Here is a 57,481-nt window from a genome sequence, read left to right on the forward strand (position 1 = left end):
CACGTCGGCCGAACGGAAATCGGGTGCAGGGGTCGCAGCTAAACGGCTCATGGTTGTTCCTGGATCAAGGAATGGACTTCATCGACACTGGGCATCGCCGCAAACGCGCCTTTGCGCGTCACCGCCAGCGCACCGACTGCGGCAGCAAAACGGATCACCTCGCCGATCGCACCGGTATCGCCGCACAGCTGCTCCAGCGTGGTCGCACGCGCGGCCAGCTGAAACAGCAAGCCGCCGACGAATGCATCGCCGGCTGCGGTGCTATCGCGCACCTGCACGCGGAACGCCGGCAGCTGGCCGGAGTCGGTACGCGTCTGCCAATGCACCGGCCCGCCACCATCGGTGACCAGCAACCAGCTGGCCTTGCCCTGCCAAAGCTTTTGGGTGACCGCGCTAGCATCGCCATCGAGCGTGCCGGCCAGGTAATCGAGTTCTTCGCGCGAGAGCTTGACCACATCGGCCAACGCCAGCGCTTCCCACAGCAGCGGCGCAGGATCCACATCCTGCGGCCACAACATCGGGCGCAGGTTCAAATCCAGGCTGACGATCGCGCCATCGGCGCGCGCGCGGCGCATGCCGTCGAGCGTGCACTGCGCGATTGCGGGCTCGGTCATGCTGTTGGAGCACACATGCAGCACGGCGGCCTGTTTGAAGCCGTCAGCGGCGAAGTGCTCGGGACGGAACAACAGATCCGCTGCCGGCGGGCGGTAGAAACTGAAGCTGCGCTCGCCCGCCTCGTCCAAGGCAACGAAGGCCAGCGCGGTCTTGGCCTGATCGGTACGCACGATGCCATCGGTCACCACGCCCGCCTGTTGCAGACTCTGCAGCAGAAAGTCGCCAAACATGTCGCGCCCGAGCATACCGACAAAATGCGCTGCACCGCCCAGCTTTGCCACCGCCACGGCGACATTGGCCGGCGCGCCGCCGGCATATTGCGCAAAGGTGCGCGCCTCGTGCGGACCCTCCGCCGGCAACGCCAGCATGTCGATCAAGGCCTCGCCGAAGCACACCACCTGGTTTCTGACGGCACTCATGCGCGCACCTCCGCCTGGGCACCGCGCAGACGTGAGCCCCAGATGCCGTAGAACACGATATACAGGTAGCACAGCAGCGGCAGCACGAACGACTCATGCAGGCCGATGCTGTCGGCCAGCAGACCTTGCAGATACGGCACGATGGCGCCGCCGACAATGGCCATGATCAACAGGCTCGATGCGCGACCGGTCAGCGGACCAAGGCGTTCAATGCCCAAGGTAAAGATGGTCGGGAACATGATCGAGTTGAACAATCCGATCGCCACCAGCGCATACACCGCCACCATGCCGCCACTGAGCATGGTCGCCCCCAACAGCAGCACGTTGATCGCAGCGAAGACCGACAGCAACACGCGCGGCGACAGCTTGGCCAGCAAGGCCGAGCCGATGAAGCGGCCGATCATCGCCAGTGTCCAGTAAGCCGACACGTAGTTGGTCGCCTCACGCTCGCTGAAGCCACCGATCTGCGGCAGCGAGAAGTAATTGACCATCAGGCTGCCGATCGCCACTTCCGCGCCGACATAGAAGAAGATCGCCAGCACGCCAAAGCGCACATGTGGATGACGCAAGGCATCGAGCAAGGAATGCTTGCTTTCGTCCTTCTGCGCGCCTGCGTCGGTCAGCGCCGGCAGACGGAACAAAAACACGAAGATCGCCAGCAAGAACAGCACGATGCCCAGACCGATGTACGGCCCCTGCACTGCCTGGGCCTCCTGCACGCGATAGGCCAGTTGCTCGGCTTGCGGCAGCACCTTGAGTTGATCGCTACTCATCACGGTGTTGGACAGGATCAGCCAGCCACCGAACAGCGGCGCGATTGCGGTGCCCAACGAATTGAGCGCCTGCGCCAGGGTCAGACGGCTGGAGGCACTGCGCTCGGGACCGAGCAATGCCACGTACGGATTGGCCGCCACCTGCAAGATGGTGATGCCGGTGGCCAGCACGAACAACGCACCGAGGAACGCTCCGTAGACGCGCAGCTCCGCCGCCGGCCAGAAGCCCAGCGCGCCCACCGCGGCCACTGCCAGCCCGGCAACGATGCCCTGCTTGTAGCCCAGCCTCGCCACCAGCCAGCCGGCCGGCAACGACATCAAAAAGTACGCGCCGAAGAAGGTGAACTGCACCAGCATCGCCTGCGCGAAGTTGAGCTCGAACACCGCCTTCAGATGCGGAATCAGGATGTCGTTGAGGCAGGTGAGAAAGCCCCACATGAAGAAGATCGTGGTGGCGACCGACAACGCGACGCCGTTGTTGACGGGCGCCTTGTTGCCGCTTGGCACAGTGGATTGCGTGGAAAGGGAAACCATAGGAATTGCCTGGTCAGCGGCCTGAGGCCTTGGTGGGGGAATGCACGGGAGAATCGTTGGAAGACTGCAGCAAAGGTCCGCAGCCTGGCGCGAATGCGCTGCTGGCGCGGATCTTCAATTCGACCGCGGCGGTCAGCCGCTGCGATGCAAGCTCGGGGCTGCCGATCCGCTGCAACACCAACTGCGCGGCCTGCCGGCCACGCGCACGCGGATCTGCAGCCAAGGTGGTCAACGCCGGGGTATACAACACCGCTTCGGCGATATCGTCGAAGCCGGTCACCGCAAAGTCGCGGCCCGGCACGATGCCATGCATCGTCAAGGCGGCCATCAGGCCCAACGCGACGCTGTCGTTGTAGCAAACCGCCGCAGTGGCGCCGACGTGATCGGCGCTGCCGAGCATGCGTGCGGCGCACAGTGCTGCGTCCTGCCGATTGGGCGCAGATTCGACGTAGTGCACGGCCAGGCCGGCGTCGGTCATCGCGCGCGCGTAACCGGCACGGCGTTGGCGGCAGGAACTGGATTGGGCATGTCCGCCGAAAAACACGATGCGCCGGTGCCCTTGTGCAATCAGATGCGCGCAGGCCAGCAACGCGCCCTGCTCGTTGTCCAGGGCCAGCAGATCCCAATGCGCGCCCTCCACTTCACGGTTGAACAGCACCACGTTGTGTTGACGTCCCAGCACCTGCGTCAGTGCCTGCGCCTGGCTGCCTTCGGCCGGCGACAGGATGATGCCGGCGGGCGTGTGTTCCATCAGCGAGGTCAGCACCGCCTGCTGCCGCTGCGTCGATTCGCCGGTGCTGCCAAGCAGGGTCACGTAGCCGGCTGCCCCCAATGCCTCGTCGACGCCTGCCGCGAATTCGGCGAAGAACGGATTGGACAGATCGTTGATGACCAACGCGATGCTGGACGAGGTGCGGCGGCGCAGATTGGCGGCGGCGCGGTTGTAGACGTAATTCTGGCGATCCAGCTCGGCCTGCACGCGCGCGCGCGTGGTCGCATGCACCAGCGGGCTGCCGCGCAGCACCAACGACACCGTCGCGCGGGAAACGCCAATGGCTAGCGCGATATCACGCAAGGTCACCGCACCACGACGGACGCGGCGCGCATCGTCGTCATGCCCAACCGAAGCCGTCGGCTTTGCAGGCGTCACGTTGCGGGCCTTGCGGTAAGAAAAGGGCGCATGCATCTAACGTTGATTGGATCGATCCAATTAGGCCTTTTCCCCGCAATCAATGCATGCGGCAGTGCAACATGACAGCCTTCGCAGATCGCTGGCATTCATCTAAAGGCTGGCAGTCAACTCTGCAGGCCTGCTCGCACAGCACGTAAAGATGTCACGCCGACATGTGCTCCAAAGCAACCGCGCCTTGGGTCGGAAAAAGACACCGCGTTTCAGGACACCGATCGCGTCAAAGACCCACCAGGCAGATACCGATTTCCCGGCGATCGAACGTCGCCGCAAGCGCAGCACCCACGCCGGAGACGATGCAATGCAATCACGTCTGCAGCAGTGCGACAGGCGCGGCGTGCCGCTTCGCTCATTGAAACGCAATCGACAACCCGATCCCGCCCTGCCAATCCGGACTTTCCGAGGTCAGTCCGCGCAGCAGCGAAACGTCCAGTTGCATTGCGTGCGGCAGCTGCCAGGCACCGCCTGCACCGGCCACGCGCGAATGCTCGCTGCCGGTGTCCACGCCTGCTTCCACATAGCTACTGAAATGTTCGCCAGAAAAGAAGGTGTAGTTGGGTGAGAACGTCCAGGTGTGTCCGGTGTCGTCGCGTGCGTAGTTGACGTACACCGCCAGTGCGCGCGCTTGCGCCAGATCCCAGGACGCGGTCACGCCCACCTCGCGTGCATAGCCATCGCTGAACGCGCGGCTGCCGGTCGGGAGGCTGTAGGTGCCCAGTGCGGCCCAGTGAAAGCGGTCCGAGCGCGACGGCAATGCCACCTTCACTCCGACCTGGCTATCGCCGCCGCCATGCACACGCCTGCCGCCACCATGTTGCCAGTTGTAGCTGTCGCTCCCCACCTGCAGTTCCACGTTCCGGGACACGCCAAGACGCAGCACCGTATCGGCGCTGTACTGGGTGATCCGCTGACCGTTGCTGCGGTCGGTACTCGCATCCGGCAGGCCCTGCTCCCAGGCAAACACGCCGGGCTGCAGCGTTTCGGCAGCGAACGGAATGCCAGGGCGATCGAACGCCGGTGCATCCTCGCTCTGCGCTGCCGCCGGCCGGCTGGCCACGCACAGCGCGAACGCCAATCCGGCCGATGCCAGACGCCCCGGATGCAGGCGTGAAGCACGACGCACCGTCAGAAGCGCGACTGCACCGGCACGGGACTGCAGGGAATTGGAGGACATGGACATAGACGGCACCATCGGCAAAAAGTGAGCAGCGACGCAGCCGGCAATACGCGCCCCTACGTCAACCAATAACGGCGTGCATGGTGGCGCGCGTGCCGTGACCGGCCCGTGCATCTCCCACCACGCGCATGGATCATGGAGCAGGCGATGCAGGCGCGGGCAAATTGCGCAGATGCACGGTAAAACCCGGCAGCAGCACACGGTTGCCATAACCGCTCAAGTGATCGGCATCGAAGAACAGCGGCCGACCCTGCTGCGTCGGCGCGCACAGCTGCGCATCGCACAACAGCGGCAGCGGATCCCAGATGCTGGCGCCTTGCAGTCCAGCCGCAATACGCTGCAGCCCGTCGAGGGCCGGCGCGCGATAGTCCTCCATCGTCTTGCGCTCGATCTGCATGCCGTTGGCGCAGATCGCGTTGCCGCGATTGAACCAGTCCGAGCAGCGATACGGCGGCGCCATAAGGACCGGTTTGGGCGCCTCCAGCACGATCAGCACGCCACGCGCCTGCACGGGCGTCAACAACGCGATCGTCCCGGCCACCATCGCATCGCGTTCGTGCTGTGCCTGTTCGCTCTGCAATATGGCGATATTGCGGTGCAGATCGAACACCACATCCTGCTCGGCCAGGCGCGGCACGCGCAGGCCAGGCAGAAACAGTACATCGCCCGGCCGCGCTCTGGCAGCCACATCCTCCAGCGCCGGACGCACAAACGCATCGCAACCTGCCGACAGCCCCCCCCGGCTGCATCGATGCGACCGAACACCCGGCCACCCCGTACACGCGCACGCTGCCGCCTTCCATCACCGCAAAGCGACGCAACAGCTCGTTGTAAGCAAGCGCATGCGAGTCGCCCATCACGAACACCTGCCGCTGACTGGCGGCAGGCCGCGCGCACTGTCCGCGCGCGAAGATCCGCACCGGCTGCCCGGCCACAGACGCATTGCTCGCAACCAGACGACAGTCCGGCAGCTCCTTGCGCAAGCCGCGCGCGTACGCATACCAGTCCAGCGGATGACGACTGACCGTACTCAACGACGTATAGGGCGCCAACTTGATCACTGCCGACTGCACGCCAGCGGCCAGCACCAAGGCGCCGATGCCGACCATCACCACGCGCATGTTCGACCAGCCGCCCAGGCGCCGCGTGCGCCACGGCAGTTCCACCCAGCGATACGACGCCGCTGCGCACGCAAACGTCAGCACCAGTGCCAGCAGCTTGGCGCCCGACGTCTCCAGCCCGATGGTCCAGCGCAGCACCACCAGCACCGGCCAATGCCACAGGTACAACGAGTACGAAATGCGCCCGATCGCGACCACCGGCGTGGCGGAGAATACGCGCCCCACCCAGCCGTCGGCATGGCGATGCAACAACGCCAACAACGCCACCGTGCCCAGTACCGGCCACAGACCGTCGCTCCACGGCGAGTGGCCGGGACGTGCGTTCCACAAGCCGTTGCCGATGCTTGCCAGGGCCAACAGCAACAGCACCGCGCGTAGCGGCGCAGGCACCCCGATGCCTGCGGCAAACAGATTGCGCCCATCGCGACCGCGCAGCAACGTCATCAGCTGATACAACAACACCCCTGCACCCAACTGCCAGAAGCGCGCGGTGGTCAGATAGAACGACGTGACCTCATGTCCGGGCACATGCGTGCGTTGCCACGCATACCCCAACGACGCTGCGCTGGCGAGCACGAACACACCCAGCGACCAGGCGCGCCCGGCACCACCACGCATCCAGGCCAGAAACATCCACGGAAACAGCAGATAGAACTGCTCTTCCACGCCCAGCGACCAGGTCTGGGTGTATGGATTGAATTCGGCACGCGGCGAGAAATAATCCTGCCCGACACTGGCCAGCACCCAGTTGCTCAACCCGAACACCGCCATGCGGCCGGTTTTCGTGCTGGCTTCGCTCAGCCACGACTCGGGAATGAACAACGTCGAAAACAGCGCGGTAGTCACCAGGCAGGCCAGCAACGCCGGTGCGATCCGCCGCAGGCGGCGCGCGTAGAACCGCGTCAGCTCGGCAGCGAACGAGATGCGCGGCAGCCGATCCACCGACGCACTGACCACAAACCCGGAGATGACGAAGAACACGTCCACGCCAGTGAAGCCACCGGGCAACCAGCTCGCATCCAGGTGATAGGCGATGACCGATAGTACGGCCAGCGCGCGCAAGCCATCGATATGGGCAAAGTAACCAGTCCCTGAAACCGAGCGCGTCATCCTGATCCTCGAAAAATCGGTGCTTTGAATCTGCGTGAGCGGCGATACGCCGCCGGCAGGCCGCAGCTGGCATGGAACACGGCCGGCCCCGCGATGCAGCGAGAACGTATCGCTGCGGATCTAGCGCATCCCGCTGGCGGCCGCGCAGACGTTGTGTGGCCCTTTCAACAGATGGGCACCCATCGGGTGCCCAGGCGCCAACATGGTTGCGTCGTGCGGCGTTACCAGACCAGGTCGTCTGGCACCTGGTACTGGGGGTCGGCGTAAGGGTCCTCACCCGCTGGCGCGTTTGGATCCACCTTCAATGCCACCGAGGGTGCGAACACCGCTTCAGCCTCCGCCAGTACCTCGGCGGTGACCAACAGATAGCGACCATTGAGCTGCAACACACCGAGCTCACCGGCGTTGAGCGCCTTGAGCTGCTCGGCAGTCACGTAGATGCGCTTGATCTTGCCGCCATACGGAAAATGCCGGGCAATCTCCGCGTCGGCATGATTCAACCCCTTGTCCTTGAGCAGTTCTTCGAGCTTGGCCTTGGCTTCGCGACGCAGGCGTGCTTCTTCCTGCTTCAGCCGCTCGGCTTCGATGCGCTCGTCCTTCTCGCGTTGTGCGCGAATCGCATAGGCCTTGGCCAGATCGATATCTTCGCGCGTGCGTGCGGGCCTGGGGCCGCGTCGGTCGGCATTGGGATGCTGCGGACGTGGAGCAGCTGCAGGCTTGCCATCGTTGCGACGATCGGGCCTGCCATCGCTTTTGCGCTCGCCCTTGCCGTCGGTTGCCGCAGCGGCGTGCGGCCGCTGCGGCCCCCTGCCCTGGCCGCCCGGCTTGTTGCCGCCGGGCGCAGGCCTGCCACCGTTGCCATGGTGACGCGCGCCGGGCCGGGCGTCGGGTTTGCGTTCGGGCTTGGGGGCGGACTTGAAGCCCAACCCAAGCAGCTGGTCACGTAAGGTATCGCTCATGGCGGTGGCAATCTGCAATCAATAATGCGGAGGCGGCGGTTCATCCGCTGCATCGGCAAACAACGTGGAGCGCACCTTGCCCAGATCCTCGAGCAGGTGGCGGATCAGTTCGGCATTGCGGGCGCCCGTCAAACGGGCGTCCGCAAGTGCTTCACTCAGTTCATTGAGCGCCTGTTCCTGAAAGGACAGGCGCGTTTCCAGTTCCACCAACCGCGCGTCCAGTTCCTGGTCGCGCGGTGAGAGTTGCTCATGCATGCAACGAACGGCCTCGTCCGATGGCGTAGTAGGCCAGACCTGCGGCTTCGATCTCCTGCGGGTCGTAAAGGTTGCGGCCGTCGAACACGACGTCGTCCTTCAAGGCCTGCTTGATCTTGCCGAAATCCGGGCTACGGAACTGCTTCCACTCGGTGACCACGACCAGGGCGTCGGCACCTTCCAGCGCAGCGAATGCGTCGTCGCAGAAGGTCAGGTCGTCGCGCTCGCCGAAGATGCGCTTGGCTTCGTGGGTCGCTTCCGGGTCGTAGGCACGCACGGTGGCACCGGCCTCCCACAACTGCTCCATCAAACGGCGGCTGGAGGCGGCACGCATGTCGTCGGTATTGGGCTTGAACGCAAGGCCCCACACCGCGAAGGTCTTGCCGGCGATGCTGCCGGTTCCTTCGGTGCCGTAGTGGCGCTGCACCAGTTCGAACAAGTGACCCTTCTGCGCGTTGTTGACGCTCTCCACCGCGTTGAGCAGGGTTGGCTGCATGCCGTACTGCTCGGCGGTCTTGGCCAGCGCCTGCACGTCCTTGGGGAAGCACGAGCCGCCGTAACCGGCGCCTGGGTAGATGAAGTGCCAGCCGATGCGCGGGTCGGAGCCGATCCCGTTACGCACGTGCTCGACGTCCGCACCGACACGCTCGGCAATATTGGCGATCTCGTTCATGAAACTGATCTTGGTCGCCAGCATCGCGTTGGCCGCGTACTTGGTCAGCTCGGCCGAGCGCACGTCCATTTCCACGATGCGGTCGCGGTTGCGGTTGAACGGCGCATACAGACGGCGCATGCGCGCGATGGCCGCCGGCTTCTTGGCACCGATCACGATGCGATCCGGACGCATGCAGTCGGCCACGGCGTCGCCTTCCTTGAGGAACTCGGGGTTGGAGACGACGTCGAACTCGTGGTCCACGCCGCGTGCGTCCAGCTCTTCCTGGATCGCCACGCGCACCTTGTCGGCAGTGCCGACCGGCACGGTGGACTTGTTGACGACCACCGACGGGCCGTCGATATGACGACCGACAGTGCGTGCAACCGCCAGCACGTACTGCAGGTCGGCACTGCCATCCTCGTCCGGCGGCGTGCCCACGGCGATGAAGGTGATTTCGCCGTGCGCGATCGCCTCTGCAGCGTCGGTGGTGAAGCGCAACCGGCCAGAGGCGTGGTTGGCTTTCACCATCGGCTCCAGGCCGGGTTCATAGATGGGAATCACCCCACGATTGAGACCATCAACTTTCGCCTGGTCGATATCCACGCAGATAACGTGATGACCTACTTCCGCCAGACAGGTACCGGTGACAAGACCAACATAGCCGGTACCAAAGATCGCAACTCGCATGGGTGGGGGTACTCCTGTGGGGGATCAGGGAAGGATACCCATCAGTTCGACATCAAACGTCAACGTTGCGTCAGGTCCGATCGGCCCACCCTGTGTGCCGTTCGGGCCGTAGGCCAGGTTGGATGGGATCCAGAAACGATATTTCGAACCGACCGGCATCAATGCGACGCCCTCGGTCCAACCGGGAATGACTTGATCCAGGCCGAATTCGGCCGGCTGGCCGCGCTGGTAGGAACTATCGAACACCTGCCCGTCGAGCAGCTTGCCCTCGTAGTTCACGCGCACCTTGTTGGTCCGCATCGGGCGCTCGCCGCTGCCCTGGCGCAGCACCATGTACTGCAGGCCCGACGCGGTGGTGATCACGCCCTTCTCGGTCTTGTTCTTGGCCAGGAAGGCATTGCCTTGCTCGCGATTCTTGGCGCCCACCGCACCTTGCTTGGCAGAGGCGAACGCCTGCATGGTGGCGGCGGCTTCCTGCTGGGTCAGACGCGTGGTGCCCTTGGCGAACACGGTGCGCACGGCCTCCATCAGGATCGACAGATCGATCTCGTCCTTGATGCCGGCCAGCGACGGACCGACCGCGCGGTCGCCGAGCATCAGGCCAACGTTTTCCTTGGACGGCGCGGCCGGCGCGCTTCCCGGTGCCATGCCCGGAACCGGCTGGCCATTGCGGGCCGCCAGCGCCGTGCGCAAGGCGGTATCGGTCGCCTGGGTCTGTTCGTCGGACAGCAGCGGCTTGCCACCCTTGAATGCATTCTCGATGGCGCGCTGCATTGCGCTCAGGTCGATGTCCTGGGCAATCGGCTCGAACGAACGCGCCACGTCCATGCCGATGGCGTAGCTGACGTTCTCGCGCGTGCTCTTCTCAGACGATGCATTCAAAACTGGCTTCTCCTTGGTGGCCGCTGCGGCCGGTTGCTGCGACATCGCCGGCATCGATGCCGACAGTGCCACCATCAGTAGCGACGCCGCCGCGCCGCGCTTTCCCATCTTCATTCGATGCACTTCCCGAAAGTGAAAAGACACGCCACCGATGGCGCTGAACAGGCATTGTCGCATGCGCGCGCGGCGATGCGAGAGCCGTCCTCAGCGCGTCGGTGCCTTGAGCTCGCGTTCGATGGCCGCCAGCACGCTCGGATCGTCCGGCTTGATCTTGCTGGGGAACTGCGCCACCACGCGTCCATCGCGGCTGATCAGATACTTGTGGAAGTTCCAGCCAGGCGCCACGCCGGTAGCCTTGGTCAGGCGCTGATACAGCGGGGTTGCCTCAGCACCCAGCACATGCACCTTCTCGAACATCGGGAACTTGACGCCGTAGGTCAGCGTGCAGAATTCCTGGATCTGCTTTTCCGACCCGGGCTCCTGGCCCTGGAAGTCGTTGGACGGAAACCCCAGCACGGTGAAACCCCGGCTGCCGAAACGCTGGTTGAGCGCTTCCAGCCCTTCGTACTGCGGGGTGTAGCCGCATTTGCTGGCGGTATTGACCACCATCACCACCTTGCCTGCGTAGGCACGGTTCAGGTTGATTGGCGCCTTCCCGGCCAGCGGTCGATAGTCCAGATCCAGCACGGGGGTGCCCGCCGCCATGGTCGACATCGAAAAAACCCCAGCGAATACAACAACTAGCAAGCGATTGAGCAACATGCGCGATCCCCTTCGAAAGGTTCAGGGCCACCCGCCGCTGCGGGGTGCCATAAGTTGGGTAGGACAGGAGTTGACTACCTGCGTGTCGGTGTTATAGTTGAATACAACACCAGTCATCCAACGCAGAGGCAATCCATGAACAGCACACGCGTCAAGCGACCAGTTCCGCTGTTGCTGTTCGGCAGCACCCTGCTCGTCGTTGGTTGCCTGGGAGCCGCTTCCAGTCAGATGACGGAGTCCGGCGCCGATTATGGCGTGTCGGAGGCGGTTACGGAAAACGCGACAACTCCCCCCGAGGAGCGCACCCGGCCCAGCCGGCACCTGCGCGCTTCGCTGTCGATGCCCTTTTTCTCCTTCGCGCAGGTCCTGCGTCCACGGAGCTGATCATGACCGACATTCAATGGAGCGATGGCGCTCCGATCTACCGCCAACTCAAGGAACGGGTCATTGCCATGATGCTGGATGGAATCCTCAAGCCTGGCGACGCCCTGCCTTCGGTACGGCAAGTGGCGGCCGACTACCAACTCAACCCCATCACCGTCTCGCGCGCCTATCAGGAATTGGCCGATGAGAACCTGGTGGAGAAACGCCGCGGCCTGGGCATGTTCATGACCCCGGAAGCCGCACAGAAGCTGCGCGGCAGCGAACGCGAGCGTTTCTTGAACGAAGAATGGCCTGCGGTGCTGGAACGCATCCAGCGCCTGGGACTATCCATCGACGATCTGTTGCCACAGGGAAAAACACCATGACTGCCGTCTCCAACGACCATGTAGTCGACGCACGTGGCCTGCGCAAGGCCTACAAGCATCGGCTCGCGCTGGACAACACCAGCTTCACCATTGCCCCCGGGCGCATCGTCGGATTGATCGGCCCCAACGGCGCCGGCAAGACCACCGCGCTCAAGGCCGTGCTGGGGCTGACCGATTTCGATGGCGAATTGAACGTGCTGGGCATGGATCCGCGGACCCAGCGCAACGCCCTGATGAACCAGGTCTGCTTCATCGCCGACGTGGCGGTATTGCCGCGCTGGTTGCGGGTGGGCGAGGCGATCGACTTCGTTGCCGGCGTGCATCCGCGCTTCGATCGCGCCAAGTGCGAGCGTTTTCTGGCCAATACGCAGCTCAACCGCAAATCGCGGGTGCGCGAACTGTCCAAGGGCATGATCGTGCAGCTGCATCTGGCGCTGGTGATGGCCATCGACGCGCGCATCCTGGTGCTGGACGAACCCACGTTGGGCCTGGACATCCTGTATCGCAAGCAGTTCTACCAGCGTCTGCTGGAGGATTATTTCGACGAGCAGAAGACCATCATCGTCACCACCCATCAAGTCGAAGAGATCGAGCACATCCTCACCGATGTGATGTTCATCCGCGACGGCCGCATCGTGCTGACCGCCGACATGGAAAACGTGGCCGAGCGCTACACCGAAGTGCTGGTGACTGCCGAGCACCTCGACGCCGCCCGCGCCTTGAACCCGATCGACGAACGTGGCCTGCCGTTCGGCAAGACCGTGATGCTGTTCGATGGCGTGCCGAAGGCACAACTCGCCGGCTTCGGCGAAACCCGCAATCCCGGCCTGGCCGACCTGTTTGTTGCCGTCATGAAGGGGACCTACGCATGAATGCCATGACCAACCACGCATCGCCTGCCCGTACCTTCGGCTGGCTGCTCAAACGCGAATACTGGGAACACCGTGGCGGCTTCGTCTGGGCGCAGGTCATCACCGGCGGTATCGCGGTGTTCTTCGCGCTGCTGGGCGCGGTGATCGGTGCGATCAGCGCCCGCCGCAACATGGTCGGCGACAGCATGACGATGTCGGACATGGCCGAGTACACCCGCACCCTCGGCCAGGTCGGCGACGGCCTGCTGTTGGGCGGTATCGGCATCGCCTCGGTGGTGCTGGCGTTTGTCGTGTTCTTCTACGCGCTTGGCAGCCTCTACGACGACCGCCGCGACCGCAGCGTGCTGTTCTGGAAATCGTTGCCGGTGTCCGACGTGCAGACGGTGCTGTCCAAAGCCGCCTGGGCGTTGTTGCTGGCCCCGCTTGTCGCAATCGCCATCGGCGTGCTGGTCGGCTTGGCGTTATGGCTGATCGCCATCGGCGGCGCGTTGATCGCCGGCGTGCCCAATCCATGGGGGCTGGCCACTCACTCGCATCCGTTCTCGCTGTTGTGGCTGATGCTGCGGACCGTCCCGATGGGCTTGCTGTGGTCGCTGCCCACCGTAGGCTGGCTGATGTTCTGCTCGGCCTGGGCCACCAGCAAGCCGTTCCTGTGGGCGGTGCTGTTTCCGCTGCTGGCCTGCGTGATGTTGAGCATTCTCGCGGCCATGCCGGGCGTCTCGCTGCCGATCGGCGAGATCTGGTACATCGTCGGCTATCGCGGTCTGCTCAGCGCCCTGCCCGGCACTTGGTCGCCGCTTGCCGTCAGCGGCAATCTGGACAGCAGTGCGATGCAAAACCCCAGCGACCTGGTGCAATGGGCGTTGCAGCACACCGATAGTTCGCGGGTCTACGGCGACCCGGACATCTGGATCGGTGCCGCCATCGGCATCGCGCTGATCGCCGCTTCCATCTATCTGCGCCGTCGGCGCTCCGAAGCCTGAGGTCCGCATGCGCCTGCATCTGAGTCTGGCCATCCTGTTCGCATTGCCTGGCGCGGCGTTTGCCGAGGAGCAATGCAAGTTCTCCGAACCCCGCAGCCTGGATCTGCAACTGACGGGAGTGAAGACGGTGTTGTTCGAGGTCGGCTCCAACGACCTGCATCTGACCGCAGCACCCGGCAACGGCGGGCGTTTGAGCGGCCGCGCCTGTGCAGCACACGCCAATCTGCTCAAGGGCCTGACCATCACCCAGAAGCGCGTTGGCGACAAGCTGGTGGTGGCCCTGGCGGAGGACCGCCCGCTGCGTATTTCCATCGGCGAAAGCTACTCGTATCTGGACCTGCGCGGCAGCGTGCCCGACAGCATGCTGGTGCAGCTCGATCTTGGTTCCGGTGACGCCGACATCAGCGGCGCTGCCGCCGTCAGTGCCGACGTCGGCTCGGGCGACATGGCCATTCGCCGGACCAGAGGCCGCGTGACCGCCAAGGTCGGTTCCGGCGACATCGAGCTGGAGGACATGGGGTCGCTGCGCGTACTGAGCGTGGGCTCGGGCGACCTCAAGGCGCGCCAGATACGTGGCGCGGCTGATGTCGGCAAGGTCGGTTCGGGCGACGTCACACTGCGCGGGGTCGCAGGCAACGTCACGCTGGGCACGGTCGGTTCGGGCGACGTGGATATCGACGACGTGCAAGGCAACGTCAGCGTCGACGCGGTCAACTCCGGCGCACTGACGGTGCGCAAGGTGCGAGGCGATGTCGGCGTCGCGCGCAAGGGCAGCGGCGATATCGACGTCGAGGATGTCACCGGCACCACGCGCGTGCCGGCCGATAACTGATCACTTCATTGACGACCTAAGGGGGACTACCGATGAAATTGTTTATCTCTGCAGTGGTGATGAGTGCATTGCTGGTCGGCTGCGGCAAATCCGAACCCAAGGTCGATATGTCCGGCCAGAACAGCGGCAGTGGCGTGACCTTCAATGGCAAGAGCGTGACGCTCAAGCGTGACGGACTCCCGGCCGCCACCATCGGCGTGGATGGCGCGCTCAGCATCGATGGCAAGCCGGTGGCGCTGAACGATGCGCAGCGCCAGGCAATGCGCGGCTTCTACGCGCAGATCCAGGGCGTCGCCGAAAAAGGCATCGACATCGGCACCCAGGGCGCGGCCTTCGGTGCGCATGCCGCAGGCGAAGCGCTCAAGGGCGTGCTCAGCGGCAATACCGACCAGATCGGCGACAAGATCCAAGCCGAGGCGGAAACCTTCAAACACAAGGCGATGCAGATCTGCGATCAACTGGCCAAGCTGCGCAGCGCGCAAGACGCCGCTGCGCAACTGGTGCCGGTATTCGCGCCGTACTCCACCCTGACCCAGAACGACGTCGACGACTGCCGCAAGTAAGCGCGGCGATGACGGCCGCTGCGCAGCCACTGGCAGGCGCAGCGGTTGCCTGCCTCCGGATGGATCGCAGGACGGTGCCGAATGCTGCACGCAAACAACCCACCGACAGCGGCCTGCGACATTTTGTCAGCCAGTCGGGGCGGCCACCGCCCCGATCAGCAGGCCGGGGCAGGATTACACTAGCGCGCTCCCCTCGACCCATTGACCCCATGAACAAGTTCGTGATGCTTTGCATGGCGCTGCTGCTATGCGCCCTGACCGCCTGTGGCGACCAGTCGTCCCGCCGCGCCGAACGCGGCAAGCCGCGCGTTGCGATCACCACCCAGTCGGTGATGATCCGCCGTCCACCGGCCGCCAATGCGGAAATCACCCCCGACGGCACGCTGAAAATCGACGATATCGCGCTACCGCAGAAAGAACCGACGCGCGCCAAGCTGCAGTTGCTGTTCGGGCATCTGCAGATGCTGCGTCAGCAGGCGGTCAACGACGCCGGCACGGATCCGGAATACAAGTCGATCAAGCTGACCGCCACGCCGGAGATCCAACAGCTCAGCAGCGAGTTGCTGGATGAGATTCCCTCGTTGCAGCCGTACCGCGAGAGCTTCGGCAACGTGCAGGCCGAGCGGCACTGACGAGCACGCGAAACGGCACGCAACACCCGGACTCGGGCCTGAGCAAGAGCGCGCCTGAGTGCGATGCGGCGTGGGCGATAACGCCGCATCGCGCGCCAGTGCGCTTACGGTCGCCGTGATCAGCCACCGCCCCCGCCACCCGCGTGGATACCACCACGCGTCAAGGCAGCCGGATCCAGCAAGCGTCGCAGATCTGCTTCGCTGAGCCCGCTGTCTTCCTTGGCGACATCCAGCACCGGGCGCTGCTCCTTGTAGGCACGCTTGGCGATCGCTGCAGCCTTTTCGTAGCCGATGATCGGATTGAGCGCGGTGACCAGGATCGGATTGCGATCCAGCGCCTCGCGCACGCGCTCCTGACGTACCTTCAACCCGGCAATCGCGGTATCGGCCAGCAGACGCGACACGTTGCCCAGCAAGGTGATCGAATCCAGCAGGTTGTAGGCGATCAGCGGCAACGTCACGTTCAACTGGAAATTGCCGGTCTGCCCGGCGACGGTAATCGCGGTGTGGTGGCCGATGACCTGCGCGCAGGCCATGACCGTGGCCTCGGGAATCACCGGATTGACCTTGCCCGGCATGATCGAACTACCCGGCTGCAGCGCCGGCAACTCGATCTCGCCCAATCCGGCCAGGGGGCCGGCGTTCATCCAGCGCAGATCATTGGCGATCTTGATGAGTGCCACTGCCAGTGCATTGAGCTGACCGGACAACTCCACCGCATCGTCCTGCGCGGCCAGGCCTTCGAACTTGTTGTCCGCACTCTCGAACTTGCACTTGGTCAAGCCCGACAAGGCCTTGGCCACCTTGCCGCCGAAACGCGGGTCGGCGTTGATGCCGGTGCCGATCGCGGTGCCGCCCAGCGGCAGCCGCCGCAGGCGCTTGAGGGAATCGTCGATGCGCTCCTGCGCCGAACGCAGTTGCGCCGACCATGCACCGAATTCCTGGCCGAAGGTCAGCGGCATTGCGTCCATCAGGTGGGTGCGTCCGGTCTTGACGATCTTGTCCAGATTCTTGGCACGCTTGTCGATGGTCTTGCGCAGATGCTTGAGCGCCGGTTGCAGGTGTTCCTGCACCGCGAGCAAGGCAGAGACGCGGATCGCGGTCGGTATCACGTCGTTGGAACTCTGCCCGAGATTGACGTGATCGTTGGGATGCACCGCGTGCTTGCCGGCGCGCGTGGCCAGCGTGGCGATCACCTCGTTGGCATTCATGTTGGACGAGGTGCCCGAGCCGGTCTGATAGACATCGATCGGAAACTGCGCATCGTGAGTGCCGTCGGCCACCTGTAACGCTGCGTCCTGCACGGCTTTACCGATCGACTTGGGCAGCAGCCCCAGGTCGGCATTGACACCGGCGGCCGCACCTTTGATCAGGCCCAGCGCACGAATGAAACCACGCGGCATCGGCTGGCCGGACACCGGGAAATTCTGCACGGCACGCTGGGTCTGCGCACCCCACAACGCAGCGGCGGGCACCTGCAATTCACCCATGCTGTCGTGTTCGGTCCTGAAATGTTCGCTCATCTGCACTCTCCGCACATTGTTGGTTTGTGGTGATGGATGGCTGGCAGCAGGCGCACCCACGCTGGCGAGACCGCCTACGATACTCGCTCGCAGCGTTGCGACCGTGTCGTCGCATGCGGTGGACTAGACTGACGTTGGATCCAAATGAGGTACCACGCCGCCATGGGCGATGACCCTGACTGTAGAAACCCATTGCCCACGCCATTCGCTTCCATCCACCGCAGCGCCGCTGGCATGCAACGCATGGCATCCAGACACACGGCAGTGATGCAACGTGGAGGCGCACATGCTCGGTAATGTGCTGCTGTTGCTGGTTGCGTTCGTGCTGGTGCTGTTGAACGGTTTCTTTGTTGCGGCCGAATTCGCACTGGTCAAACTGCGCCATACGCAGGCGGTGGGCCTGGCACAGAACAACGGTTGGCGTGGGCGACTACTGTTGGGTGTGCATGCGCATCTGGATGCCTATCTGTCCGCGTGCCAGCTCGGCATTACGCTGGCCTCGCTCGGTTTGGGCTGGGTCGGTGAACCTGCGTTTGCGCATCTGCTGCAGCCGCTGTTCGACGCGCTCGGCCTGTCGCCGGAAGCGGCGCAGATTACCTCCCTGGCGATCGCCTTCAGCCTGATCTCGTTTCTGCACATCGTGCTGGGCGAACTGGCGCCCAAGACCATGGCGATCCGGCGCCCGGAGCGGATGTCGCTGTGGACCGCCGCGCCGCTCTACGTCTTTTATTGGCTGATGTACCCGGCGATCTGGGTGCTCAATAGCAGCGCCAACCGGCTGCTGCGGGTGCTGGGCTGGGGCGATGTGGAACATCAGTCGCATCGCTATTCGCGCGAGGAACTGATGCTGATCGTCGGCCGCCAGGACCCCAACGCGGCGACGCCCGATCATGGGCTGGCCTTGATGAGCCACGCGCTGGAACTGCCGGATCTGGTTGCCGGCGACCTAATGCGCCCGCGCGAGCACCTGCGCAGCCTGCGCGAAGGCATGACGCTGGAATCGGTGCTGGCCGAGTTCAGCGAGTCCCGCTATAGCCGCTACCCGTGGTTCGACGCCGATGGCGAGCAGGTACTGGGCATCCTGCATACCAAGGATCTGCTGGTGGCGATGGCACGCAGCCAGGCCCTGGACGACCTGCGCCCGCTACTGCGCCCGCCCACGTTGCTGACCCTGGAAACCCCCATCCCCAACGCGCTGGAACAGTTCCGCACCGGCACCACCCACCTGGCGCTGTGCGTGGAGGACCAGGGACGCATCCTGGGCTTCTTCACCCTGGAAGACCTGCTGGAGGTGATGGTCGGCGAGATCGAGGACGAGCACCGCCATGTGGTGCGCGATGCGCCGATCCGCAGCCAGGACGGCTCGCTGCTGGTCGCCGGCAGCACCTCGATCTTCCGCCTGGAACGCCTGCTGGGCCAGGATCTGAGCGCCCCGGACCACGTCAATTCGGTCGGCGGGCTGATCGTGCACCAGCTGCAACGGCTGCCCGAAGAAGGCGAGACCCTGGAGCTGGACGGTCACGCGCTGACGGTGCGGCGCATGGCCGGACACCGCATCCAGGCGATCACGGTGCGGCCGGTAGGCGAACGCAGCGCCGGGGCGGCGTAGAATACGCACCCCCGCCAGCCTCCCAGTGCCCTGCCCATGTCGGATTCCGCCCTGCTCGCCCTGTCCCCGCTCGACGGCCGCTACGCGTCCAAAGTGGATGCGCTGCGCCCGATCTTCTCCGAATACGGCCTGATCAAGGCGCGGGTCAAGGTCGAGATCGAATGGTTGCTGGCACTGGCCGCCGAGCCGGGTATCGCCGAGCTGGCGCCGTTTTCGGCGGCCGCCACGCAGACCCTGCGCCGACTGGCCGACGACTTCAGCGTGAGCGATGCCGCGCGCGTCAAGCAGATCGAGCGCACCACCAACCACGACGTCAAGGCGGTGGAGTACTTCATCAAGGAACAGCTCAAGGACGATGCCGAGCTGGGCCCGGCGCTGGAATTCGTGCATTTCGCCTGCACCAGCGAGGACATCAACAACCTCAGCTACGGCCTGATGCTGGAGCAGGCGCGCCGCGAGGTGCTGCTGCCGACGCTGGACGGCATCACCGCCAGCCTGCGCAGCCTCGCCCACGCCCAGGCCGCCCAGCCGATGCTCTCGCGCACGCATGGCCAGACCGCCTCGCCCACCACCCTGGGCAAGGAAATCGCCAACGTGGTCGCGCGCCTGGAGCGCCAGCGCAAGCAGATCGCCGCAGTCGAGCTGACCGGCAAGATCAACGGCGCGGTCGGCAACTACAACGCGCACCTGGTGTCGTACCCGGCCCTGGACTGGGCCGCGTTCGCGCAGCGCTTCGTCGAGAGCCTGGGCCTGGTGTTCAACCCCTACACCACCCAGATCGAGCCGCACGACAACGTGGCCGAAATCGGCGACGCCAGCCGCCGCGTCAACACCATCCTGATCGACCTGTCGCGCGATATCTGGGGCTACATCTCGCTGGGCTATTTCAAGCAGAAGCTGAAAGAAGGCGAAGTCGGCTCGTCCACGATGCCGCACAAGGTCAATCCGATCGACTTCGAAAATGCCGAAGGCAATTTCGGCATCGCCAATGCGCTGTTCGAGCACTTTTCCGCCAAGTTGCCGATCAGCCGCTGGCAGCGCGACCTCACCGATTCCACCGTGCTGCGCGCGCTCGGCACCGCCTTCGGCCACACCCAGGTCGCGCTGGATTCGCTGGCCAAGGGCCTGGGCAAGCTGACCGTCAATCCGCAGCGTCTGGATGCCGATCTGGACGCCGCCTGGGAAGTGCTGGCCGAGGCCGTGCAGACCGTGATGCGTCGCCACGGCCTGCCCAATCCGTACGAACAATTGAAGGCGCTGACCCGCGGCCAGGGCATCACCGCCGCGTCGATGCAGGCGTTTGTGGAAAGCCTGCAGTTACCCGAAGAAGACAAGCAGCGCCTGCGCGCGTTGACCCCGGGTGCCTATACCGGCCTGGCCGAGCAATTGGCGCGCGCCATCTGATCTGCCGGCAAGGCCAGTGTCGGCCCGCCGTGCGGGCGGTGTCCGCCCAGACTGCCCAGACCTAGGCAGCGTCCATCGGTTGCGCGCTCTGTCACTGGCGTGCGGTCTGCGCTCGTTGACGGATGCACGTCGATCCGCCTGGTGTCATGCACGCCAACGGCTTTGCGGGCCCGGACAGAGCCCCTGCTCCTGCACAGCGATCACCGAGCCGGACTGCTATCGTGCCGGCCTCACACCTCAGGAGATCCGCGATGCGTGTTATTCACACAGCAGTATCCCTGTTGACCCTCGCCAACGTGCTGGCGCTGAGCGGATGCGGCGGCGATGGCCCCGCCGCGCAGGCGCTGTCGGCGGTGTCGTCCACGTTGACCGACCCAGCCAGCGGTGCCGATTGCGGCGGCAAGGATCTGCGCATCACCAAGGACAACGCCGATACGATCGTCAACGGCGAATGCGGCGCAGTGACGATCACTGCCTCGCATGGCGCGCTCAATGTCGAACAGGCACGCACGATCCGCCTGGAAGGCAGCAGTTTCACTGTCCTCAACAAACAGGCCGGCGAGCTGAGCATCGTTGGCAACAACAACACGCTCAACCTGACCACCCTTGGCAGCGCAGACATCCAGGGCAACCAGAATCTGGTGCTGGTCCGCGAGGTGAAACAGGTGCGTTTTTCCGGTAATGACAACACCGTCAATCCATCCAGCAAACCCACGCTGGACGACCGCGGCAGCGGCAACAAGCTGATGTAACGGCGCGCGATCGCCATCGACATGCCTGCCGTGCTGCCGACGCATCCATCGCGCACAGACCGACCACCTCATGCGCCAGCGGCGCATGGAGCAAGCCCATCGCAGCTGTACCCGCTGATCCGCCGACGCCGGCCAGCATCCGGTGCGGCCAGCGCGTCCATGGGGCATGCCTTGCACTGAAACCTGACTGCGACACATGCCGGCAAGGCATCGCGCAGCGGGCTGGGCGACAATAGGCCACTTCGCCGGCCGCGCAGCGCCGGCTTTTCCCAGTCGGACCCGTCACCCTATGAAAAAGACCGCCGCAAAAAAGACCGTTGCCAGACAGGGCGCGCCGCTGCCCTTCGAGATCCATGCCACCCGCGATCAGCCGCTGGGCATGCCGGTCGAGCGCTTCCTGCGCAATTACTGGCACAAGCACCCGCTGCTGATCCGTAACGCGTTCCCGCACTTCCAATCGCCGCTGCAGCCGGAAGACCTGGCCGGCCTGGCCTGCGAAGACGGCGTGCTGGCGCGGCTGATCAGCCACGATCGCACCACCGACGATTGGAACGTGCGCACCGGCCCGTTCCAGGAAACCGATTTTCCCGGCCTGCCCGACCACGACTGGACCCTGCTGGTGCAGGACGTGGACAAGTGGGACGCCGACGTGCGCGCCTTGCTGGAGCAGTTCCGCTTCCTGCCGCGCTGGCGCATCGACGACATCATGATCAGCTTCGCCGCCACCGGCGGTTCGGTCGGCGCGCATGTCGACCATTACGACGTGTTCCTGCTGCAGGGCCAGGGCCACCGCCGCTGGCAGATCGACGCACGCGCCTCGCAAGGCCGCAAGCCCACGCCGCAGACCTTCCGTGACGACGTCGACCTCAAGCTGCTGCGCGAATTCAAGTCCACCCACGACTGGGTGCTGGGCCCGGGCGACATGCTGTACCTGCCGCCGCTGGTGCCACACCACGGCGTGGCCGAAGACGCCTGCCTGACCTTTTCCATCGGCACCCGCGCGCCGTCCTCGGCCGAACTGATCGGCGACTATCTGGACACCCTGATCGCCGATGCCGACGAGGCCGTGCGCTATCACGACGAAGATCTCAAGCTGCCTGCCGATCCGTACGAGATCGACGTCAGCGCGATGAACCGCGTGGTCGCCGCGCTCAACGCGCTGCGCATGAACGACCCGGATCGACTGGGCGACTGGTTCGGCCGCTTCATGACCACTTATCGCGCCTCCGGCGACGTGGTGCCGGCCCCGGAACCGATCCCGCGCGAAGCCGTCGAACAGGCGCTGGAAGAAGGCGTGCTGCTGCATCGCCATCCCTGGTCGCGGCTGGCCTGGCGGCGCGCCAAGCGTGGCGCCACCCTGTTCTGCAGCGGCCTGGAATTCGCGCTCTCGGCAAAGGACGCCGCACGCCTGGCAGCAGCCGAAGAGATCGACGGCGCGTTCTACGCACAGCTGTCGCCGCGCGGCCGCGAGGTGGTGCTGGAGCTGCTGGCGCAGGGCCATTACCAGCGTGCACATGAGGACATGGACGAGGATATCGACGACGACCGGACCCACACGCTGAGCCTGTCGGCCGACCACGACGATGCCGACACCGATGCGGACGACGATGAGATCGACGCCGATGCCGACATCGAGAATGTCGCGGACGAGGCGGACAACCCGGCCGAGGCCATCGACGCCACTTCGGAAGACGACAGCGACAGCACCGACGACCACGATCATGCAGCGGACGCCAGCGACACTGACACGTCTGCCGAACGCGCATGAGCACGCGCGCCTGGCCGCAGACCGTCTCGCTGGATCCGGCCCGCGACGCCGCGACCCTGCGTGCGCTGCGCCTGGCGTGCAGCCCCGGATCCAGCGACTGGGATGCGCTGGATCCGCTCAGCCTGCATCTGGCTGTACGTAGCGAGGGTGGCCAGTTGGTCGCCTCGGTGCGATTGACCCCGGATCGCCGCGTCGACCGGCTCGGCGTCGTGCCGGACTGGCGCCGCCGCGGCCTCGCAGACCAGTTATTGGCTGCAGCAGTGGCGCAGGCCCAGCAACGCGGCTGGCCCAGCCTGCACGCCCAGGTGACCGCAAATGCCGAGGCGGTGTTCGCACGCCTCGGCTTTTTGACCGATACAACGGCAGCCACCGATCAGCCCGGGTACGCCAGCGATACAGGCGATACGCCGGACACGCCCGTACATCGCCGCCTCGACGGTCCGATGGCCGTGAGCACCCTCAACGCAGCGGCTGCGGCCACCACCGGCCTGTTGTACACCGCACGCCGCCAGGTGTTGATCTACACCCGGACACTGGACCCGCCGTTGTTCGACAACCTCGCCGTGCTCGATGCGCTGCGCCGTTTCGCCACCGCCCGCCACGACAAACGCGTGCATGTGCTGGTGCAGGACACCGCAAGCGCCAACGCCAGCGGCAGCGCGATGCTGCGGCTGGCCCAGCGCCTGCCCAGCGTGTTTCGCTTCCGCGCGGTCAGCGATCCGGTCGATACCGGCTATGCATCGGCCTACGTGGTCGGCGATGACGCCTACTACTTTCGTCCAACAGGTCATCGCTTCGACGATGGCGAAACCTGGCTAGCGGGTGCCGCGCGCAGTCGCCAGCTCGAGCGTGAATTCGCGCAAATCTGGGAGCGCAGCGCGCTCTGGAACGAGCCGCGCGCACTCGGCATCTGACGCCGCAGCGCTCCCCGCACGTAGGCGCCGGGCCGGTTGGCCTACCCGTCCGGTCAGCTGCCAGACGCCCCCTCACTTGCGCAAGGGGGTATAATTTTTTGAGATTTGATACCGACCGATAGGGCATCTCGCCCTGCCGCTTCCGCACAATCATCCCCACAGCAGACCCGACTTACCATCGTGGATAATCTCCTAAAGCAGTTCGCACAGTCATCGCAGCTCGCCGGCGGCAACGCCGCCTATATCGAGGATCTGTACGAGCAGTACCTCGTCGCCCCGGACAGTGTCGATCCCAAGTGGAAGAGCTATTTCGACGGCTTCAACGGCCACGATGCCGGTGACGTGCCGCACTCGGCGGCCATTGCTCACATCCTCGCCGCTTCCAAGCAAGCTGCCCATGCCGGGACCGGCGCAGGCCCCAGCGACGAGCGCGAGCGCAACGTCGGACGGCTGATCACCGCCTATCGCGCGCGTGGTCACCTGGGTGCGCAGCTCGATCCGCTCGGCCTGACCCCGCCGGTCAACCCGCCCGATCTGGATCTGCCGTTCCATAGCCTGTCGCAGGCGGACCTGGACAGCGAATTCAGCACCGGCGGCGTCGGCGGCCAGCCGCGCATGAAGCTCAAGGATCTGCTGACCCGCCTCAAGGCGACCTACGCCAGCACCATCGGCGCAGAGTTCATGCACATCCAGGAATTCGACCAGCGCCAGTGGATCTACAAGCGCCTGGAAGATGCCGGCGGCAAGATTGCCGCCGATGCGGACAGCCGCAAGCGCACGCTGGAGCGGCTTACCGCCGCCGAAGGCCTGGAGCGCTATCTGCACACCAAGTACGTCGGCCAGAAGCGCTTCTCGCTGGAAGGCGGCGATGCGTTGATCCCGATGATGGACGAGATCATTCGCCAGTCCGGCAACGGTCAGGTCAAGGACATCGTGATCGGCATGGCCCACCGTGGCCGTCTCAACGTGCTGGTCAATACGCTGGGCAAGAATCCGCGCAAGCTGTTCGACGAATTCGAAGGCAAGTTCGAGCATGCCCATGACGACCGCGCCCACACCGGCGACGTCAAGTACCACATGGGCTTCTCGGCCGACATCGCGGTGGGCACCGACAAGCAGGTGCATCTGGCGCTGGCGTTCAATCCCTCGCACCTTGAAATCGTCGATCCGGTCGTGGTCGGCAGCGTGCGCTCGCGCCAGGAACGCTTCGGCGATGCCGAGCGCAAGACCGTGCTGCCGATCCTGATCCACGGCGACGCCGCATTCGCCGGCCAGGGCGTGGTGATGGAGTTGTTCCAGATGTCGCAGGCGCGCGGCTTTGCCGTCGGCGGCACCGTGCACATCGTCATCAACAACCAGATCGGCTTCACCACCAGCACCCGCGACGACGCCCGCTCCACGCTGTACTGCACCGACGTGGCCAAGATGATCGGCGCGCCGGTCTTCCACGTGAATGGCGACGACCCGGACGCGGTGATGTTCGTGTCCAAGCTCGCGTACGAGTTCCGTCAGCAGTTCAAGAAGGACGTGGTCATCGACCTGGTCTGCTACCGCCGCTGGGGCCATAACGAAGCCGACGAGCCGGCCGCGACCCAGCCGGTGATGTACCAGGCCATCCGCAAGCACAAGACCACCCGCGAGCTCTACGCCGCCAAGCTGGAAAGCGACGGCGTGCTGAGCGCCGACGAGGCCAAGGCGCTGGTGGACGGCTATCGCAACAAGCTCGATTCGGGCGAATACACCACCGAATTGGCCACGCGCAAGCCGGACGAATTCGCCATCGACTGGTCCAAGTACCTGGTCGGCACCGCTGCCGATCCGGTCGATACCCGCGTCAAGCGCAGCGAATTGGACCGCCTGGCCAAGTTGATCACCACGATTCCTGAAGGCGTCGAGCTGCATGCGCGCGTCGGCAAGATCTACGACGACCGCGTCAAGATGGCTGCAGGACAGCAGGCCGGCGACTGGGGCTTTGCCGAGAACCTGGCCTACGCCACCTTGCTCGCCGAGGGCCACAAGCTGCGCCTGGTCGGCCAGGATGCCGGTCGCGGCACGTTCTTCCACCGTCATGCGATCCTGCACGACCAGAAGAACGACAGCTATTACCTGCCGTTGCGCCAGCTGGTGCAGAACCCCGAAGACGCCACCATCATCGACTCGCTGCTCAGCGAAGAAGCGGTGATGGGCTTCGAGTACGGCTACTCCACCACCGACCCGAATGCGTTGTGCATCTGGGAAGCGCAGTTCGGCGACTTCGCCAATGGCGCGCAGGTGGTGATCGACCAGTTCATCGCCGCCGGCGAAGCCAAGTGGGGCCGCATCGCGGGCCTGTCTCTGTTCCTGCCGCATGGCTACGAAGGCCAGGGCCCGGAACATAGCTCGGCGCGCCTGGAGCGTTTCCTGCAGCTGTGCGCGCTGGAGAACATGCTGGTCTGCGTGCCGACCACCCCGGCGCAGTGCTTCCACATGATCCGCCGCCAGATGCGTATGACCACCCGCAAGCCGCTGGTGGTGATGACGCCCAAGTCGCTGCTGCGCCACAAGCTGGCAGTGTCGAGCCTGGAAGAACTGGCCGATGGGCAGTTCCAGCACCTGATTCCCGACGCCAAGGCCGACCCGAAGAAGGTCAAGCGCGTGGTGCTGTGCTCGGGCAAGGTCTATTACGACCTGCTCGAAGACCAGACCAAGCGTGGCCAGGACGACGTCGCCATCCTGCGCGTGGAGCAGCTGTATCCGTTCCCGCGTGCGCAGCTGGCGGCCGAACTCAAGGCCTACGCCAACGCCACCGACGTGGTGTGGTGCCAGGAAGAGCCGCAGAACCAGGGTGCGTGGTACCAGATCCGCCATCACCTGCACTTCTGCCTGGCCAGCGGTCAGAGCCTGCATTACGCCGGCCGTGCCCGTTCGCCCTCGCCTGCCGCCGGCCACATGGCCGACCACATCGTCGAACAGCAGAAGCTGGTCGCCGATGCGCTCCTCAATCCGTTCAACGACCAAGTCGCTGAATAACTCCTCTTCCCCAAAGAACGCAAACCTTAGGACGCTCCCCGAATGGCCACCGAAGTCAAAGTTCCGGTACTGCCCGAATCCGTTTCCGACGCCACCATCGCCAGCTGGCACAAGAAGGCCGGTGAAGCGGTCAAGCGCGACGAGAATCTGGTCGACCTGGAAACCGACAAGGTCGTGTTGGAAGTTCCTTCGCCCGTCGATGGCGTGCTGAAGGAAATCAAGTTCGAAGCCGGTAGCACGGTCACCAGTAACCAGATCCTGGCGATCATCGAAGAAGGCGCCGTGGCTGCTGCTGCACCGGCCGACGAGAAGAAGGCCGATGCACCGGCGCCGGCTGCTGCCGCTCCAGCCGCTGCCCCGGCACCGGCTTCCGCCGCTGCGCCGAGCCCGTCGAAGTCGGCGGCCGATTCGCTGCCGCCGGGTGCGCGTTTCTCCGCGATCACCCAGGGCGTGGATCCGTCGCAGGTCGAAGGCACCGGCCGTCGTGGCGCGGTGACCAAGGAAGACATCGTCAACTTCGCCAAGAACGGCGGCGTCGGCAAGGCCAGTGGCGCGCGTCCGGAAGAGCGCGTGGCGATGACCCGCGTGCGCAAGACCATCGCCAAGCGTCTGATGGAGTCCAAGAACTCCACCGCGATGCTGACCACCTTCAACGAGGTCAACCTCGCCAAGGTGTCGGCCGCACGCAAGGAACTGCAGGACGAATTCCAGAAGGCCCACGGCATCAAGCTTGGCTTTATGAGCTTCTTCGTCAAGGCCGCTGCCAACGCGCTGCAGCGCTTCCCGCTGGTCAATGCATCGATCGACGGCGACGACATCATCTATCACGGCTACAGCGACATCTCGATCGCGGTGTCGACCGAGAAGGGCCTGGTCACGCCGGTGCTGCGTAACGTCGAGCGGCAGTCCTTCGCCGACGTCGAGCAGGGCATTGCCGACTACGCCGCCAAGGCGCGCGCCGGCAAGCTGGGCCTGGACGATCTGCAGGGCGGCACGTTCACCATCACCAATGGCGGCACCTTCGGCTCGCTGCTGTCCACCCCGATCATCAACCCGCCGCAGAGCGCCATCCTGGGCATGCACGCGATCAAGGAACGTCCGATCGCCGAGAACGGCCAGGTCGTGATCGCGCCGATGATGTACCTGGCACTGTCCTACGACCACCGCATCATCGACGGCAAGGATTCGGTGCAGTTCCTGGTGGACATCAAGAACCAGCTGGAAAACCCGGGCCGGATGTTGTTCGGTCTGTGATGAAAGCCGGGATTGGTGATTCGGGATTCGGGATTGGCGAAAGCGTCCCGGTCCCGAGCATCCTGCGTTTTGCGAATCCCCAATCCCCAATTCCTAATCTCGTGAGCGAAGAATGAGCGAACAAGAACAATTCGACGTCGTCGTCATCGGTGCCGGCCCCGCCGGCTATCACGCGGCGATTCGCGCGGCCCAGCTGGGCATGAAGGTCGCCTGCATCGACGCCGCACTCGGCAAGGACGGCAAGCCCGCGCTGGGCGGTACCTGCCTGCGCGTGGGCTGCATTCCGTCCAAGGCGCTGCTGGATTCCTCGCGCCAGTTCTGGAACATGGGTCACCTGTTCGGCGACCACGGCATCAGCTTCAACGACGCCAAGATGGACGTGCCCACCATGATCGGCCGCAAGGACAAGATCGTGAAGCAGTTCACCGGCGGCATCGCGATGCTGTTCAAGGCCAACAAGATCACGCCGTACTACGGCTTCGGCCAGTTGCAGCCGGGCAATATCGTCAAGGTCACCCAGCACGAAGGCGGCGAGATCGAGCTCAAGGGCACCAACGTGATCCTGGCGGCCGGTTCGGAATCGATCGAACTGCCGTTTGCCAAGTTCGACGGCGACACCATCGTCGACAACGTCGGTGGCCTGGACTTCACCGCCGTGCCCAAGCGCATGGCAGTGATCGGTGCCGGCGTGATCGGCCTGGAACTGGGCAGCGTCTGGAAGCGCCTGGGCGCCGAGGTCACCATCCTCGAAGCGCTGCCGGATTTCCTGGCCCTGGCCGATGCCGAAGTGGCAAAGACCGCGCTGAAGGAATTCAAGAAGCAGGGCCTGGATATCAAGCTGGGCGCTAAAGTCAGCAAGACCGAGATCACCGGTAGCGGCGCTGCCAAGCAGGTGGTGCTCAGCTACACCGACGGCGCTGGCGAGCAGACCCTGACCGTGGACAAGCTGCTGGTGGCCGTGGGCCGCAAGGCCGCGACCAAGAACCTGCTGGCGGACGGCACCGGCGTCAAGGTCACCGACCGTGGCCAGATCGAGGTCGATGGCCATTGCCATACCGGCGTCGACGGCGTGTGGGCCATTGGCGACTGCGTGCGCGGCCCGATGCTGGCGCACAAGGGCTTTGAGGAAGGCATCGCGGTGGCTGAGCTGATCGCCGGCCTGCCGGGCCATGTCAACTTCGACACGATTCCGTGGGTCATCTATACCGAGCCGGAGATTGCCTGGGTCGGCAAGACCGAGCAGCAGCTGAAGGCCGAAGGCGTCGCCTACAAGGCCGGCAGCTTCCCGTTCGCGGCGATCGGCCGTGCGGTGGCCATGGGCGAGCCGGCCGGCTTCGTCAAGGTGATCGCCGATGCCGAAACCGACCGCGTGCTGGGCATGCACCTGGTGGGCGTGGGCGTGTCCGAGCTGGTACACGAAGGCGTGCTGACGATGGAATTCAACGGCTCGGCCGATGACCTGGCACGTATCTGCCACGCGCATCCGACCCTGTCCGAAGCGATCCACGACGCCGCGATGGCGGTGAGCAAGCGCGCCATTCATAAGGCGAACTGACGCGTTGGGATTGGGGATTTGGGATTGGGGATTCGCAACAGCGATTCCTGATCCCTTCTCCCAACCCGGCAATCACTTAACGCCGGGCGAAAACCCGGCGTTATGCGTTTAAGTCCCGCAACACGCAAGACCCAACAGGCAGTCCTCAGGCGTTGCGTCTGCCTGATCGATGCGTCCAACTCCGCTTTTGCGAATCCCCAATCCCAAATCCCGAATCCCCATGAAAAGCATCTGCGTCTACTGCGGTTCCAATGCCGGCAACAAACCCGCCTACGCCGAGCGTGCCACTGCGCTGGGGCAGCGCATCGCCGAACACGGCCTGCGGTTGGTCTATGGCGGCGGCAATGTCGGGCTGATGGGCACGGTGGCCAATGCGGTGCTGGCTGCGGGCGGCGAAGTCACCGGGGTGATTCCGCAACAGCTGGCCGACTGGGAAGTGGCACATCGCGGCCTGACCACGCTGGAAATCGTCGGCTCCATGCACGAGCGCAAGATGCGCATGTTCGAGTTGTCCGACGCCTTCGTCGCCCTGCCAGGCGGCTTCGGCACCATGGAAGAAATCTTCGAGATGCTGACCTGGCGCCAGCTCGGCATCGGCAACAAGCCCTGTGCGTTCCTGGATATCGACGGCTTCTACGCGCCACTGATCGGCATGATCGATCGCATGGTCGAAGAACGCTTCCTGCATCCGGACCAGCGCGCCGACCTGTGGTACGGCGCCGATATCGGGCAGATGCTGGAATGGATGCAGCACTACACGCCGGCGCAGGCATCCAAGTGGATCGACGAGAAGCGCCGCTCCACCCTGGTGTGATGCGCTAACGGTCCGGCACCTTGCTGGGTGCATCTCCGGCACTGCGTGTGTCTGCGTGCAGTGCCGGACGTCACCTCCCGACGGCCAGGTGCACGACCACTTTCCGCTTCACGGCCAGCAACCGACGACGATGCGCCCCCTCAGTGCATGTCCGTGCGCGGCCCTCCGCCTGAGGCCGGACGCCTGGAACGACCGACGCCGAACTCAGCGCGCACGCACAGCGCGGCGCACTCCCCCGGTTGCTGCCGCTTGCGCCATCGCGCAACCCACCACCGGCAGCGCTCATGGCGGCATCCGACAGCATGCCGATCTGCCAGCTTGCAACGGCAGTCACGCTGGCCGCCGCAATCGTCATCACCGCCTCGCATAGAATGGCGACGATGCTCGATACCCTCGCCGCTGACGCGCACCACAGCCTGGACATCAAGCACAGTCGCTTTCTGGCCCACGCTGCTGCACTGGACGCTCCCGCGCATGCGCTGGAGATCGTGCAGCGCGTGTCCGTGCCGGAGGCTACCCACAACTGCTGGGCCTACCGGTTCGGGCAGGATTACCGCTCCAGCGACGACGGCGAGCCCAGCGGCACCGCCGGCCGGCCGATCCTGGCCGCAATCGATGGCCAGGGGTACGACCGCGTTGTGGTGGTCGTGACGCGCTGGTACGGCGGCATCAAACTTGGCGCCGGCGGCCTTGTGCGCGCTTACGGCGGTGCTGCAGCCGAATGCCTGCGGTTGGCGACGCGGCGGCCGTTGATCGCGCTGTCGCTGCTCGACCTGCAATGCCAGTTCGACGATCTGGGTCTGGTGCATGCAGCATTGAGCGCCTTCCATGCCGACAAGCTGGATGAACACTTCGACGCCGACGGCGCGGCACTGCGCGTGCAATTGCCAGCCGATCAACTTACCAGCTTGAAAACCCGCCTCTGCGACGCCACTCGCAACCGTGTCCACTTCATATCACCGGAAGCCGCATGAACCAGCCAGCCGTCGCCAGGCCCAGCCCACTGCGCAAGCTCGGCAGCCTGCGTACCTTGTGGCCGTTCGTGCAACGTCAGCGCGGCTTGTTCGCCGCCTGGCTGGTGGCGCTGGCGGTGTCCGCTACCGCCACGCTGAGCCTGCCGGCAGCGGTCAAGCGCATGATCGACCACGGTTTCTCCGGCGGCTCGCAGATCAACCAGGCGTTCTCGCTGCTGTTTGCGGTGGCGGTGGTGCTGGCATTGGCGACCGCCGCGCGCTTCTATTTCGTCGCATTGCTGGGCGAAAAGGTGGTCGCCGACCTGCGTGGTCGCCTGTATGCGCATCTGATCGGGCTGGACGCCGGCTTCCATGATCGCAGCCGCAGCGGCGAGCTGGTGTCGCGGTTGTCGGCCGACAGCGAGCTGCTGCGCGGGCTGATCGGCACCACCATGTCGGTGGCGTTGCGCAGTTCGGTCACGGTGATCGGCAGCATGGTGATGCTGTTCGTCACCAGCCCGCGGCTGGCCGGTTTTACCCTGATCGGCATTCCGCTGGCGGTGCTGCCGATCGTACTGGGCGCGCGTCGCCTGCAGAAGATTTCGCGTGCCAGCCAGGATCGCGTGGCCGATGCCAATACCTTGGCCGCCGAGACGCTGGGCGCGGTGCGCACCGTGCAGGCGCATGCGCGCGAGCGCTACGAGAGCCAGCGTTTCAGCCAGGCGCTGCTGGCGGCGATCGACACCGCACGGCTGCGCATCCGCACCCAGGCCACCGTCACCGCGGTGGCGATCATGCTGATCTTCGGCGCCATCGTCGGCGTGCTGTGGCTGGGCGCGCAAGATGTGATCAGCGGGCGCATGACGCCGGGCACGTTGGGCCAGTTCGTGTTGTACGCGCTGATCGGTGGCGGCTCGGTCGGTGCCCTGGCCGAGGTGTGGAACGAATTGCAGCGCGCCGCCGGCGGCATGGGCCGGGTCGGCGAATTGCTCGACGAGCAATCGGCCATCGTTGCGCCGGCCATACCGCACTCCTTGCCGCAGCCACTGCGCGGTGCGATCCATTTCGAGCAGGTGGTGTTCCATTATCCGCAGCGCCCCGACGCGCCGGCGCTGGATGGGTTCGACCTGCACGTCAGCCCCGGTGAGACGGTCGCGTTGGTCGGCCCGTCGGGCGCAGGCAAGAGCACGGTGCTGTCGATGCTGCTGCGTTTTCACGACCCGGTCAGCGGCAAAGTACGCATCGACACGGTGGATCTCCGCGACACCGACCCGGTGCTGCTGCGCGAACGCATTGCGTTGGTGCCGCAGCACCCCACGTTGTTTGCCGCAAGCGCCGCCGACAACATCCGTTACGGGCGTTTGGAGGCCAGCGACGCCGAGGTGGAAGCCGCGGCCGCCTCCGCCGAAGCCGATTCCTTCATCCGCGCCCTGCCCCAGGGCTACGCCAGCGAACTCGGCGAACGCGGCACGCGCCTGTCCGGCGGCCAGCAACAGCGCGTGGCGATCGCGCGCGCACTGCTCAAGGACGCGCCGATCCTGTTGCTGGACGAGGCCACCAGCGCGCTCGACGCACAGAGCGAGCGCGCGGTGCAGCAGGCGCTGGACCGGCTGATGGAAGGCCGCACCACGCTGGTCATCGCCCATCGTCTGGCCACCGTGCTCAAGGCCGACCGCATCGTGGTGATGGATGCCGGGCGCATCGTCGCGCAAGGGACGCACGCACAACTGATCGCCGAAGGCGGCCTGTATGCCGAACTGGCGCGCCTGCAGTTCATCGATCAATGACGCCGGGGTGACAGCCGTTCCCGGTGGACAGGGCGATGGCCCCGCTTGTCGACCAGGGTGCGATGCTGCGATTCCACGCGATCCGACGTAACGATGTGACTTATGCCGCGCCCCAGAACCACCATTCGCCAACTCGGCTATTTCGTTGCGCTGGCCGACACCGGCAGCTTCACCCGCGCCGCCGAGCAGATGGGCGTGTCGCAACCGTCGTTGTCGCAACAGATTCGCGCGCTGGAGACCATCATCGGCGCGCCACTGTTCGAGCGTGGCGTACCCGCCATCCTGACGCCGCTGGGGCGCGACCTGCTCGATCGGGCGCGCAGCATCCTGCTGGACGTGGCCGATCTGGAAGAGGTGCGCGCGACATCGGCCGACACCTTGATCGGCACCATCCGGCTCGGCGTGTCGCCCACGCTGGGCGCGTACCTGATGCCGAGTCTGGTGGCGCGCCTGCACCGCGATCATCCGGCGCTGCGCGTGCATGTGCGCGAAGGCCTGCCGACCGTACTCGCCAGCGGCCTGACCAACGGCGTGCACGACCTGATCCTGGCCCAGTTGCCGGTAGCCGGACGCGGCTTGCATAGCGAGCGGCTGTTCCGCGAACCATTGCACGTGACCATGGCCGCCGATCACCCGCTGCGCGCCAAAACCTGCATCACCCCCGCCGATCTGCGCGGAACCAATCTGCTGACCTTGATGCCGGAATACCGCCTGGCCGAGCAGGTCGCCGCCATCGCCATGGATGTCGGCGCCAATGTGCTGCGCGATTACGAAGGAACCAGTCTGGATGCGATCCGGCAGATGGCCGGCATGGGCATGGGGTTGGCACTATTGCCGGACCTGTACGTGCGCCAGGAAATCCGCGAAGGCGACGATGTGGTGGTGCGCCCGATCAAGGGCGGTCGCTATTACCGCGAAATCGGGCTGCTGTGGCGGCAAGGCGCAGGGCGTGCGCCAGCGTTCGGCTTGATCGCAAATTTGCTGCGCGCAGCAGCCGCATAGGAAAATCCTATACAACGGATAAGCGCTCCGGCCTTGTCCTATCGCGGCAACTCGTCAATGCTTCACTGAACCCATCAATGGAAGTTCAATGGCGTCAAAGCGGATCGGATGGCGGGAAGCGGTGGGCTGGCTGGCGGAAATCGTCGGGCCGGACATGCCGTATGTGCGTCTTGCCCTGGTGTACGGCGTGGCGATCAGCCTGCTGTCGCTGGCCACGCCCATCTCGGTGCAGCTGCTGATCAACAGCGTCGCCAACACCGCGCTGCCCACGCCGCTGTGGACGTTATCGGGCCTGCTGCTGGGGCTGCTGCTGCTGGTTGCGTGCCTGAGCGCGATGCGGGTGTGGATGATGGCGCTGTTCGAGCGCCGCCTGTTTGCGCGCGTGGTGGCCGAGATCACGGTGCGCGCGGTGCATGCGCAGAACCCCTTCTTCGCCGACCAGAACCGCGGCGATGTGTTCAACCGCTACTTCGATCTGGTGGTGGTGCAAAAAGCGGTGCCCAGCCTGGCGATCGGCGCGTTCACCATCGTGCTGCAGTCGGCGGTGGGCCTGGTCGTCACCAGCTTCTACCACCCGTTCTTCCTCGGGTTCAACGCCTTGCTGCTGCTGATCATCTTCGCGATCTGGATGATCTGGTCGCGCGGTTCGATCCGCACTGCGGTCGACCTCAGCCACGCCAAGCACAATGCCGCGCACTGGCTGGAAAGCGTCGGCGGTTCCAACGGTTTCTACAAATCAAGCCGTCATCTCAATTTTGCGATGGATCGTTCCGAGGCGGTCACTGCGGCCTACGTCGACCGGCACCGGCGGCATTTCCGCTACAGCTTCACCCAGACGGTCGCGTTCCTGCTGCTGTACGCAGTTGCCAGCGCGGCGCTGTTGGCGCTGGGCGGCAGCCTGATCCTGCGCGGCGAGCTGTCGATTGGCCAATTGGTGGCGGCCGAGCTGATCCTCAGCGCGGTGTTCTATGGCATCGCACAGCTCGGCGCGTACCTGGACACTTTCTACGACCTGGTCGCCAGCGCCGAGGAATTGTCGCTGCTGTACGCCATTCCGCAGGAACGTGCCGTCGTGGCGGCCGGCAAGATCCCCGGCAACAGCGCGGTGCGGCTGGATGGCGTGGTGATCGAGGGGGCGCGTTTCGATTTCACCCTGGACGCCGGCGAGCACCTGGTGACGCTGGCCGATGGCGGCGCCGAGCGGCTGCTGGCGATGGTGCTCAAGCGCCATGTGGTGCCGGATCGCGGCCTGGTGATGGTGGGCGGCGCGGACCTGGCCACCTTCGACATGTACCTGCTGCGCTCGGAAGTCACCGTGCTCGATCGACCGACGATCGTCGAGGTCACCATCCGCGAGTATCTGGCAATGGCCTCGGCCGACGTGAGCTCCGAAGCGATGCTGGAAGCCATCGACACCGTGGGGCTGCGCGCACGCATCGCCGCATTGCCGCAGGGTCTGGACACGCGTCTTGCCGCATCCGGCTTCCCGCTATGGATCGGCGAAGTGATGGCGCTGAAGTTGGCCAACGCCTTGCTGGTGCGCCCACGCGTGCTGATGTTGTCGCAGCTCTACGACCTGCTCCCCGCAGAACGCCTGACCCGCGTGCTGGGGCGCCTGAAGGAGGCCGGCACCACCGTGCTGCTGTGCACCGGCAGGCCGGAAGACATCACCCTGGATGGCTGGTTCCGCCTGGAGCCCGAGCGCCAGCAGCGCTACGCCACGCGCGCCGAACTGATCGCATCCACCCAGGAGGCCACCAATGCAGCACGCCCCTGATCGGATCGCGCACTTCCCCACGCTGGCCTCGATGCGGCCACCGAGCATCGCCAAGGCGCTGGCCTGGATGCTGTTGATCGGCGTCGCCATCGCAGGCGCGATCCTGGCGTTCGCGCCGTGGGTGCAGACCGCCAGCGGCAAGGGCCAGGTGGTCTCGCTCGACCCGGGCGACCGCCAGCAGCAGGTCACCGCCTTCGTGCCCGGCCGTGTCGAGCGCTGGTATGTGCACGACGGCCAGCACGTGTCCAAGGGCGACCCGATCGCACGCGTCGGCGACCTGGACCCGGATCTGCTCACCCGGCTTGCCAGCGAGCGCGCGCAGGTCGCGGCGGAAATCGCCGCCATCCAGCAATCGCGCGCGGTTGCCGGCATCGACGTGGAGCGCAGCCGGCAATTGCTCGCCGAAGGGCTGGCCGGCCGCCGCGATTACGAGCTGACCCAGATCAAGGTGGCCGAAGCCGATGCCAAGCTGGCGGAGTCGCGCGCCAAACTGACCCGCATCGACATCCAGTTGAACCGCCAGTCCGCGCAGCTGGTGCGCGCGCCGCGCGATGGCCGCGTGCAGCAGCTCAACGCCGCCAGCGGCAGCGCCATGGTTTCGCCGGGCACGGTGCTGGCGGTGATCGCGCCCGAGCGCGTGGAGCGTGCGGTGGAGCTGTATATCGATGGCCGCGATGTGCCGTTGATTCGTCCCGGCCGCCCGGTACGCCTGGAGTTCGAAGGTTGGCCGGCGATCCAGTTCAGCGGCTGGCCGTCGGTGGCGCACGGCATGTTCGATGGCCGCGTGCGCGCGATCGACCCCAATGCCGCCCCGGATGGGCTGTTTCGCATCCTGGTCGAGCCGCAACCGGGCAAACCGGCGTGGCCGGCGCAGGAATTCGCCCGCCAGGGTGGCAAGGTGCGCGGCTGGGTGCTGGGGGAGACGGTGCGGGTGGGCTACGAACTGTGGCGCCAGCTCAACAACTTCCCGTTGGAATTCGGCCGGCGCCCCTCTGCCACCACGCAGGACGCTGGCAAGGCCAAGCCTGCCGCCGACAAGTCCGAAGACGACACGACGGGCAAGAAATGATGCGGCATCTGCTTGTCCTGCTGATCGCACTCTGCCCCGGTGCGGCCTTCGCACAGGCCGCGCCGCTCAGCCTGGATGAGGTGCTGCACTCCTCGGCCCGCTCTGCGCCGCAGATCGTCGAAGCGCTGGCGAAGGTTCGCCAGGCCGAAGGCAAAGGGATATCGGCCGACGGCGCGTTCGACACCGTGTTCGACATCGAAGGCCGCTCGCGCGAGGCCGGCTACTACGACGGCAGCACCATCGAAAGCGGCGTCAAGCGACCGTTCGAGAACAACGGCGGCTATTACTACGGCGGCTACCGCTCCTCGCGCGGTGCGTTCCCGGTCTACGAAGACAAGTCGTATACCGATCGCGGCGGCGAAGTGAAGGTTGGCGCGTTGTACGCGCTGTTGCGCGACCGCGTGGTGGACGAACGCCGTACCCGTCGCAGCGTCGCCAGCGCCGACATCAACGTGGCGCAGTACGAAGCGGAGATGGTGGCGATCGGCGTGCAGCGGCGCGCCGTGGACGCCTACCAGAGCTGGGTGGCGGCCGGCCTGAAACTGCGTGCGTACAACGACCTGCTGGCGTTGGCAGAGCGGCGCCGCAACGCGATTTCGCGGCAGGTGACGCTGGGTGCGCGGCCGACCATCCTGCTGACCGAAAACGACCAGAACCTGGTGCGCCGACGCGCGCTGGTGGTGCGCTCGGAGCAGGACTTCGCCAACGCGGCCAATGCCTTGTCGCTGTATCTGCGCGACGATGCCGGCATGCCGCTGATCGTCTCGGCCGAGCGCCTGCCTGCCGATACCTCGGCGCTGGAAGGCCTGGCCGGTGCCAGCAAGATCACCGCGCCGGTCGAGCGCCCCGATTACCGCGCCGTGCTGACCCGCATCGACCAGGCCACCGCGCGACTGATGCTGGCGCAGAACGATCTCAAACCGCGCCTGGACGTGAGTTTCGAGGTCAGCAAGGATCTGGGCGCCGCCGGCGTCGGCGGCCCGAACCGCTCGCCGACCGACGCCATCATCGGCTTCCGCTTCAGCGTGCCGCTGGAAAACCGCTCCGCCAAAGGCCGCGTTGCCGAAGCGCGTGCCGAAATCGAAGCGCTGGACCAGCGCAGCCGTTACCTGCGCGACCAGATTACGGTGGAAGTGGAATCGATCGTCATCTCGCTCAACGCCGCCGAGCGGCTGGCCAAGATTGCCGATGAAGAACGCGGCCTCGCCGACCGCCTGGCCGCCGCCGAACGGCGCCGCTTCGAGCTGGGCTCGGGCGATTTCTTCCTGGTCAACCAGCGCGAGGAAACCGCCAACGACGCGCGTGTGCGCTTGATCGATGCGCAGGCACGGATTGCATCGGCACGCGCAGAGTTGGCAGCGGCCACCGCGGACCGGGATGCGTTGCAGTTGAGTCGTTGACGCGTTGATGTCTGCGCTGGGCACGCGTGTGCGCATTGCGCCTGCGCCTCAGCCAATTGCGGCGCCTGCAGTGCCTGCGCGGTCGCGCTGCATCCTCCGCCCCGGAACGGGTTCGGCTTGAACGAAGGATCAGGTGCGCATGCCCCTGGCACCACGAATGCGGCGTCTGAAAATCACGAGCGCCGCCAACGCGAGATAGGCCAACGCGGCACCCACGACGAAACCACCCTGGCCAAAGAACCAGAATCGAGCCGAACCACCCGTGGCAATTTCTACAAGGGCCGGAAGCACAGCCCACAGAAAGAGAAAAGCAATAAGCGCAGCGACTGCTCCAAGGAACCAGAGCGCAACTCGATAGATCCGACGCCGCCCGCCCTGCGGTTTCGTTGCGCGCATAGCGTCCTTCCCTTGGCCTTTGCATGGCACGACAAATGCCCGAACAAGCATGCCACACCCGACGATGCCTGGCCTGCCCGGGAACATCGACACGCGAAGCCACCGGTAAGGAGCGCAGCACCCGCCTTCCGCAATCACTTTCCCCGCTCAGGACGATCCAGCACGCGTCCGATCCCGCTCGAATCAATCTCGTTCGCCGCTTCTGCCAATGACTGAAAATCGCTGCCCTCTTCGAACCCGATACGAAAATGCAATTCGCCCAGCGGCGTGCGCGAGGAATGGATCGAGGACAGATTCACTCCATGCTGTTCGAACACATGCAGCAACGCGCGCAGCGAACCGGGCTGGTCTTCCGGCAGATACACGCTCAAGGTCAGCGGTTCGGTGAGATCGGCCAGCAGGTAGCCCACCCGTTCGTAGGTGTAGTTGCCGGCGGCAAGCGAATCGCCTTGCAGCGCCTGCGCGTTGTCGTCGAGAAACCTGCTGCGGAACTGCGCACGCGCCGCATCGTCGCCTTGTGCCACCAGCGCGCGCAGTTCCTGCAGCTGCAGCAACAGCCGATCGAGCATTTCGCCGACGTACGGGTTACCGAACTGGATGTCCTCGTAGATCGCGGGATTGAGCGAGAGGATTCGCGCGATCACCGCCGTATCCAGCTCGAACGAGGCCGAGCGATACGGCATCAGCGCGCGCAGTTCGCCGAGCAACGGCGCGTAGTCGCGCAAGGTGCCGGCCTGCGCCAGATGGATGGCGTGCACCATCGCCTGCACCAACGCCATCACGCGGTCGTGGTGCTCGGGCGTGGCGTACACGCATTCGGCCTGCAACGCGGTGCACAGCGTTGTGACCCAGGTGGACCACTGCTGCAGGCGTGCCTCGCAGACCACCATCACCCGCCCTTTCAGCGTCGGCGACTTGGGCGGTGCGGTCATCGGATGCAGGCCGACCACCTCGGCCGGCGAGGCCAGCATCGCCGCGACCGGCGCCTGCTTGATCGAGGTGACGTCCATCCACAACTGCGATGCGGCGCGTGGGCCTGCGAGTTCGACGTAGCGCTGGATCAATGCGGCGGTGTGGCGAATCGGCGCGGCGAAGATCAGCACATCGGCGCGCTGCGCCAGCGTCGCCTCGTCCATGCCGCCGTCATCGGCAGGATCAAACCCGATCACCTCGAGTTGCATGCGTGTGCGCAGAAACTGCGCCAGCCAGCGTCCATAGGCGCCGGCAATGCCGACGATGCCGACGACCGGCTGCGCACTCATGCCAGGCGCTCGACGGCAAAGCGCGGTGCAGCAGCGAGTGCGGCCGGTGCGGCGGCCAGCACGTCGAACTCCTCGTAGCCTGCAGCCAACGTAGCCTCAAGCGCGCTGTGCACACCGCTGAGCGCATGCCCCACCGCCTGCTCGAATGGCACATCGCGCAGCAGGAAACCGATCAACAACGCCATCAGCACATCGCCGGTGCCGGCCACGTCGACCGGCAGATGCGGGCTGGCCCAGCGATACACCGCATCGTTGCTGATCGCCAAGGTCACCAGTTCGCCTGTCGCGCCGGCAACGCTGTGCGCGAGCACCCATTGCGGGCCGCGGGCGAGCAGGACGCGCGCCGCAGCGATGGCATCGTCCTGTTCCAGGCTGGGCATACCGGTCAAGCGTCCCAGCTCGAACGCATTGGGCGTGACCAGCCAGGCATGCGGTAGCAGCCGTTCGGCGAAGACGCGCTCCAGCCCCGGCTCGACGTAGGGTCCGGTATGCGTATCGCCGATCACCGGATCCAGGCAGTAGCGCAGCTGCGGCGCCTGCGGCAGGGTCTGTTCGAGCCAATCGGCGAACGCCTCGCCATTGGCCAGACTGCCGAAGTAGCCGGACACCAGCATGCGGGCACGCTGCGGCAGGCCGCGTTCGGTGGCCCCCAGCAACAGATCGGCCAACCAGTCGGCGGGCAGGATACGGCCACGCAAGGTGGCGTAGAACGGCGCATTGCTCAGCAGCGTGGTGGGCAATTCCGCCACGCGCAGCCCAAGCGCACGCAGCGGCGGCACCGCCGCGCTGTTGCCGGCGTGGCCGTACACCAACTGCGACTGCACCGAGATCACATCGATCGGCGACGGACCATCCGGGCGCTGACGGCGACCGTGGACCAGATGACTGTCGGGGGCATTATTCATCGCAGCATTTTACGCCAGCGCCACGGCGCGCCCACCGTCGATCGATGCGACCGTCGTTCGCTCGCCGCTGCGCGTACCGCCGCCAGATCGGTCTGTGCGCTGCCAACAGTCGATATCGCCCTTACATCTGCGGGCTCCCGCCGCACGAACGCAAATGCCGGCCACCGAGGCCGGCATTCGTATGGAGAACCTCGCTCAGCCGTGCAACTCTCCGGGCATTCGGAAGCGGGCGTCCGCTCCCCCAAATCCCGAATCGCCACGATGGCGCATCATCCCGGCGGGCCCGGCCACGCCGCCCTTGCGATTCCCCAATCCCGACTCCCGATTCCGGCCTCAGGACGTCATCCGATCCCAGAACCCCTTGACGCCATCGATGAAGGTGGCCGACTTGGGCGAATGCTTGCGTGCATCCTCGCCGGTGAAGGTGGCTTCGAACTGCTGCAACAGCTCGCGCTGATCGGCAGTGAGGTTGACCGGGGTTTCGACCACGACGCGGCAATACAGATCGCCTTCGCTGCGGCTACGCACCGAACGCACACCCTTGCCGCGCAAACGGAACAACTTGCCGGTCTGGGTTTCGGCAGGAATGCGGATTTCCGCTTCGCCACCCAGGGTCGCCACGCGCACGATATCGCCGAGCGCGGCCTGCGAAATGCGGATCGGCACCTCGCAATGCAGGTCGTCGCCGTCGCGCTGGAAGATCGCATGCTCGCGCACGCGCACTTCCACATACAGGTCGCCCGGCGGCGTGCCAGCGGGACCGGCCTCGCCCTCGCCTGCCAGGCGGATACGGTCGCCGGTATCCACGCCGGCAGGCACCTTGATCGACAGCACCTTGTCTTCTTCGACGCGACCGGCGCCGTGGCAGACCTTGCACGGATTCTGGATCAGCGTGCCGCGCCCATCGCAATGCGGGCAGCTCTGCTGCATGGCGAAAATACCGCGCTGGATGCGGACCTGGCCGCGCCCATGACAGGTGCCGCACACTTCCACCTTGCCGTCTTCGGACCCGCTGCCGTGGCAGGGCTTGCATTCGATCAGGGTCGGGATCTCGATGCGGCGCTCGATGCCGGCGACGGCTTCTTCCAGATCCAGTTCCAGTACGTAACCGACGTCGGCGCCACGTCGCGCAGCGCGCGGACCGGCGGCGCCACCGCCGAAAATATTGCCGAAGATATCGCCAAAGATATCTCCCATGTCCGGGCCACCCGGCCCACCGCCACCACCACCCATGCCGTGCTCGAATGCCGCATGGCCATGCGCATCGTAGGCGCGGCGCTTGTTGCCGTCCGACAACACTTCATAGGCTTCCTTGCACTCCTTGAACATCGCCTCGGCAGCAGCGTCGCCTGGATTGCGGTCCGGGTGGTGCTTCATCGCACAGCGCCGATACGCCTTCTTCAGCTCTTCGTCGCTGGCGCCACGGGCCACACCCAGCACTTCGTAGTAATCGCGTTTGCTCATAAGCGGGAATTCGGGATTCGTGATTTGAGATTCGTTGAAACGCAAAAGCGGACAGCGCGTGCTGGTCCGCCTTGGCGACGCGACGCGTAAAGGATATCGGGATGGAGATTGGCACGTTCATCGGCTGCCAATCCCCACTCCCGACTCCCAAATCACGGCTTACTTCTTGTCGTCCTTGACCTCGGTGAACTCGGCGTCCACCACGTCGTCGGCGGCCTTGGAGGCCTGCGCATTGCCGCTGGCCGCATCGGCGTTGCCGCCCTGCTCTGCCGCGGCGGCCGCTGCGTACAGCGACTGGCCGGCTTCTTCCAGCGTCTTGCTGCGCGCTTCGATCTGCGCCTTGTCGTCGCTCTTCATGGCGGTCTCAAGATCCGACAGCGCCGCTTCCACCTTGCCGATCACATCGCCACCAACCTTGCTGCCATGCTCGGTGATCGCGGTGCGGGTGGCGTGGATCAGGCCATCGGCCTGGTTGCGGGTCTGCACCAGCTCCTGGAACTTCTTGTCTTCCTCGCGGTTGGCTTCCGCGTCGGCGACCATGCGCTGGATCTCTTCGTCCGACAGGCCCGACCCGGCCTTGATCTCGACCTTCTGTTCCTTGTTGGTCTTCTTGTCCTTGGCCGACACGTGCAGGATGCCGTTGGCGTCGATGTCGAAGGACACCTCCACCTGCGGCATGCCGCGCGGCGCCGGCTCGATGCCGGACAGGTCGAACTTGGCCAGCGACTTGTTGAAGCGGGCCTGCTCGCGCTCACCCTGCAACACGTGCACGGTCACGGCCGACTGGTTGTCTTCGGCGGTGGAGAAGGTCTGCGAGGCCTTGGTCGGGATGGTGGTGTTCTTTTCGATGATCTTGGTGAACACGCCGCCCATGGTCTCGATACCCAGCGACAGCGGGGTCACGTCCAGCAGCAGCACGTCCTTGACGTCGCCGGCCAGCACGCCGCCCTGGATCGCCGCGCCCACGGCCACGGCTTCGTCCGGGTTGACGTCCTTGCGCGGTTCCTTGCCGAAGAAGTCGGCAACCGCCTGCTGCACCTTCGGCATGCGGGTCTGACCGCCGACCAGGATCACCTCGGTGATGTCGCTGGCGCGCAGGCCGGCGTCATTCAACGCGGTGCGGCACGGCTCGATCGACTTCTTGACCAGGTCTTCCACCAGCGCTTCGAGCTTGGCACGGGTCAACTTGATGTTGAGGTGCTTCGGGCCCGAGGCATCGGCGGTGACGTACGGCAGGTTCACTTCGGTCTGCTGGCTGGTCGACAGCTCGATCTTGGCGCGCTCTGCGGCGTCTTTGAGGCGCTGCAGCGCCAACGGATCCTTGCGCAGATCGATGCCCTGATCCTTGTTGAACTCGTCGACCAGGTACTCGATGACGCGGTTATCGAAGTCTTCGCCGCCCAGGAAGGTGTCGCCGTTGGTGGCCAGCACTTCGAACTGCTTCTCGCCGTCGACTTCGGCAATTTCGATGATCGACACGTCGAAGGTGCCGCCGCCCAGGTCGTACACGGCGATCTTGCGGTCGCCGCCGTTCTTGTCCAGGCCATAGGCCAGGGCTGCGGCAGTCGGCTCGTTGATGATGCGCTTGACGTCCAGACCGGCGATGCGGCCGGCATCCTTGGTGGCCTGACGCTGGCTGTCGTTGAAGTAGGCCGGCACCGTAATCACGGCCTCGGTGACCTTCTCGCCCAGGAAGTCCTCGGCGGTCTTCTTCATCTTTTCCAGCACGCGCGCGGAGATTTCCTGCGGCGCCATGCGCTTGGCATCGCTGGTCTGCACCCAGGCATCGCCGTTGTCGTGGGCGAGGATGCCGTACGGCACGTGCGAGATGTCCTTCTGCACTTCGGCGTCGGTGAACTTGCGGCCGATCAGGCGCTTCACCGCGTAGAAGGTGTTCTTCGGGTTGGTCACCGCCTGGCGCTTGGCCGAGGCGCCGACCAGCACTTCGCCGTCCTTGGTGTAGGCGACAATCGACGGCGTGGTGCGATCGCCCTCGGAATTTTCGATGACGCGGGCCTTGCCGCCGTCCATGATCGACACGCACGAGTTCGTGGTGCCGAGGTCAATACCAATGATCTTGCCCATGGATACGCTCCTGATGATTCTGTAGCTGTGTCCGGCGACGCCGGGTCTGGCTGAGATGTGGGGGTGGCGCGCAGCTGTTCAAGCCATCTGTGCGCATCTGTGTTCTAACGACGCGCCCGGCAGTTCAGCCGGGCGCTGGCAATCAGTCGTGCTTGGCCACGACCACCAGGGCCGGGCGCAGCAGCCGCTCATTGAGCAGATAGCCTTTCTGGAACACCTGCACCACGTGGCCCGGGGCGATGCCCTCGGCCTCGCCCTGGCTGATCGCCTGGTGCTGGTCCGGGTTGAACGGCTGGCCGACCGGGTCGAGCAGGGTCAGGCCGTTGTCGGCCGCGACCTTGAGCAGTTGCTTGTAGGTCATGTCCAGGCCATCGCGCAGCGGGCTGGGCTCGGTGCCGGCCGCGGTCAGGCCGGCGTCCAGGCTGTCGAACACCGGCAGCAGCTCGCCCAGCAGCTTCTCGTTGGCGAACTTGCGCGCGTTCTCGACGTCGCGGGCGATGCGCTTGCGCTGGTTTTCCAGATCGGCACGCTCGCGCAGGGCATCGGCCTTGACCAGCGCGATCTCGCTGCGCAGCGCCTCGATCTCGGCCTTGAGCGGATCGGTCTCGGGTGGGTTCTGGGACAGGTCTTCGGAGTCGAATTCGGGGTGGTCTTGGTTCATATGCAGTTCCCGGGCAAGCGGAACGCCCGCCCCAACGTCACCCCGTATGTGGGCGCGCGCGCGCGTTTCAAGCAAAACGATCGTATCGATCGCTACCGCTTATCGCGTGCCGGGCGGTTCCATGGCCGCCCCCAGCACCTGGGCGGCGGTCTGCACCAGCGGAATCACCCGGTCGTAGGCCATGCGTTTGGGCCCGATCACCCCCAGCACGCCCAGCACCTGGCCGTTGGCGGTGTATGGCGCGGTGACCAGCGAGACGTCGTCCAGCGACACCATGCCGGTCTCTTCGCCGATAAAGATGCGCACGCCCGGCGCCTGGATGGTGCGCTCGAGCAGCTGCAGGATCTCGCGCTTGCTGGCGAAGGCCTCGAACAGCTCGCGCAGCCGGTCCAGGTCCGACAGGTCCTGTACGCCCATCAGGCGGGTCTGCCCGGCCATCACCATGTCCTCGGCATCGGCCGGCACCAGCGCCTCGCTGGCCAGGTCCACGCTGTGCGCCAGCAACTGCTCCATCTCGTTCTTGGCCATGCGCAGTTCGCGCAGCAGACTGGCGCGGATATCCGACAGCGCGCGCCCGGCGAACTGCGCATTGAGGTAATTGGCCACCCGCTCCAGCTCGGCCGGCTCATAGGCCCGGCGCGGTTCGATCACCCGGTTCTGCACCTCGTTGTCGGCAAACACCAGGATCGCCAGCACCCGGCGCGCATCCAGCGATACGAAATCGATATGCCGGAACGCAAACTGCTCGCGCCGCGGCGCGCTGACCACGCCGACGAAATGGCTCATCGCCGACAGCATCTGCGAGGCGCTGCCCAGCAACGACTGGGTGCCGTTGCCGCTGGCCAGCTCGGCGCGCAGGCGCCGCACCTCTTCCTCGCCAGGGGGCTGCATCTGCACCAGGCTGTCGACGAATACCCGGTACCCATGCGCGGTGGGCACCCGCCCAGCCGAGGTATGCGGAGAGCTGAGCAGCCCCACGTCCTCCAGGTCGGCCAGGATATTGCGGATGGTGGCCGGGCTGACGTCCAGCCCGGCATGCTGGGCCAGCGTCTTGGAGCCCACCGGCTCGCCATCGCGGATGTAGCGGGCAATCAGCGTCCGCAGCAATTGGCGTGCGCGGGGGTCGAGCGTTGGGGACTGTGACGCGCGCATGGGATCATCCGGTGAGACTGGGCATAGATAATGTCTGGCCCTGCGGTTGGCAAGCGTCTTATTCCCTGCCGGCCCCTCTCACCCTAAGCTTCCCCAAAGCGTTCACACTCGATCCCATGCTCAGACACCTCTCCATCAAGGATTTCGCCGTCGTCCGCGCCACCGAACTGGAATTCGGCCCGGGCATGACCGTGGTGTCCGGCGAAACCGGCGCCGGCAAGTCGCTGATGGTGGACGCGCTGGGCTTTCTGTCCGGGCTGCGCGCCGACAGCGGCGTGGTTCGCCACGGTGCCGACCGCGCCGAACTCTCGGCCGAATTTCAGCTCCCGGCCCAGCACCCGGGCCTGACCTGGCTGTCGGACAACGAACTCGACGACGAGGCCCAATGCCAGCTGCGCCGGATCATCCGCGCCGACGGCGGCTCGCGCGCCTGGATCAACGGCCGCCCGGTCACCTCCTCGCAACTGGCGGAACTGGCATCAAAGCTGGTGGAGATCCACGGCCAGCACGAACACCAGGCCTTGATGGCCCGCCACAGCCAGCTCACCCTGCTCGACGCCTACGCCCGCAACGGCACCCAGCGCGAACAGGTGCGCCAGGCCAGCCAGCGTTGGCAGGCCTTGCTGGACGAGCGCGATGCGCTGTCCGCGCAGGGCGATGTCTCCGATCGCATCGGCTTTCTGGAACACCAGCTCGGCGAACTGGAACGCGAAGACCTGGACCCGGCCGCGATCGCCGCGCTGGACGTCAATCACCGCCGCCAGGCGCATGCCACCGCGTTGATCGGCGCCTGCGACAGCGTGGCCTTGCAGCTCAATGGCGACGAGGGTGCCTCGGCGCTGGGCCTGCTGCAGGACAGCCGCCACGACCTGGCGCGCGTGGCCGAGCACGAGCCGCGCCTGGGCGAGGTGGATGCGCTGCTGGACAGCGCCGTCATCCAGATCGAAGAGGCGCTGGCCCTGCTCGACCGCGTGCGCGACGACCTGGAGGCCGACCCGGCCCAGTTCGAGGCGATGGAGCGCCGGCTCGGCCGCCTGCACGACCTGGCCCGCAAGCACCGTGTCGCCCCGGACGAGCTGGCCGCCCAGCGCGACCGCATGAGCCTGGAAGTGGAAAGCCTGCGCGGCGCCGACGCGCGCCTGCAGCAGCTGGACAAGCACATCGAGGCGGCAATCGACGTCTGGCGCACTGCAGCCAACGCCCTCAGCGCCAGCCGCACGACCGCTGCCGAGGCGTTGTCGGCTGCCACCACCACGCTGATCGGCGAGCTGGGCATGGGCGGCGGGCAGTTCCTGATCCAGCTGCAGCCGCAGGAGACCCTGCGCCCGGACCCCAACGGCGCCGAACGGGTGGAATTCCTGGTCGCCGCCAATGCCGGGCAGCCGCCGCGCGCGTTGCGCAAGGTCGCCTCTGGCGGTGAACTCTCGCGCATCTCGCTGGCGATCGAGGTCGCCGCACTCGGCCTGGACAGCGTGCCGACCATGGTCTTCGACGAAGTGGATTCGGGCATCGGCGGCGCGGTGGCCGATATCGTCGGACAGAAGCTGCGTGCCCTTGGCGAAGAGCGCCAGGTGTTGTGCGTGACCCACTTGCCGCAGGTGGCCGCCAAGGGCCACGCGCACTACCGGGTCAGCAAGGCACCGGTGGACGGCATGACCCAGAGCGCAGTCGAACTGCTCGGCGCGCAAGCCCGCCAGGAAGAACTGGCGCGCATGCTGGGCGGGGTGGAAGTGAGCAAGGAGGCCCGCGCGGCCGCACGCAAGCTGTTGCAGAGCGCCTGAGCCGCCGGGCGCAGTGCCGGCCGCCATCGGGAGTGCCGAGACAGCCGATGGCGGCAAACGCACAAGGCGGCCGAAGCCGCCCTGTCGGTGTCGCTACAAGCGCTCGCAGTCAGCGCGGACGCTTCTTGCGCACGTACAGCACCAGCGAGTGCTCCTCCAGCTCATAACCGTGCTTGGCAGCGATCTGACGCTGCAGCGCCTCGATCTCTTCGCTTTCGAACTCGATCACGTGGCCGGTGTCCACATCCACCATGTGGTCGTGGTGGCCGCCGCGATCCAGCTCGTACACCGCCTGACCGCCTTCGAAATTGTGTTTCAGCACCAGGCCGGCAGCCTCGAACTGGGTCAGCACCCGATAGACCGTGGCCAGGCCGATTTCGTCGCCGTGGTCGAGCAACTGGCGATAGATGTCTTCTGCGCTGAGGTGGTGCTGGTTGCTCTTCTGTTCGAGCAGTTCCAGGATCCGCATCCGCGGATGGGTCACCTTGAGCCCGACTTTGCGCAGGTCGTGGGTTTCCATATGTTCTCCGTTCATTGGCGATTTAGCGCCAGCTGCCATCAAACGGGTCGCGGCGACCGAGGGGAGTGTATCATCGGCGTGATTTCCTCAGCACTTAATCCCCGATGCGCAAACTTCTGCTGGTCGCCGCCGTTGCTCTCTCCACCGCTGGCTGCGGCATCATCTACAAGCAGCCGATCTACCAGGGCAATCTGATCAAACAGAATGCCGTGGAGCAACTGCAGGTAGGCCAAAGCAAGCAGCAGGTCAGCGCGTTGCTGGGGACTCCCTCGATCCCCGACCCGTTCCACTCGCAGCGCTGGGACTACACGTCCACCCAACGCGTGGACCGTCTGGCGCACACCGAGGTGAAGAATTTCACCGTGTTCTTCGAGAACGAGCAGGTCGTTCGCTGGGAAGGCGATTATTTCCCGTCCCAGGACGAGCAGCTGGCCAAGTCGGCGCCCAAGCAATTCGGCCGCAACCTGGCCCGCGACAAGAAGAAGCAGCGCGGCCGTTGATGCAGTTGCTCGCGCACTGCGCGATCGCCTGCGGGTTGGTCGAACCGGAGAACGCATCCCGTTGAACGGATGCGTTTTTCAGTTTTTGCCTAGCCGGTAAAGATGTGTCGATCAATGACTGCAGCGCGGGCATCGACACCGACACTTCGCGTCCGTTGCCAGGCATCTCGCGTCCACGTGCGCCTGCCCAAAACAACGGACACGCTTGCCGCTTAGAACGGTGCCCGGAAGAGTTCGCTCCACGCCGTGCATGCGTCGCAGTGTCGGCAAGCAGCTAGACGTCAGGACCGGCTTTTTTTGCCTGGACCGGCACGGCGGCGGCGCGCCTCCTTCGGATCCAGCAGCAGCGGCCTGAGCAGTTCGACCCGGTCGCCGTCGCGCAGCACCTGGTCCGGTCGCGCAATCAGCCCGTGCACCGCCTGCGCTACGGGCGGTTGCTCCAGCGCCAACCCCGACGCCGCGATCGCCTCAGCCACCGTGGTGCCATCGGCCAGATCGAGCGACACCGAACTGTAGCGATCCGGCCAGGCCAGTACGACCTCGACGCGCACGCTCAGACGTCGCCGCGATCGGCGACCCGCACGAAATCGTTGACCATCCGATCGGCCAGGCCCTGAAAGCCCAGCGCCAGCGCCGGACCCAGCAAACGCGAACTGGTTTCCACCTCCAGGGTCAGGCTGACCTTGCAGGCGTTCTCGCCCAGCGCCTGAAATTCCCACAAGCCTTCCAGCCGCTTGAACGGCCCATCACGCAGATGCATGACGATGCGCTCCGGGCGCTCGAGGATGTTGTCGGTGGTGAACCAGGTGCGGAACGAGCCAAGCCCCAGATCCAGCCGCGCCACGATATGCGCGTGGTCCTGCTCCAGCACCTGGGCAGCATCGCACCAGCCGAAACGGCGCGGATAGGCGGCAACATCATTGACCAGATCGAACATACGGGTGGCGCTGTGTTCGACCAGGGCGCTGCGACGGATGGTAGGCATTCGCTAACTTGTGAAAGGCGGAAGATCGTTTGACGACGCCGAATCGGCGACAATAGCGGCATGAGCAAGAAACCATCCAAGGATAAAGCAAACGGCGCGACGGCCACGAAAACGATCGCGCTGAACAAGCGTGCGCGCTACGAATACCACCTGGAAGAACGCTATGAAGCCGGCCTGGCACTGCAGGGCTGGGAGGTCAAGGCGATCCGCGCCGGCCGCGCCAACATCATCGACGGCTACGCCTACGTGCGCTCCGGCGAGATCTTTCTGATCGGCGCGCAAATCACCCCGTTGATCCAGGCCTCCAGCCACACCGTGCCGGTGGAACGCCGCGACCGCAAGCTGCTGCTGCATCGCCGGGAAATCGACAAGGTGCTGAGCAGCGTCGAACGCGACGGCTACACTCTGGTGCCCACCGCGCTGTACTGGAGCAACAACAAGGTCAAACTGGAAATCGCGCTAGCCAAGGGCAAGCAGAACCACGACAAGCGCGACGCCGCCAAGGACCGCGACTGGCAGCGCGACAAGCAGCGTGTGATGCGGCGGCATAATCGCGATGCGTGAGAGGCCGCGATTGGAGATTCGGCATTGGGGATTCGTAACGGCGAAGCCGCTCGCAGCTGGCGTTTAGTCGCTTGCCGGCACTGGTGAGCAACAACGCGGCACGCAGAGCTCGTGCTTTTGCAAATCCCCAATCCCCACTCACGAATCACGTCGCCCCAAGCATCCGCATCAAATTCGGCACTCCCCTGCCCTGCACATAGCGATCGCGTTGCAGGTCGGTACTGGTGTCCAGCATGAGCTGCTTGACCCGATCCGGGAAGCCGATGAACTCGCGGCGAGCAGAGAGGAATCCGGCCAGTACACCGGAGACATGCGGTGCGGCCATGCTGGTGCCGCTCATCTCCACCATCAGGCTGGCCGGGTCGTTCGGGTCGAAGTCGTAATAGGCCGAGACGATCTTTTCGCCTGGCGCCACGATGTCGGGCTTGCCGCGGCCATCTGCAGTCGGTCCGCGCGAAGAAAAATACGACACGCCGTAATTGTGCGGGCTGCTCTTATGCACCGAGCCGACCACGATGGCGTCTTCCAGATTGCCCGGGTCGTTGATCGACAGATCCATGTTGGCCGGATACGCATCGCCGTCGTTGCGCATCAACCACGCCAGGCCTTCGTTGCCGGCAGCAATCACCACCAGCACGCCTTGCCGCCATAGCCGCCGCAACTCGTTGCACAGCGGCGTAAACCCGCAGCCATAGCTTTCTGGATCGAAGTAACCGCCCAGGCTCAGATTGACCCCGTGGATGACCAGCTCGCCGGCGCGCTCGTTGATCGCGGCCACGTGTTGCACCGCCTTGATCATCCACGAATCGCGGCCATTGCCGGCATCGTCCAGTACCTTGAATCCGTAGAGCTGGGTGTCGGGCGCCATGCCGGAAAATTCCAGCGGTTTTCCAGGATTCCCCTGCGCATCCGGGATCACCGCGCACCCGTGCCCGGCGATGATCCCGGCGATATGCGTGCCGTGCCCGTGTCGATCGAGCCTGGCAAAGGCATCGCCATCGGCACGCGTCAGCCGCTTGGGGGCGCCCCGCCGCGTGCAATCCCACTGCGCCACCACCGTGTCGCGCTCTCCCTCCACGAAAAAATGCGGGTGACTGGCCGCAATACCGGTATCCAGCACCGCCCAACCGATCTGCTGACCGCGCGCGCGATAGGCGGTGCGTGCAGCATCGGCATGCAACACATTGCCGGACACGTGGATCAACGCGCGCTTGCCGGCATCGCGCCACACGCGACGGAATCCCAATGTGCGATAGCGGTCCTGCAGCGATTCGATCTCGTAACGCGTCAGCCGCGCCGAGACGAAGCGCTGCAAGCCGTCTTCCAGTTCGATCGCCTCGTCCAGCGCATCGCCACTCAAGCCCATCGTGCGCGCGGCGGCCTCACGCACCTGCGCCAACAGCAGCGTCCGCGCCGCGTCCGGGTCGTTGCCCAGCACGCGACGATCCAGCTCGATCAGCACCTCGTGCCGATACTCGGCCCCGTGCGCTTCCAGTTGCTCGCTGAGATCCTTGATCAACACCGCATTGGAAACCGGCTGATCGAAGCCGACACCCACCGCCTCACGCACCGCCGCACGCACCTGTGGAATCGACAGATAGCCCGAGCCCGAATGCGCGTTGCGCTGCCAATCCGGGTTCAGGCGCGCGCCCGACAGATTTTCGAAACGCCCCTTCGCATTGGCGATGTCATCGCTGAGATCCGGGTCCAGCGCAATCGGGTCGCGCGTGTCGGCCACATTGATCCAGCGCTGCACGCACGCGGGGAACGGCAGCTTGCGCGTGCCGGTCCAGCGCTTGAACATGCTGCGCACCTGCGGCAGGCCCAGTGGCGAGCCCAGGGTCAGCAACAGCGTGACTTCGCAGTCGGCGGCGTGCAGTTGGCGCAGCACGTCATACGCGATCATCGAGCCCTGGCTATGCGCCACCACCACGAACGGCCCACCGCCCGAGCGCAATCGCTGGGCCAGGCTTTCGCGCATCAGGTCGGCGCGCTCGGCCACGAAGAACAGGTCGTGCACGTCCTGCAGCAGCGCGGCGGAAATCAGCCGCAGCAGCACCCGGTTGATCGCATCGACCGGGCCCTTGGCCCGCACACCTCCCGCAGATGGCGCGGGCGCGGCATCCAGTTCGTCCAGCAACCGATGCAGATCGGCGCGCTCCTGCTCGCTGTGCGCCAACGCATCGGCGAGCAGATGCAGATCCTGCTCCCCCGGCACCAGCCCAAGCGTGCTCAAGGCGCTCTGCACGCTCTGGTTGAGCGCAGGGCCGACGTCGCGCGCATCGCAGCTTCCAGGTTCGGCAACCGGATAGCGCTCACGATTGACCCAGTACGCCAAGCGCGTGCGCTCGCCCATCGGCCGCCCGAACAAGGCCTTGTCCCACTGGCAGCGCAGCACCTCGGCCGGCGGCTTGTTGCCGATGCCGTGGATGTAGATCACCGTGCGCGCCTTACCTTGGACGCGGGCCGCTGCAGCGGCCTTCGCTTTCGCCTGCGCGATCCGCGATGCGCGCTTGCGCACGGGCTGATCGGCGCTGGCGGCTGGCTTGCGTGGCGCGACATGCGCCGGCTGCGGACGTGGGGGTTTACTGGTCGCCATCGCGTCGCTCCTTCGTTTGCGAACTGTCCGGTCAGGTACGGGACTGAAGCCACTGTAAGCGCTGCGCATCTCACCACTTGTGACAGGGCGCGCCGATCCCTACACTGACCACGTCAGCGTTTTGATGCTTTCCCCGGGGGTGCACTGGTTTCGACGGGGGTCGCGAAGTCGCTTGGCGCATGCCGAGGGGGCAGCTTTCCTCGTTAATCCAGCAGCAAACTTTTAGTTGCCAACGATGACAACTACGGTTCGGACTTCGCTATCGCTGCTTAATCAGCTTTAGTTGTAGTTCTACAGCCGCCTAAGGCGAACCCCCGAACCTACTTGTGCCCGTGCTCGTAGGTGTAGGGTCATTATCACGGAACCATCGGTAGTGGCTGCCTGTCAGCTACCGGTTAGATAAAGCAGGCTGGTTTCCAGGTGCGCTTTGCCAGCCGTGCTGCCTGGGAATGAGATCTAACGGAGGGCTAAGCATGTAGTGCTGGGGATGGAGTGCTTCCGGACGGCGGTTCGATTCCGCCCACCTCCACCAATGAGCGGATCTTGAAGATCCGAAGAAGGCCGGGAACCCCCGTAAAACAAGGGTTCTCGGCCTTTTTTATGTGCGCCGTGGTGCGCTAGTGAACGTATCAGCTTGTGAGACGTTGGGGGCATATTTTGGGGCACCCGCCCCCACCTGCCTGCCAGATGCCCCCACTGACCGATCTCGCAATACGCCGCGCCAAACCTGCCGCAAAGACCCAACGCATGTACGACAGCGACGGGCTTTATCTAGAGGTTTCGCCCAAGGGCGGGCGCTGGTGGCGCCTGAAGTATCGATTCGGGGGCAAGGAGAAGCGGCTGGCCATCGGCGTCTATCCAGACGTGCCGCTGGCGCTGGCCAGGCAGCGGCGGGACGAGGCGCGCCAGCTGCTGGCCCAGGGCATCGACCCGGGCGAACACCGCAAAGCCGCGACGGCAGCGCGGGCGATTCTCGGCGCCAACACCTTCGAGGTGATCGCCAACGAGTGGCTGGAAAAGCGCAACTGGGTGGATGGGTACCGCGTGAAGGTCGTCGGATGGTTCACGAACGACGTGTTCCCCTACATCGGCTCGCGGCCGGCGGCGGAACTGGAAGCGCCCGAATTCCTGGCGGTGGCCAGACGCATCGAGAAGCGCGGCGCCTTCGAGTCGGCGCATCGGATCATGCAGAACTGCGGCCAGGTCATGCGCTACGCCATCGCCACCGGGCGCGCCAGCCGCAACCCGGTGGCGGATCTGCGCGGTGCGCTGAAGCCGACGCCCGAACGCCACCTGCCGGCAGTGACGGATCCCGATGAGCTGGGGCCGCTCCTACGCGCCATGGACGGCTACAAGGGCAGCCACGTCACGCGCTGCGCGCTGGTACTGGCGCCGTTGCTGTTCGTGCGACCTGGCGAGCTGCGGCAGGCAGAGTGGTCAGAGTTCGACATCGAGGCCGCCCGGTGGAACATCCCGGCCGAAAAGATGAAGATGCGCCAGCCCCACGTTGTCCCGCTCTCGTGCCAGGCGCTGACTGTTCTGGCGGACCTGCAGCGGCTCACCGGTGCCGGCCGCTACCTCTTTCCCAGCGCCAGGACGAAGCTGCGGCCGATGTCGGACAACGCGGTAAACGCGGCGTTGCGCCGCATGGGCTACGAGGTAGGCACGGTGACCGGACACGGCTTTCGCGCCACAGCCCGCACGATCCTTGACGAGATCCTGGGCTTTCGGCCGGACATCATTGAGCACCAACTGGCGCACGCGGTGAAGGATCCCAATGGCCGGGCATACAACCGCACGACACACCTCGCGGAGCGCGTGCGCATGATGCAGGTATGGGCCGATTACCTAGCCTCGCTCAAGAAGCGTACCTGAGCAAACTATCTGCCGGCGTCCACCGGCTGAGTCGGTAAAGCTCCTGAGCTGACTGGTCTTGCCTCGGGAGGGAACAGGCCTCTCACGACAACAAGGAAAACGGCAATTACGTTCACCGTCGCTCCAGTCGTCAAAGTAATTAATGCCGCATCACTAAGAAATGAAGTGTCAAAAACCGAACGTGCAATCCCAGTTGCAAGAAACATCACACACCAAAAAACCACGCCGACATATGCAAGGCCAACTGCACGAGAGGCATATTTGCGCCTCAACTCCATGTCGTGTTGCACGCGATCGTTTTGAGCTTTGAGCGCATTTATCTCAGCCGCCCGCTGCTCACCTCGGTAGGCGCGCTCTTCCTCACGCAGCCGATCTTCAGCTTCTCGCCGACGGGCTAAGACATCCGCCGGCTGCGGCGACGTCTCGGCCTCCTTGAGGATCTGATCCGCCATGTCGCGGACCTGGAGAGTGACGGAACGTTGCCGACTCTCCAATGAGCCCCCATCGCTGTCGTTCTCTACATCAACCATGATTAGTCAGTGGCCGCTTTAGGACGGAAAAATTCTGTCATGGCTTCCGCGCTAATATCCGCGTTTCTATATGTTCCGTAAGCTTTCTGCCAAGGGCCGCCAGGCGCGTGCGACATCTCGGACAACTGAATCGGGGTACGATCCTTGTAGCCGTTCCACACAGCTTCGATCAAACCCAGGTCTTGAGATGATTGAACTGGTGGATAAGCCGAATACTGTCCAGTGAAGGGGTTAAAATGCACGGCTTGGCTCAGAATCGGCTGGGCGCCATACTGCTTAAATGCATGATAAGCGGACGGGAAAACAGGACCGTACTGCCACGCCTCAGGAGCTTCATCCACCAACGGTCGACCAAACATGCCAAGGCAGTGCCCTTGTGCAAAGTACAAGAGCTTCTGCAACTTCATGTTCGAAATTGGCTTACCTTCTCTCAGGCCGCGCTCAATAAAATTGTTCGCGACACTTAGGACCGTGTTGGTCATGCCGCACTCCAATTGTCGTCAATTGCCTTGAACATCAACTGTCTCTCATTCTTCGCGCAGGCTACCACCTTTGCTCAACGTGTCTACAAGATGTGGACAAGCGGCCAAGTTTCAACTCTGCCCCCCCCCCCTTCGACCGGCTGCAGCAAGCCTCATTGCGTCGGCCTGACCGCCGCTACGCTGGCCTGAACGGGATGCTGTCAGCGGACTCAGTATCTTCGTAGACAGGTAATCCCTATCCAAGCGGGCACGACGCAGCTGGGCGGACTACCTGGACAAGCTGCACGCGAACTCGGCCGCCACCTCAAAAGCCTGAGCGATCGGCAGCGTCACAGGCGGCGGTACCACTGGGCTTCCGGCGATCATCAGCGACACATCTGCCTCAGTCGCCCCGTTACGCCGAACCCTTGCCAGGACATCTGCACCGCCTGGACCGACACGCAAGAGGTTCCATTCGTCTCGATCGGTGCTCTGGCCAGCGACCGGGTTATGCCAGTTCATACCGATAGGTAATTCCGGCAGCGCGATGCCTTCGGGAGCGATGACAGCTGGCTCTTGGGACCGTCGGAGAGCGGCGCGGTGCGCAGATCGTGATGGCATGGCTATCTATCCTGGTTATGGCTGCTGCTGGTCATGCTGCTAGCCGGTGCTCGTAAAACGGGTGCCGCTTGTCGTCGAAGATGGCGTAGAGCGCATCCAGGTTGCCCGGATCAGGATTGAGCCAGGCGTCGACGTGCTCGGGCTTGATGTTGATGATCGTCCGGTCATGGCCAGCGGCGGCGACTTCCGGCTCTGGCTCATCGGTGATAGCAGCGAACGACAGCAGGTCCGGCTCGATGCCGGCGGGATCGCGCCAGTGCGACCAGAGACACGCAACCAGCATCGACTCGCCGGTGCGCGGCACGAATTCGATGCGTTGGTTCTGCCCGTCTGGGCCTTCGACGTTCTCGTAGAACCGGTCGGCCACCATCAGCCCATGGGTGTAGCCGAACTGCCGGCGCCAGAACCCTTCCAGGTTGTCCCGGCGGGCGTTGTAGGTGCCGGGAAATTTTCGGTCGTACATCGCCGGCGTGCCGGCCGGGCGGCACTGATAGCGCATCGGCTTGACGACACGCTGGCCGTTCTCGACCACCAGCACCGGACAGTAGACGCCCGGAAAGATCCGACTGTCGTCCTGGCCGCGCGTGCCCTTGAGCGTGTCGAGGCGCCGCTGCGCCTGCTGGATCTTGTTCGTGCCGATGCGCACGTCCTCGCGCGCCTTCTTCGTTTCCTTGAGCTGCAGCGCCCGCTCGGCATCGCCGACGCGGCGCTTCTGGTCGAAAATCTCACGGGTGAGCGTGTCAGCCTCGGCGGCGTCCGCC

General features: G+C 65.1%; 52 protein-coding genes, 1 other RNA gene and 1 pseudogene (2 of these 54 running past the window's edge). 27 read left to right on the forward strand and 27 right to left on the reverse strand.

What is annotated here, in order from left to right; all coding sequences use genetic code 11:
- From GGR61_RS00540 to GGR61_RS00590, 12 genes and pseudogenes are all read right to left on the reverse strand, one after another.
- Positions 1-51, reverse strand: the 5' end (the start) of a protein-coding gene (locus GGR61_RS00540; RefSeq protein ID WP_184406150.1) for an AGE family epimerase/isomerase. The gene continues 1,155 nt to the left of window position 1, outside the view; the window shows 51 of its 1,206 coding nt (coding positions 1-51); it begins with the start codon at positions 49-51; its stop codon lies beyond the left edge, outside the window.
- Positions 48-1,034: a carbohydrate kinase gene (locus tag GGR61_RS00545; protein WP_184406149.1), complete on the reverse strand. Its 987-nt coding sequence runs from the start codon at positions 1,032-1,034 to the stop codon at positions 48-50. Before GGR61_RS00545 ends, GGR61_RS00540 begins: the two co-directional genes overlap by 4 nt.
- Positions 1,031-2,341, reverse strand: coding sequence for an L-fucose:H+ symporter permease (gene fucP / locus GGR61_RS00550; RefSeq protein WP_184620104.1), 1,311 nt, complete (start codon positions 2,339-2,341; stop codon positions 1,031-1,033). Before fucP ends, GGR61_RS00545 begins: the two co-directional genes overlap by 4 nt.
- A 13-nt stretch (positions 2,342-2,354) precedes the next feature.
- Positions 2,355-3,527: a LacI family DNA-binding transcriptional regulator gene (locus GGR61_RS00555; RefSeq protein ID WP_184620105.1), complete on the reverse strand. Its 1,173-nt coding sequence runs from the start codon at positions 3,525-3,527 to the stop codon at positions 2,355-2,357.
- Between the two features lie 352 nt (positions 3,528-3,879).
- Positions 3,880-4,722, reverse strand: a complete 843-nt coding sequence (locus GGR61_RS00560) for a transporter (RefSeq protein ID WP_184620106.1) — start codon at positions 4,720-4,722, stop codon at positions 3,880-3,882.
- Between the two features lie 118 nt (positions 4,723-4,840).
- On the reverse strand, positions 4,841-5,416 hold the full coding sequence (locus tag GGR61_RS21335) for an SGNH hydrolase domain-containing protein (protein ID WP_326520612.1): 576 nt from the start codon (positions 5,414-5,416) through the stop codon (positions 4,841-4,843).
- 526 nt (positions 5,417-5,942) lie between these two features.
- A pseudogene (locus tag GGR61_RS21340) lies at positions 5,943-6,938 on the reverse strand (acyltransferase); the annotation flags it as partial.
- A gap of 221 nt (positions 6,939-7,159) precedes the next feature.
- The gene (locus GGR61_RS00570; protein WP_326520601.1) at positions 7,160-7,897 is read right to left on the reverse strand and encodes a DUF2058 family protein; all 738 of its coding nucleotides are present in this window, start codon (positions 7,895-7,897) and stop codon (positions 7,160-7,162) included.
- 18 nt (positions 7,898-7,915) lie between these two features.
- On the reverse strand, positions 7,916-8,152 hold the full coding sequence (locus GGR61_RS00575) for a SlyX family protein (protein WP_024939344.1): 237 nt from the start codon (positions 8,150-8,152) through the stop codon (positions 7,916-7,918).
- Positions 8,145-9,494: a UDP-glucose/GDP-mannose dehydrogenase family protein gene (locus tag GGR61_RS00580; protein WP_184620108.1), complete on the reverse strand. Its 1,350-nt coding sequence runs from the start codon at positions 9,492-9,494 to the stop codon at positions 8,145-8,147. The genes GGR61_RS00575 and GGR61_RS00580 overlap by 8 nt, the downstream gene beginning before the upstream one ends.
- Before the next feature lie 24 nt (positions 9,495-9,518).
- Entirely contained in the window at positions 9,519-10,490 is a 972-nt protein-coding gene (locus GGR61_RS00585; protein ID WP_184406142.1) for an FKBP-type peptidyl-prolyl cis-trans isomerase, read from the reverse strand.
- A gap of 90 nt (positions 10,491-10,580) precedes the next feature.
- The gene (locus GGR61_RS00590; protein WP_184620109.1) at positions 10,581-11,138 is read right to left on the reverse strand and encodes a glutathione peroxidase; all 558 of its coding nucleotides are present in this window, start codon (positions 11,136-11,138) and stop codon (positions 10,581-10,583) included.
- A 135-nt stretch (positions 11,139-11,273) separates the two neighbouring features.
- Between GGR61_RS00590 and GGR61_RS00595 the strand changes: the two genes are divergently transcribed.
- The 7 genes from GGR61_RS00595 to GGR61_RS00625 all read left to right on the forward strand — a co-directional run bounded on the left by GGR61_RS00595 (position 11,274) and on the right by GGR61_RS00625 (position 15,769).
- On the forward strand, positions 11,274-11,522 hold the full coding sequence (locus tag GGR61_RS00595; RefSeq protein ID WP_184406138.1) for a hypothetical protein: 249 nt from the start codon (positions 11,274-11,276) through the stop codon (positions 11,520-11,522).
- A 2-nt stretch (positions 11,523-11,524) separates the two neighbouring features.
- Positions 11,525-11,887: a GntR family transcriptional regulator gene (locus tag GGR61_RS00600; RefSeq protein WP_184406136.1), complete on the forward strand. Its 363-nt coding sequence runs from the start codon at positions 11,525-11,527 to the stop codon at positions 11,885-11,887.
- Entirely contained in the window at positions 11,884-12,759 is an 876-nt protein-coding gene (locus GGR61_RS00605; protein ID WP_184620110.1) for an ABC transporter ATP-binding protein, read from the forward strand. Before GGR61_RS00600 ends, GGR61_RS00605 begins: the two co-directional genes overlap by 4 nt.
- Positions 12,756-13,742 carry an ABC transporter permease gene (locus tag GGR61_RS00610; RefSeq protein ID WP_184406133.1) on the forward strand — a complete coding sequence of 329 codons (987 nt, stop codon included), beginning with the start codon at positions 12,756-12,758 and terminating at the stop codon, positions 13,740-13,742. Before GGR61_RS00605 ends, GGR61_RS00610 begins: the two co-directional genes overlap by 4 nt.
- A gap of 7 nt (positions 13,743-13,749) precedes the next feature.
- Positions 13,750-14,574 carry a DUF4097 family beta strand repeat-containing protein gene (locus GGR61_RS00615; protein ID WP_184620111.1) on the forward strand — a complete coding sequence of 275 codons (825 nt, stop codon included), beginning with the start codon at positions 13,750-13,752 and terminating at the stop codon, positions 14,572-14,574.
- Positions 14,575-14,606: 32 nt separating this feature from the next.
- Positions 14,607-15,137, forward strand: a complete 531-nt coding sequence (locus GGR61_RS00620; protein WP_184620112.1) for a DUF2884 family protein — start codon at positions 14,607-14,609, stop codon at positions 15,135-15,137.
- A gap of 209 nt (positions 15,138-15,346) precedes the next feature.
- Positions 15,347-15,769 carry a hypothetical protein gene (locus tag GGR61_RS00625; RefSeq protein WP_184620113.1) on the forward strand — a complete coding sequence of 141 codons (423 nt, stop codon included), beginning with the start codon at positions 15,347-15,349 and terminating at the stop codon, positions 15,767-15,769.
- 119 nt (positions 15,770-15,888) lie between these two features.
- On the opposite strand, the gene GGR61_RS00630 is transcribed toward GGR61_RS00625, so the two are convergent.
- Positions 15,889-17,292, reverse strand: coding sequence for a class II fumarate hydratase (locus GGR61_RS00630; protein ID WP_184406128.1), 1,404 nt, complete (start codon positions 17,290-17,292; stop codon positions 15,889-15,891).
- Between the two features lie 286 nt (positions 17,293-17,578).
- Here GGR61_RS00630 and GGR61_RS00635 point away from each other — a divergent pair, with 286 nt between their 5' ends.
- The 15 genes from GGR61_RS00635 (at position 17,579) to GGR61_RS00705 (ending at position 38,359) form a co-directional block, all read left to right on the forward strand.
- The gene (locus GGR61_RS00635; RefSeq protein WP_221237219.1) at positions 17,579-18,901 is read left to right on the forward strand and encodes a hemolysin family protein; all 1,323 of its coding nucleotides are present in this window, start codon (positions 17,579-17,581) and stop codon (positions 18,899-18,901) included.
- A 36-nt stretch (positions 18,902-18,937) separates the two neighbouring features.
- Positions 18,938-20,305, forward strand: a complete 1,368-nt coding sequence (gene purB, locus GGR61_RS00640) for an adenylosuccinate lyase (RefSeq protein WP_184406126.1) — start codon at positions 18,938-18,940, stop codon at positions 20,303-20,305.
- A 251-nt stretch (positions 20,306-20,556) separates the two neighbouring features.
- Entirely contained in the window at positions 20,557-21,057 is a 501-nt protein-coding gene (locus GGR61_RS00645) for a DUF3060 domain-containing protein (RefSeq protein WP_184620115.1), read from the forward strand.
- A gap of 289 nt (positions 21,058-21,346) precedes the next feature.
- Positions 21,347-22,825 carry a cupin domain-containing protein gene (locus tag GGR61_RS00650; RefSeq protein ID WP_184620116.1) on the forward strand — a complete coding sequence of 493 codons (1,479 nt, stop codon included), beginning with the start codon at positions 21,347-21,349 and terminating at the stop codon, positions 22,823-22,825.
- Entirely contained in the window at positions 22,822-23,739 is a 918-nt protein-coding gene (locus GGR61_RS00655; RefSeq protein ID WP_184620117.1) for a GNAT family N-acetyltransferase, read from the forward strand. Before GGR61_RS00650 ends, GGR61_RS00655 begins: the two co-directional genes overlap by 4 nt.
- A gap of 105 nt (positions 23,740-23,844) precedes the next feature.
- A complete protein-coding gene (locus GGR61_RS00660; RefSeq protein WP_184406118.1) occupies positions 23,845-26,748 on the forward strand; it encodes a 2-oxoglutarate dehydrogenase E1 component in 2,904 nt (967 codons plus the stop codon).
- A 42-nt stretch (positions 26,749-26,790) separates the two neighbouring features.
- The gene (gene sucB, locus GGR61_RS00665) at positions 26,791-28,002 is read left to right on the forward strand and encodes a dihydrolipoyllysine-residue succinyltransferase (RefSeq protein ID WP_184620118.1); all 1,212 of its coding nucleotides are present in this window, start codon (positions 26,791-26,793) and stop codon (positions 28,000-28,002) included.
- Between the two features lie 112 nt (positions 28,003-28,114).
- Positions 28,115-29,557 (forward strand): dihydrolipoyl dehydrogenase, encoded by a 1,443-nt coding sequence (gene lpdA, locus GGR61_RS00670; protein WP_184620119.1) that lies wholly within the window; start codon positions 28,115-28,117, stop codon positions 29,555-29,557.
- A 220-nt stretch (positions 29,558-29,777) separates the two neighbouring features.
- Positions 29,778-30,371 (forward strand): TIGR00730 family Rossman fold protein, encoded by a 594-nt coding sequence (locus GGR61_RS00675; protein WP_184620120.1) that lies wholly within the window; start codon positions 29,778-29,780, stop codon positions 30,369-30,371.
- Between the two features lie 371 nt (positions 30,372-30,742).
- Positions 30,743-31,345: a YigZ family protein gene (locus tag GGR61_RS00680; RefSeq protein ID WP_184406110.1), complete on the forward strand. Its 603-nt coding sequence runs from the start codon at positions 30,743-30,745 to the stop codon at positions 31,343-31,345.
- Entirely contained in the window at positions 31,342-33,111 is a 1,770-nt protein-coding gene (locus GGR61_RS00685; protein ID WP_184620121.1) for an ABC transporter transmembrane domain-containing protein, read from the forward strand. Before GGR61_RS00680 ends, GGR61_RS00685 begins: the two co-directional genes overlap by 4 nt.
- A 102-nt stretch (positions 33,112-33,213) precedes the next feature.
- A complete protein-coding gene (locus GGR61_RS00690; RefSeq protein WP_184406106.1) occupies positions 33,214-34,113 on the forward strand; it encodes a hydrogen peroxide-inducible genes activator in 900 nt (299 codons plus the stop codon).
- Between the two features lie 88 nt (positions 34,114-34,201).
- Complete coding sequence (locus GGR61_RS00695; protein WP_184620122.1) at positions 34,202-35,890, forward strand: ABC transporter ATP-binding protein; 1,689 nt, start codon at positions 34,202-34,204, stop codon at positions 35,888-35,890.
- Positions 35,874-36,959 (forward strand): HlyD family efflux transporter periplasmic adaptor subunit, encoded by a 1,086-nt coding sequence (locus tag GGR61_RS00700; protein WP_184620123.1) that lies wholly within the window; start codon positions 35,874-35,876, stop codon positions 36,957-36,959. The genes GGR61_RS00695 and GGR61_RS00700 overlap by 17 nt, the downstream gene beginning before the upstream one ends.
- Positions 36,956-38,359 carry a TolC family protein gene (locus GGR61_RS00705; RefSeq protein ID WP_184406101.1) on the forward strand — a complete coding sequence of 468 codons (1,404 nt, stop codon included), beginning with the start codon at positions 36,956-36,958 and terminating at the stop codon, positions 38,357-38,359. Before GGR61_RS00700 ends, GGR61_RS00705 begins: the two co-directional genes overlap by 4 nt.
- 129 nt (positions 38,360-38,488) lie before the next feature.
- Here the strand turns inward: GGR61_RS00705 and GGR61_RS00710 are convergent, their stop codons facing one another.
- The 7 genes from GGR61_RS00710 to hrcA all read right to left on the reverse strand — a co-directional run bounded on the left by GGR61_RS00710 (position 38,489) and on the right by hrcA (position 46,284).
- The gene (locus GGR61_RS00710) at positions 38,489-38,755 is read right to left on the reverse strand and encodes a hypothetical protein (protein WP_184620124.1); all 267 of its coding nucleotides are present in this window, start codon (positions 38,753-38,755) and stop codon (positions 38,489-38,491) included.
- Positions 38,756-38,889: 134 nt separating this feature from the next.
- Positions 38,890-40,017 carry a prephenate dehydrogenase gene (locus GGR61_RS00715; RefSeq protein WP_184620125.1) on the reverse strand — a complete coding sequence of 376 codons (1,128 nt, stop codon included), beginning with the start codon at positions 40,015-40,017 and terminating at the stop codon, positions 38,890-38,892.
- Positions 40,014-40,922, reverse strand: coding sequence for a pyridoxal kinase (gene pdxY, locus GGR61_RS00720; protein WP_184620126.1), 909 nt, complete (start codon positions 40,920-40,922; stop codon positions 40,014-40,016). The genes GGR61_RS00715 and pdxY overlap by 4 nt, the downstream gene beginning before the upstream one ends.
- 333 nt (positions 40,923-41,255) lie before the next feature.
- A complete protein-coding gene (gene dnaJ, locus GGR61_RS00725; protein ID WP_184406095.1) occupies positions 41,256-42,386 on the reverse strand; it encodes a molecular chaperone DnaJ in 1,131 nt (376 codons plus the stop codon).
- Positions 42,387-42,545: 159 nt separating this feature from the next.
- Positions 42,546-44,471, reverse strand: coding sequence for a molecular chaperone DnaK (dnaK, locus tag GGR61_RS00730; RefSeq protein ID WP_184406093.1), 1,926 nt, complete (start codon positions 44,469-44,471; stop codon positions 42,546-42,548).
- Between the two features lie 142 nt (positions 44,472-44,613).
- Entirely contained in the window at positions 44,614-45,132 is a 519-nt protein-coding gene (gene grpE / locus GGR61_RS00735) for a nucleotide exchange factor GrpE (protein ID WP_184406092.1), read from the reverse strand.
- Positions 45,133-45,231: 99 nt separating this feature from the next.
- Positions 45,232-46,284, reverse strand: a complete 1,053-nt coding sequence (hrcA, locus tag GGR61_RS00740) for a heat-inducible transcriptional repressor HrcA (RefSeq protein ID WP_184620127.1) — start codon at positions 46,282-46,284, stop codon at positions 45,232-45,234.
- 116 nt (positions 46,285-46,400) lie between these two features.
- Here hrcA and recN point away from each other — a divergent pair, with 116 nt between their 5' ends.
- On the forward strand, positions 46,401-48,065 hold the full coding sequence (gene recN / locus GGR61_RS00745) for a DNA repair protein RecN (RefSeq protein WP_184620128.1): 1,665 nt from the start codon (positions 46,401-46,403) through the stop codon (positions 48,063-48,065).
- A gap of 109 nt (positions 48,066-48,174) precedes the next feature.
- Here the strand turns inward: recN and fur are convergent, their stop codons facing one another.
- Complete coding sequence (gene fur / locus GGR61_RS00750) at positions 48,175-48,585, reverse strand: ferric iron uptake transcriptional regulator (RefSeq protein ID WP_005988392.1); 411 nt, start codon at positions 48,583-48,585, stop codon at positions 48,175-48,177.
- A gap of 104 nt (positions 48,586-48,689) precedes the next feature.
- Between fur and bamE the strand changes: the two genes are divergently transcribed.
- The gene (gene bamE, locus GGR61_RS00755; RefSeq protein WP_184406086.1) at positions 48,690-49,085 is read left to right on the forward strand and encodes an outer membrane protein assembly factor BamE; all 396 of its coding nucleotides are present in this window, start codon (positions 48,690-48,692) and stop codon (positions 49,083-49,085) included.
- Between the two features lie 281 nt (positions 49,086-49,366).
- Here bamE and GGR61_RS00760 read toward each other — a convergent pair whose 3' ends face one another.
- Both GGR61_RS00760 and GGR61_RS00765 read right to left on the reverse strand, forming a co-directional pair.
- Positions 49,367-49,636 (reverse strand): RnfH family protein, encoded by a 270-nt coding sequence (locus GGR61_RS00760; protein WP_184406084.1) that lies wholly within the window; start codon positions 49,634-49,636, stop codon positions 49,367-49,369.
- Between the two features lie 2 nt (positions 49,637-49,638).
- Complete coding sequence (locus GGR61_RS00765; RefSeq protein ID WP_184406082.1) at positions 49,639-50,070, reverse strand: type II toxin-antitoxin system RatA family toxin; 432 nt, start codon at positions 50,068-50,070, stop codon at positions 49,639-49,641.
- A gap of 60 nt (positions 50,071-50,130) precedes the next feature.
- Here GGR61_RS00765 and smpB point away from each other — a divergent pair, with 60 nt between their 5' ends.
- Entirely contained in the window at positions 50,131-50,634 is a 504-nt protein-coding gene (gene smpB / locus GGR61_RS00770; protein WP_184406080.1) for an SsrA-binding protein SmpB, read from the forward strand.
- Positions 50,635-50,779: 145 nt separating this feature from the next.
- Here the strand turns inward: smpB and GGR61_RS00775 are convergent, their stop codons facing one another.
- Positions 50,780-53,233: a S8 family serine peptidase gene (locus GGR61_RS00775; RefSeq protein ID WP_184620129.1), complete on the reverse strand. Its 2,454-nt coding sequence runs from the start codon at positions 53,231-53,233 to the stop codon at positions 50,780-50,782.
- 135 nt (positions 53,234-53,368) lie between these two features.
- Here GGR61_RS00775 and ssrA point away from each other — a divergent pair.
- Together ssrA and GGR61_RS00785 are read left to right on the forward strand one after the other, a co-directional pair.
- Positions 53,369-53,765, forward strand: a transfer-messenger RNA (tmRNA) gene (gene ssrA, locus GGR61_RS00780).
- A 104-nt stretch (positions 53,766-53,869) separates the two neighbouring features.
- Positions 53,870-55,108: an integrase arm-type DNA-binding domain-containing protein gene (locus tag GGR61_RS00785; RefSeq protein ID WP_184620130.1), complete on the forward strand. Its 1,239-nt coding sequence runs from the start codon at positions 53,870-53,872 to the stop codon at positions 55,106-55,108.
- A 5-nt stretch (positions 55,109-55,113) separates the two neighbouring features.
- On the opposite strand, the gene GGR61_RS00790 is transcribed toward GGR61_RS00785, so the two are convergent.
- The 3 genes from GGR61_RS00790 to GGR61_RS00800 all read right to left on the reverse strand — a co-directional run.
- Positions 55,114-55,560, reverse strand: a complete 447-nt coding sequence (locus GGR61_RS00790) for a hypothetical protein (RefSeq protein WP_184620131.1) — start codon at positions 55,558-55,560, stop codon at positions 55,114-55,116.
- 80 nt (positions 55,561-55,640) lie between these two features.
- A complete protein-coding gene (locus tag GGR61_RS00795; protein WP_184620132.1) occupies positions 55,641-56,120 on the reverse strand; it encodes a type II toxin-antitoxin system antitoxin SocA domain-containing protein in 480 nt (159 codons plus the stop codon).
- 631 nt (positions 56,121-56,751) lie between these two features.
- Positions 56,752-57,481, reverse strand: the 3' portion of a protein-coding gene (locus tag GGR61_RS00800) for an SOS response-associated peptidase family protein (protein ID WP_184620133.1). Its footprint extends 197 nt past the window's final position; 730 of the gene's 927 nt are visible here — the last part of the coding sequence; the start codon falls outside the window, past its right edge; the stop codon is at positions 56,752-56,754.

It is taken from the genome of Xanthomonas sp. 3058, assembly GCF_014199765.1.
GTDB lineage: Bacteria > Pseudomonadota > Gammaproteobacteria > Xanthomonadales > Xanthomonadaceae > Xanthomonas > Xanthomonas campestris_B.

Coding starts and splice junctions, on each gene's coding strand:
- GGR61_RS00545 (WP_184406149.1), bottom strand. CDS start 1,034: ATGAGTGCCGTCAGAAACCAGGTGGTGTGCTTCGGCGAGGCCTTGATC.
- fucP (WP_184620104.1), bottom strand. CDS start 2,341: ATGGTTTCCCTTTCCACGCAATCCACTGTGCCAAGCGGCAACAAGGCG.
- GGR61_RS00555 (WP_184620105.1), bottom strand. CDS start 3,527: ATGCATGCGCCCTTTTCTTACCGCAAGGCCCGCAACGTGACGCCTGCA.
- GGR61_RS00560 (WP_184620106.1), bottom strand. CDS start 4,722: ATGGTGCCGTCTATGTCCATGTCCTCCAATTCCCTGCAGTCCCGTGCC.
- GGR61_RS00570 (WP_326520601.1), bottom strand. CDS start 7,897: ATGAGCGATACCTTACGTGACCAGCTGCTTGGGTTGGGCTTCAAGTCC.
- GGR61_RS00575 (WP_024939344.1), bottom strand. CDS start 8,152: ATGCATGAGCAACTCTCACCGCGCGACCAGGAACTGGACGCGCGGTTG.
- GGR61_RS00580 (WP_184620108.1), bottom strand. CDS start 9,494: ATGCGAGTTGCGATCTTTGGTACCGGCTATGTTGGTCTTGTCACCGGT.
- GGR61_RS00585 (WP_184406142.1), bottom strand. CDS start 10,490: ATGAAGATGGGAAAGCGCGGCGCGGCGGCGTCGCTACTGATGGTGGCA.
- GGR61_RS00590 (WP_184620109.1), bottom strand. CDS start 11,138: ATGTTGCTCAATCGCTTGCTAGTTGTTGTATTCGCTGGGGTTTTTTCG.
- GGR61_RS00595 (WP_184406138.1), top strand. CDS start 11,274: ATGAACAGCACACGCGTCAAGCGACCAGTTCCGCTGTTGCTGTTCGGC.
- GGR61_RS00600 (WP_184406136.1), top strand. CDS start 11,525: ATGACCGACATTCAATGGAGCGATGGCGCTCCGATCTACCGCCAACTC.
- GGR61_RS00605 (WP_184620110.1), top strand. CDS start 11,884: ATGACTGCCGTCTCCAACGACCATGTAGTCGACGCACGTGGCCTGCGC.
- GGR61_RS00610 (WP_184406133.1), top strand. CDS start 12,756: ATGAATGCCATGACCAACCACGCATCGCCTGCCCGTACCTTCGGCTGG.
- GGR61_RS00615 (WP_184620111.1), top strand. CDS start 13,750: ATGCGCCTGCATCTGAGTCTGGCCATCCTGTTCGCATTGCCTGGCGCG.
- GGR61_RS00620 (WP_184620112.1), top strand. CDS start 14,607: ATGAAATTGTTTATCTCTGCAGTGGTGATGAGTGCATTGCTGGTCGGC.
- GGR61_RS00625 (WP_184620113.1), top strand. CDS start 15,347: ATGAACAAGTTCGTGATGCTTTGCATGGCGCTGCTGCTATGCGCCCTG.
- GGR61_RS00630 (WP_184406128.1), bottom strand. CDS start 17,292: ATGAGCGAACATTTCAGGACCGAACACGACAGCATGGGTGAATTGCAG.
- GGR61_RS00635 (WP_221237219.1), top strand. CDS start 17,579: ATGCTCGGTAATGTGCTGCTGTTGCTGGTTGCGTTCGTGCTGGTGCTG.
- purB (WP_184406126.1), top strand. CDS start 18,938: ATGTCGGATTCCGCCCTGCTCGCCCTGTCCCCGCTCGACGGCCGCTAC.
- GGR61_RS00645 (WP_184620115.1), top strand. CDS start 20,557: ATGCGTGTTATTCACACAGCAGTATCCCTGTTGACCCTCGCCAACGTG.
- GGR61_RS00650 (WP_184620116.1), top strand. CDS start 21,347: ATGAAAAAGACCGCCGCAAAAAAGACCGTTGCCAGACAGGGCGCGCCG.
- GGR61_RS00655 (WP_184620117.1), top strand. CDS start 22,822: ATGAGCACGCGCGCCTGGCCGCAGACCGTCTCGCTGGATCCGGCCCGC.
- sucB (WP_184620118.1), top strand. CDS start 26,791: ATGGCCACCGAAGTCAAAGTTCCGGTACTGCCCGAATCCGTTTCCGAC.
- lpdA (WP_184620119.1), top strand. CDS start 28,115: ATGAGCGAACAAGAACAATTCGACGTCGTCGTCATCGGTGCCGGCCCC.
- GGR61_RS00675 (WP_184620120.1), top strand. CDS start 29,778: ATGAAAAGCATCTGCGTCTACTGCGGTTCCAATGCCGGCAACAAACCC.
- GGR61_RS00680 (WP_184406110.1), top strand. CDS start 30,743: ATGGCGACGATGCTCGATACCCTCGCCGCTGACGCGCACCACAGCCTG.
- GGR61_RS00685 (WP_184620121.1), top strand. CDS start 31,342: ATGAACCAGCCAGCCGTCGCCAGGCCCAGCCCACTGCGCAAGCTCGGC.
- GGR61_RS00690 (WP_184406106.1), top strand. CDS start 33,214: ATGCCGCGCCCCAGAACCACCATTCGCCAACTCGGCTATTTCGTTGCG.
- GGR61_RS00695 (WP_184620122.1), top strand. CDS start 34,202: ATGGCGTCAAAGCGGATCGGATGGCGGGAAGCGGTGGGCTGGCTGGCG.
- GGR61_RS00700 (WP_184620123.1), top strand. CDS start 35,874: ATGCAGCACGCCCCTGATCGGATCGCGCACTTCCCCACGCTGGCCTCG.
- GGR61_RS00705 (WP_184406101.1), top strand. CDS start 36,956: ATGATGCGGCATCTGCTTGTCCTGCTGATCGCACTCTGCCCCGGTGCG.
- GGR61_RS00710 (WP_184620124.1), bottom strand. CDS start 38,755: ATGCGCGCAACGAAACCGCAGGGCGGGCGGCGTCGGATCTATCGAGTT.
- GGR61_RS00715 (WP_184620125.1), bottom strand. CDS start 40,017: ATGAGTGCGCAGCCGGTCGTCGGCATCGTCGGCATTGCCGGCGCCTAT.
- pdxY (WP_184620126.1), bottom strand. CDS start 40,922: ATGAATAATGCCCCCGACAGTCATCTGGTCCACGGTCGCCGTCAGCGC.
- dnaJ (WP_184406095.1), bottom strand. CDS start 42,386: ATGAGCAAACGCGATTACTACGAAGTGCTGGGTGTGGCCCGTGGCGCC.
- dnaK (WP_184406093.1), bottom strand. CDS start 44,471: ATGGGCAAGATCATTGGTATTGACCTCGGCACCACGAACTCGTGCGTG.
- grpE (WP_184406092.1), bottom strand. CDS start 45,132: ATGAACCAAGACCACCCCGAATTCGACTCCGAAGACCTGTCCCAGAAC.
- hrcA (WP_184620127.1), bottom strand. CDS start 46,284: ATGCGCGCGTCACAGTCCCCAACGCTCGACCCCCGCGCACGCCAATTG.
- recN (WP_184620128.1), top strand. CDS start 46,401: ATGCTCAGACACCTCTCCATCAAGGATTTCGCCGTCGTCCGCGCCACC.
- fur (WP_005988392.1), bottom strand. CDS start 48,585: ATGGAAACCCACGACCTGCGCAAAGTCGGGCTCAAGGTGACCCATCCG.
- bamE (WP_184406086.1), top strand. CDS start 48,690: ATGCGCAAACTTCTGCTGGTCGCCGCCGTTGCTCTCTCCACCGCTGGC.
- GGR61_RS00765 (WP_184406082.1), bottom strand. CDS start 50,070: ATGCCTACCATCCGTCGCAGCGCCCTGGTCGAACACAGCGCCACCCGT.
- smpB (WP_184406080.1), top strand. CDS start 50,131: ATGAGCAAGAAACCATCCAAGGATAAAGCAAACGGCGCGACGGCCACG.
- GGR61_RS00775 (WP_184620129.1), bottom strand. CDS start 53,233: ATGGCGACCAGTAAACCCCCACGTCCGCAGCCGGCGCATGTCGCGCCA.
- GGR61_RS00790 (WP_184620131.1), bottom strand. CDS start 55,560: ATGGCGGATCAGATCCTCAAGGAGGCCGAGACGTCGCCGCAGCCGGCG.
- GGR61_RS00795 (WP_184620132.1), bottom strand. CDS start 56,120: ATGACCAACACGGTCCTAAGTGTCGCGAACAATTTTATTGAGCGCGGC.